The organism is Hafnia alvei (genome assembly GCF_900095695.1).
Classification (GTDB): Bacteria; Pseudomonadota; Gammaproteobacteria; order Enterobacterales; family Enterobacteriaceae; genus Hafnia; species Hafnia alvei_B.
The window spans coordinates 57,672-115,342 of sequence record NZ_FMIQ01000055.1; the positions used below are offsets into that span (position 1 = coordinate 57,672).

A 57,671-nucleotide genomic window follows, 5' to 3' on the forward strand; every position below is an offset into this window, starting at 1 on the left:
TGGTTGAAGAGGCTGGGTTAGGGCAAGAGCTCGGTGAGCCCGATCGAACCTGTATCCCGGTACTGGGATCGTTAACGCCATCGGCGGCTGACCCTGAATTTATCGGTCAGGTTCTACTGACCATGCTGGATGAAGATGGTACTCCCTTTGACGTTGAGCCACGTAACGTGCTGAATAATGTCTGGCAGCAGCTACGCCAGCGCGGATTATTCCCCGTGGTAGCGGTAGAGCTGGAGTTCTATCTCATCGATCGCCAACGCGACGCCGAAGGCTATCTTCAGCCGCCATGCGCGCCCGGTACTCAGGAGCGAAATACCCAAAGTCAGGTGTATTCAGTTGATAACCTGAATCACTTTGCTGATGTGTTAAGCGATATTGATGAACTGGCGAAGTTACAACAAATCCCAGCCGATGGCGCGGTAGCCGAAGCGTCTCCGGGGCAGTTCGAAGTTAACCTAAACCATACTGATAACGTTTTACTGGCCTGTGATCACGCGCTCTCGTTAAAGAGACTGGTGCGCATGGTGGCTGAAAATCACGATATGCACGCCACCTTCATGGCGAAGCCTTATGAAGAGTATGCGGGCAGCGGTATGCATATTCATATCAGTATGCTCGATAGTAAAGGCCAAAACGTTTTTGCCGACGACGATGGTGAAGACTCTGCATTATTGAAGAAAGCGCTGGCGGGCATGATGGAACTGATGCCTGCGTCGATGGCGCTGTTGGCGCCAAACGTCAATGCTTTCCGCCGCTTCCAGCCGGGCATGTATGTACCGACTCAGGCTTCTTGGGGCCACAACAACCGTACCGTTGCATTGCGCATTCCCTGTGGCGATCGCGACAGCCACCGTGTTGCAGGCGCGGATGCTAACCCGTATCTGGTAATGGCAACGGTGCTTGCGGGCATTCTGCACGGTTTAGACAACACGCTTACGCTGGCAGAACCGATCACCGGCAACGGCATTGAGCAGGACGGCCTGCCATTCCCAATCCGCCAAAGTGATGCTCTGTATGAATTTGAAGAACAGCAAGCGTTGCGCTCGCTGCTCGGAGAGCGTTTCAGCCATGTTTACCATGCCTGTAAAACCGATGAGCTTATTCAGTTTGAACGCATGGTGACTGACACTGAAATCGACTGGATGTTGAAGAACGCCTAATACCCTTTATCTTTCAAATTGTAGATGCGTTGGCTGCCTTCAATCCCCCCAGTCACTTACTAGAGTAAGCTCCTGGGGATTCATTCAGTTGCCGCCTTTCTACAATCTGAAATCTTTTGGGTATTGGCCGGAAAAATGTTGTAACTCCATCCTCATTCTTCTTTTGTCAGGGAAGGAAACGCACAGGGTGGGGGTTCGAAATTTGAAATTCAAATTCAATTACGGAGTACATCATGTCTGAGAATCAAAATCTGTCCGGGAATGCCTCCAACCAGTCATGGCAGAAACGCCGTGAAGAGGCGGTGGCGGGCGGAGTTTCAACATTACTGCCAGCGTTCATTCATAAAGCACGCAACGCTGAGCTGTGGGATATTGAAGGCAATCGTTATATTGATTTTGCAGCAGGGATTGCCGTGCTGAATACCGGTCATAACCACCCTAAAGTGATCGCGGCCGTTCAGGAACAGCTGACGCGCTTTACGCACCCGTGTTTCCAAGTTACGCCTTATCCAGAATACGTTGAGCTGGCGGAGCGTCTGAATGCGCTGGTGCCGATTAAAGAAGCCACGCAAACGCTGTTGCTCACCACCGGCGCTGAAGCGGTTGAGAACGCGGTGAAAGTGGCGCGTATCGCCACCGGTCGCAGCGGTGTGATTGCGTTCCGCGGCGGTTTCCACGGACGTACCTTAATGGGGATGGCGCTGACCGGCAAAGTTGCTCCGTATAAACAAGGGTACGGCCCGTTCCCATCCGGCATTTATCATGCACCATATCCTTCTTCTTACCTTGGCATCACGGAACAGCACGCGTTAGATGCGCTTGATTCCATTTTTGCAGCGGACATCGCACCGAGCGAAGTCGCCGCAATTATTATTGAACCAGTACAGGGTGAAGGTGGTTTCTATGCCGCTCCGGCTGGTTTCCTGAAATCGTTACGTGAAATTTGCGATCAGCACGGCATTGTTTTAATTGCGGATGAAATCCAGAGCGGCTTCTGCCGTACGGGTAAAACCTTTGCTATCGAACATACCGGCGTTGAACCCGATCTGATCACCATGGCGAAAAGCCTGGCGGGCGGCTTCCCGCTGTCTGCGCTGGTGGGCAAAAAGCGCCTGATGGAAAAAGCGTTGCCCGGCGGTTTAGGCGGCACCTACGCAGGTTCTCCGGTGGCTATCGCCGCGGCGCTGGCGGTGACGGATTTGATTAAAGAAGAACAGCTGAACCAAAAAGCTAATCAGGTTGGTGAGCAGATTACGACCGATCTACATGCGTTGGCTGAGCGTTTCGATTGCATCGGTGATATTCGTGTCGTTGGCGCGATGGTAGCGATGGAGTTGGTGGAAAATCGCGATGCCACTAAACCCAATAAGGCGATAACTTCTGCGTTAGTGAAAGAGGCCGGTAAGCAAGGGCTGATTCTGCTCTCCTGCGGCGTGCGCGGTAATGTCATTCGATTCTTAGCACCGTTAACGGCCGAAAAAGAAGTTATAAAAGAAGGTATGGAAAAGTTGGCTTCAGCACTTTCTGTTGTGACAAAAACAGTGCAAAATGCATGACATAAAGATAACCGGTAGTTTACTGTCGGTTATCTTTTTTTTATCACTATGGCGTAACGACTTCGAGTCTACGCACGTGAACAAACGATGAGCCTGCCCATGTATTCACGGCGCAGGCTCCAAATACAGAGCGCGGTCGGAAGATTCGCGCAATAGCCAGAGCAAAAGTAGTTCTCGCGGCTGTTTTCCACTACCGGACCACGGAGCGTTCAGGCGGTAGCGGTTTACTATGATGACGTATCGGGATACGTCTAGAGGATATAATGATGGTGCATGTTTATGTTTATCCGCCGCGCTTGGGCGAACGCCTGAGCCGCAGCGAATACGGGCCAGCTCACTGTTTTATTGGCGCTTTGCTAAATGAACAAACCTATATCTGTAGTCGATTATCCCGCCGCCTAATACGACGTTTCCCCGCGGCCTCTCTGAATGACGTTAATTTGTTACCAGTAGAGGACAAAGGGGGAAACCGTCATGGCGATTAGCCCTCCTCCTGTTGCTCAGGCTAGCGCGCATGAAGCGGGTAAGCCTCAACTACGTAAATCATTAAAGCTTTGGCAGATTGTCATGATGGGCTTGGCCTATCTGACCCCAATGACCGTGTTTGATACCTTTGGCATTGTGTCGGGTATCAGCAATGGTCATGTGCCGATGTCGTATCTTTTTGCTTTGGCCGGCGTGCTATTTACGGCGATTAGCTATGGCAAGTTGGTACGCCAGTTCCCGACGGCGGGTTCGGCCTATACCTATGCACAAAAAGCCATTAACCCGCACGTGGGCTTTTTGGTGGGCTGGTCATCGTTGCTGGACTATCTTTTCCTGCCGATGATTAACGTGCTGTTGGCGAAAATCTATCTCACGGCGATGTTCCCAGAGGTTCCCCAGTGGATTTGGGTGGTCGGTTTTGTGGCGATCATGACCGCGGCGAACTTGAAAAGCGTGAGTCTGGTAGCCAATTTCAATACCGTTTTTGTTTTGGTGCAGATCTCAATCATTGTGGTGTTTATCTTTTTGGTTGTGCAAGGCCTGCATAAAGGCGAGGGGGTAGGCAAAGTCTGGAGCCTCCAGCCATTTGTTAGCGAGAATGCGCATTTGCTGCCGATTATCACCGGCGCTACCATCGTGTGCTTCTCCTTCCTCGGTTTTGATGCGGTAACGACGCTGTCTGAAGAAACCAAGGATGCAGCCAAAACGATCCCGCGGGCGATATTTCTCACCGCGCTGTACGGGGGCATTATCTTTATCTCGGTATCGTTCTTTATTCAGCTGTTTTTCCCTGATATCTCAAGGTTTAAACAGCCGGATGAAGCGTTGCCAGAAATTGCACTCTACGTGGGGGGGAAACTGTTCCAGTCGATCTTCCTGTGCACCACGTTTGTGAATACGCTGGCCTCGGGTTTGGCATCACACGCGAGCGTTTCGCGCTTGCTGTATGTCATGGGACGCGACAACGTGTTCCCTGAAAAAATCTTTGGCTATGTGCATCCTAAATGGCGCACGCCAGCGCTGAATGTGGTGATGGTGGGGATGGTTGCTCTGTCGGCTATCTCGTTTGATCTGGTGACGGCGACCGCGTTGATAAACTTTGGTGCGCTGGTGGCGTTCACGTTTGTGAATATCTCAGTGATTAGCCATTTTTATGTTCGTGAAGGGCGCAACAAAACGTGGAAGGAGCGTTTCCACTTCTTGATTTTGCCGATGATTGGCGCACTTACGGTTGCCGTACTTTGGTTGAATCTGGAGAAAAGCTCGCTAACCATGGGGCTGATTTGGGCCGCGCTTGGGTTTGGCTATCTGGTGTTCCTCACCCGACGTTTCCGCAAACCACCGCCGCAGTTCGAAAGCCAACCGCAGGCGGAATAAAGATCTAAACAGTTATGTCGGGGAGCGAAAGCTCCCCGAATTTTTTGCGAAGCCCTTTCCAATCCTTTGGTTATGCTCTGACATCTCCCCATCGCCATGCTAGTTTTCCCCTCAATAAAAAGGTCATTTAAACAGCAAAAATAATATGGAGTTTTATACCTAAATGGATATAATTGAACGAATGGCAAGGCTTTACCGCAGACCTATCTTTTGGATCGCTGGGTGTAAAAAAGATCTACAGCAGTTGCCGGATGAGGTGAAAGATACGATGGGCTATGCATTGTATCTTGCTCAAATTGGGCGCAAGCACCCGCAGGCAAAGCCATTAAAGGGTTTTCATGGCGCAGGGGTATTAGAGATCGTTGATGATGATGGGTGTGGAACGTATCGCGCTGTTTACTGTGTTCAATTCAAACACGCGGTTTATGTGTTGCATGCGTTTCAAAAGAAATCATCTTCTGGGATTTCGACGCCGCAAACCGATATGGAAAAGGTCAAAGAGCGTTTAAAAGCGGCTCAACAACATGCAAAGGAAAATCACTATGAAAAATAATCTAGAGATCGAAGCCGGTGGCGATAGTGTCTATGAAGATCTTCAGTACACCAACGCTCAAGAGATGCAGGTTAAGGCCCAGCTGGCAGCCATTATTGCTGAGCTGCTACAGGAGCGAGATCTTTCTCAAACGGAAGCGGCTGCGATACTGGGAATGACTCAGCCCAAATTATCTAATTTGCTACGTGGGCAGTTTCGCGGCATTAGTGAGTTTAAAATGCTGTCATGCCTGATGTGTTTGGGCGGCCAAATTAACATTCAGGTTAAAAAGCCACGGCTCAAAACAACTCGCGGGCACTTAACCGTATCAGTGAGCTAAGTGCATTAATGGCCCGGATGGTTTCTTTTTCCGCGCACCATATCGGTAGCTAAATGACGATAGCGCCAGTGCTGTTGGAACAATTCGTAGACGCAAAATGCCAACCCTAGCCAGATGAGGGAGAAGCTAATCATCTTCGGCATATTGATAGGCTCTCCGAAGGCGAGCACCGCCAGTAAGAATTGGAGAGATGGCTCAACATATTGTGCAAGACCAATCACCGTCAGCGAGGTACGTTTAATGGCTGCGGCGAACAGCAGCAGAGGGGCGAAGGTGACCGGTGCCGTCAGAGCATACAGGATATAGGTTTTTGTGCCGGATCCCGCCAGAATGCTGCCACCGGTGGCATGCAGCCAAAGGGTGATGGCAATCGCCAGCGGTAGCATCCACAGGGTTTCTAACGTTAGTGCGGTCATGATGTCGTAGCGAATAAATTTACGCACCAACCCATAAAATGCAAACGTGCTGCCCATTGCTAGGGCGAGAAGTGGAACGTGGCCAAGCAAAATGACCTGATAGACCAAACCCGTGATGGCGAGCACCACGGCGATACGCTGAAAGCGGCTGAGTTTGTCGTGCAGAAACACAACGCCTAACGCAATAGAAAATAGCGGGTTGGTGAAGTAACCAAGGCTGGCATCAAGCACCAGATTATGGGTGAGCGCATAGATAAACGTTGTCCACGAGACGCTCATGATCAGGCCACCTAACAGGCAACAGAACAGAGAGCGTTTATCTTGCCAAACCTGCTGCCATGACGTTCGGTTTTTAAATAACAGACGTAGCAGAAGCAGCAGAGGAATAGACCAAAACAGGCGTTGCGCCAGTAACTCAAGCACGTTGGCATCTGGCAGCATTTTATAGAATAGCGGTGTAATGCCCCACAAGATAAACGCGAGAACGGCCAAGACTGGCCCGTTTTTCAGCCACATATTTACGACCTGTTTTGAATAAAATCTATACCCGTCATACTTCAAGCTGCATTTTGTTGGCCGCGCCTAATCATCCTAAGCATTCACTGTCCGCCTCAATGTAACTCGAATTATTTTGGGTATGTATATTGTAAAATAAAGAAAATACGTCTTCGCGACCTACTTTAACCGTTGGTAAGAAAATCGAGGGTGATGTAGCTCACCCTCAATGATAAATCTTATGAATGTTAACCGACTAACTGCTTTGCATATTCATACAGTTCTTTAAGCTGGGCCAGTTTTTCTGGATTGTCTTCGTGGCGGTTATACAGCTCTTCCAACTGATGAATGTAGGTTTGAACGCGTTCAGGCGTCAGTGCTGCCTGACGATGTAATTGCCAGCGACGCTGTTCATCATCGGTAAGCGTAGCTGGGAAGTTACGTGCGCGATAGCGGAACAGTAAAGGTTGAACGCGTTTATCGTTGAACGTCAGATCGAGAGCCGGAAGATTTTGTGGCAGGGTTTCTCTAATAATTTGCATTGCCGTTCTGTCTGCATCGCTAAAGAAACCATCATACAGCTGGGCGTCAACGTCTTCTGAGGCTTTGAAAGGCTCGGCCTCTGCAAATACCGCGACAACTTTGTCTCGCAGCTCAGGATGGCTGCGCAGAAGTCGTAAATTATCCATACAATGTTGGCGATCAAGACCCAAGCGTTCGGCATTCTCAGGGCGCAACGTTTGGTCTGGTGCAAGTACCGGACATTTGTTGATATGCACGAGTTTTAAAGGAACAGGCGACGCGGTGCCAAGTTCGCTGCGACGAGTATAGAGCCGTTCACGCAGGGCATCGGTATCCAGTTCCAGCAGCGGAGACATATCTCCAGCCAGATCGCACATGATCACCGCATTTTTATTGTCAGGATGCCATGCCAGCGGTGCGACTAAGCTCGTGTTGCCGCGCAGAGCGCCAAACATGCCGGAAATATGCACTAACGGCTTCATGTTTGCGATATCAATCAGCGCTGAAACTTTGTGCTTATTTCTCAGTTGGAACAAATAATCAAACAGCTTAGGCTGTGCTTGTTTCACTAACTTGGCCAGTGCGATGGTGGCATAAACGTCGGCCATAGCGTCATGGGCATTTTCATGTTCTATACCGTTGGCTTTCGATAAATGCTCCAATTTAAAACTTGGCAAACCTTCATCGTTTTCCGGCCAGTTAATCCCCTCAGGGCGCAGTGCGAAGCATGTGCGCAAAACATCGAGCAAATCCCAGCGTGAATTGCCGTTTTGCCAGCTGTACCCATAAGGATCATAAAAGTTACGATAAAAGATATTCCGGCTGACTTCATCATCAAAACGAATGTTGTTGTAGCCCATAATGCAGGTGCCGGGCACGCTGAACATCTGGTTTATTTGCCGGGCAAACTCGGCCTCGCTAACGCCACGCTCTAACGCAACCTGTGGTGTGATGCCGGTGATCATGACGGCTTCTGGCTGAGGAAGATAATCGTCGGCAGGGCGACAATAGATCACCAAAGGTTCTTCAATGATGTTGAAATCAGCGTCTGTCCGCACGCCAGCAAACTGGGCAGGGCGATCTAATGCCGGATGTTGACCAAAGGTTTCGTAGTCGTGGATGAGGAACGTGGGCGCGGCCTTGCTCAAAATAACATCTCTTATCAGAAAACAAAGTGGCGACTAGTGTAACCGCGAAATTGATGAAACCCAAAGGCTGGGACAAAACACGCGGGAAACATCGCATTAATTATTTATCTGGTTGTGCTAAACGGCGTTTGTTGTTTAATTATTTTTTCGATATTGGGTACACTTAGCAAAGATAGGTATTTTCATGCGCTGTTATCCTTAAGGTATCGCTTGTGCGTCTCAATAGAGCAATTTCTCCCCTCGAACATGTGATTTATGGTCACTACAAAGCCATCCACGGAATACGTATGGCGATTGCGTTTGTCATCACCTTCTTGGCGATTCGTCTATTGCACGTACCTGAAGCCACGTGGCCGCTGATCACGATGGTGGTGGTGATGGGGCCAATTTCGTTTTGGGGAAACGTAATTACCCGCGCGCTGCAGCGTATCATGGGCACGGTTTTTGGTGCCGCATCAGGTTTAGTGGCGCTTTATATTGAAGTTTTTTCCATGCCGCTGATGCTGGTGTGGTGTGCGGTCGTCATGTTTGTGTGCGGCGTGCTGGCATTAGGCAAACGGCCCTATATGGGGCTTTTAATCGGGATTACTTTAGCCGTGGTTTGCGGTGCAGGGCCTGGTGACATGAACACCGCATTGTGGCGAAGTGGGGATGTGATTATTGGTTCGTTATTAGCACTGCTTTTTACGTCGATATTCACCCAAAAAGCATTTGTTCACTGGCGTTTAATGATGAGCAAAGAGCTCAAAAATATGAGCAGTTTTTACAGCGCTCATATGTCTCCGAACGTGTTAGAACGGCCTCATTTAACCAATAAGCACCAGCAGATCCTGAATGAACTCGTTAAAATACGCACGCTAATTTCACCGTGCGTGCGTGAAACTCGCATTGATAAAGATGTATTTAATGCTATTCAAGTGATGAGCCGCAATTTAGTTTCCACGCTTGAGCTGTTGACCGATGCCTATTGGGCAACGCGTGAAAGCCATTTTATTATGCTGAATGCGACAAAACTGCGTGAATTCCAAAAGCTGTCGATCAATACGCTGAATGCACTTTCCAATGCGCTGCTCAGCGGAAGCATTGAAGGCAATTTAAGCGATCTGCCTGAAATGGTTGCAGTTTCTGGTGAGCTTAAAGCCTTAATGGAAAATGCTAAAGCGTGTGAAAATATTGAGGCCCCTATCTATGGTTATGTTTGGCTTAATATTGAACTGGCGAAACAGCTCGATGAGCTTAAAGACTTGATCGGTATGGTGTTAAGGAAATAATTGTGACGATCCCTCAGAACGGGGGATCGTCTGTAGTTTGGGCAGTAACATTTGATAGTAACATTTGATAGCAAGATTCGATCGTGAGTGGGTGTCAGATTTTACGGTTCCCGCCATCCCGCTAACGCCTTTCATCTACAATATTTGTTCATTTTGTGACTCTATTCGCTTTTTAGCTTATTGGTGCTTGCCAGTAATTTTCAATTTAATGAATATATAAAAATTCAAGAAAATGAAGATTAATTATGAGCCGTAGTTTTATCAAGAAAGAGGGCGTCGCGCAGAGCAGTTTAGCGCGTTACTTATTGGGTGAGAAATCCGGTAACCGTTTGAAAACCATCGATGAGCTCGCTAGCGAGTGTGGCTTTTCCGTGGGGTTGATACAGGCGGCGTTAAAGACTCTTGAGAAAGCCGGTGCGGTAGCGGTGGAGCGTCGTGGGCGCAATGGCAGCTATCTCGTCAGCATGGATAACAAAGCCTTATTGGCTTTTGCTGATATTGGTAACGTCGTCTGTGCGATGCCACTACCTTACACGCGGCTCTATGAAGGCTTAGCCAGTGGGCTAAAAGCGCAGTTCGATGGAATTCCGTTTTATTACGCCCACATGCGCGGTTCTGACGTCCGCGTCGAGTGTTTACTGAACGGAGTTTATGATTTAGCGGTTGTCTCCCGATTAGCCGCGCAAAGCTATCTTGAAAAAGACGATGTGCGGATGGTGTTGGAGCTCGGCCCACATACGTATGTGGGTGAGCACAAATTGATTTGCCGAGCGGGTAACCCACCGATTCAGCGTGTGGGTCTGGACCCTCGCTCAGCCGATCAGCGCATCATGACAGATGCTTACTTTGTGGGTCAGCCGGTTGAAATACTTGATGTGCCTTACCACGAATGTCTGACGCGTATCGCTAAAGGTGATATTGACGCGGTGATCTGGAACGTCACCAACGATGCGGATTTAGCGGCATATGGCCTAGTAGCCAAACCGTTGGCAGGCGATCCTCGTTTCACCGAGGCTTCAGAGGCCGTGGTGTTAACGCGGGCAGATGATATTCCTATTCAACAACTGCTGCGTACCGTGGTGGATAAAAAAGAGCTGCTTGCCCATCAACAGCGTGTGCTGGCAGGTGTTCAGGAACCGAGTTATTGATGCTATCTCAAGAGGGCAGTATGGAAGAGCGGCTAAATCTGCTGTGTCAGGCAGGAATCATTGATAAGGATATTTGTGACGGTCTGCTGAGCGTCGTCGTGCAGCTTGAAACCGAGTGGTCAATACCCGTTCGCAATGAACAGGGCGAAATGGCGATCACGCATATGGCGAACGCGCTGATGCGTAGTCGTCGTGGTGAAGAGATCGGTCCTTTGGACCCCGACCTAATGGACGAAATGGTGAGCTCGGAAACCTGGCCGCAGTTACAGCCAATTCATAAAGCGATGCTGGCTCCATTCGATGTCCAGCTCCATCCGAATGAAGAGGGATATCTGTTGGCCAATTTGTTCAGTCTATGGATGGTGAGCAGGGGCTAGCAGGCGTAGCGAACGTGAAGTGTCTATAACTTAAATATTCAAAAAAATGATGATTTAAGTTTTTTTATCATCAGCATGGAATTGAGAGGCAAGGGCATGTTTATTGGAGCACTCAAGGCACAAAACCCGGCACTGATTCAGGCCGCTCGTGAGCTATGGCAGCAAGGCGTTATTTTGCCAGATACCTGGGTTGTCGATGTCGATCAGGTCATGGAGAACGGCCGTCTATTGCTTGAAGCGGCATCTAGGCACGGCATGACTCTCTATCTGATGACCAAACAGCTTGGACGCAATCCGTGGCTGGCGAAAAAACTGATCGAGCTCGGCTTTCATGGCACCGTGGCCGTGGATTTTAAAGAAGCTCGTATGTTGCGCCATGCCGAGGCGCAGGTTTCCCATGTCGGTCATTTGGTTCAGTTGCCTAAGTGCCAAGTGTTTGAAAGCGTGAATTTAAATACAGAGATGATCACTGTATTTTCGCTTGAGAAGGCTCGTGAAATATCTGCTGCCGCGCTTCAAATTGGGCGTGTCCAGCCCATTATGCTCAAAGTTTTTGCCGACGACGATAAGTTATACCCCGGGCAAGAGGCTGGCTTTCCTCTTTCTGCACTTGATGACGTTGTTGAGGCGATTGGGTCGCTTTCAGGGGTAAAACTCACCGGTCTAACACATTTTCCTTGCCTGCTGTGGGATGAAGAACAGCAGCAGACATTGCCAACGCCCAATTTGCATACGTTGTTGCATGCTCGCGATCGACTGCGCAAGCACGGCATTGATATTACTCAAATCAATGCGCCATCGGCTTCAAGCTGCAGCACTTTACCCTTGCTCGCCGGTTTCGGTGTCACCCATGCAGAGCCGGGACACGCGCTAACCGGCACTATTCCGGCAAACCAACATGGCACTGAGCCTGAGCGCATCGCGATGCTCTATCTCACTGAGGTTTCTCATCAATTTCAGGGCAACAGTTACTGCTTTGGCGGTGGTTACTACCGCCGTGGTCATGCTCAACATGCGCTGGTTTACCCGCCACTAAGCGATCACGCGCTGCCAGCAAAACTTTTGCCTATCGATGACAGCAGCATTGATTACCACATTCCGCTGGCAGGTGAGTTTCCGGTTGGTAGTCCGGTGGTGATGTGTTTTCGCACGCAGATATTTGTTACGCGCAGTGACGTTGCGTTGGTATCGGGCATTTCTCGCGGTATGCCAGTGCTCGAAGCGCTGTATGACAGCCTCGGCAACCCGGTCCCTGGAGGCCCACATGAATAAGTTTGTGGTTGTGGTAATAGACAGTTTTGGCGTGGGCGCGATGGACGACGTGTCGCAGGTCAGGCCACAGGATATCGGAGCTAACACCTGCGGGCATATTTTGCAGCATTTTCCGCAGCTTCAGTTACCTACGCTGGAAAAACTGGGTTTGATTAACGCACTTGGCTATCAAGTGGGCGCGATGAAGCCGTCAACGGAAGCCGTTTACGGCACGGCGGCTTTGCAGCATGAGGGGGGCGACACTTTCATGGGGCATCAGGAAATTCTCGGTACGCACCCTAAGGCCCCGTTACGCATGCCTTTCTCGGCGGTTATCGATGATGTCGAGCAGGCGCTAATCGCCGATGGTTGGCAGGTCGAACGTATCGGCGATGGTTTGCAATATCTGTGGGTGAATCAAGCGGCGGCCATTGGCGACAATCTCGAAGCCGATCTCGGGCAGGTATTCAACATAAGTGCCAATCTTTCAGCTATCTCGTTCGACGCGGTGTGTTCTATTGGCAAAATCGTACGCCGCTGCGTGCAAGTGGGGCGCGTGATTGCCTTTGGCGGTTTGCTGGAAAGTAGTCAGCAAATTTTGGATGCCGCCGAAGAAAAACAGGGCCAGTTTATCGGCATTAATGCTCCACGCTCAGGTGCTTATCACCGTGGTTTTCAAGTCGCGCATATGGGATTTGGCGTGGACGCTAGCGTTCAGGTGCCGAAAAAACTGCATGATGCAGGCATTAAGACCGTGCTGGTGGGAAAAGTGGCCGATATTGTCCTCAACCCGCACGGTGTGAGCTATCAGAACTTGGTGGATAGCCAGCAAATAATGGATATCACTTTGGCGGAAGTGAGCAAGCCGGGGAGTGCGTTTATCTGTACTAACATTCAGGAAACGGACCTTGCTGGACATGCTCAGGACGTTGAGCGCTATGCCGAGCGGTTACAACTGGTAGATAAAAATCTTGAACGCCTGATGCAAGCCATGGATCAAGGAGACTGTCTGGTCGTGATGGCGGATCACGGCAACGACCCGACGATTGGCCACAGCAAACATACGCGTGAAAACGTTCCGTTGCTGGTCTGGCAGCCGGGCATTGTCCCGGCGCAGCTGGGGGCCAGAGAAACGCTCTCTGATGTTGGGACGACCGCGTGCGACTACTTCAATGCAGCTGCGCCACAGAACGGCACTTCATTCCTTTCGTTGCTACATACCAATGACAACCGAGGCAACCATGACTGAGCAAAAACGCATTGATGCATCGGGCTACACCTATGCCCACGAGCATCTGCATATCGACCTATCGGCGTTTAAAAACAACATTGATTGCCGCTTGGATCAGTACGATCTGATTTGTGCGGAGATGAAATCGCTCTATGGGCAGGGGGTACGCAATATCATCGAAATGACTAATCGATACATGGGGCGTAATCCGCAATTTATGCTGGATATCATGCGAGATACGGGGATGAACGTCATGGCCTGTACCGGTTATTACCAGCATGATTTTTTCCCCGCTCATGTTGCTATCACCAGCGCAGAAAAGCTGGCGAAAGAGATGATCGACGAAATCGAAATCGGTATTGACGGCACTGAGTTGAAAGCGGGAATTATCGCGGAAATCGGTTCCAGCGTTGACGTGATAACCGACGTTGAAGCTAAAGTTTTTGCCGCTGCCGCGATAGCCCATCGTGAAACGGGGCGCCCGATCTCTACCCACACCTCGTTTAGCACTATGGGCCTTGAGCAACTAACGCTGCTAAAAAACCATGGCGTAGACCTTTCGCGCGTTGTCGTCGGCCATTGTGATCTGAAAGACAATCTCGACAACATTCTACGCATGATCGAACAGGGTGCTTATGTCCAGTTCGATACCATCGGAAAAAACAGCTATTACCCAGACGAGAAGCGCGTGGCAATGCTGCAAGAAATTGCCAAACGCGGACTGCTCGACCACGTGATGCTTTCCATGGACATCACTCGCCGTTCCCACCTGAAAGCGAACGGTGGTCTTGGTTTTGACTATTTGCTGACAACGTTTGTGCCTTTGTTGCAGGAGGCTGGCTTCACTCAGGCCGACGTTGATTTGATGTTACGTGACAACCCCTCTGTCTTCTTTAAATAAGGATTTCCCATGAAAAAGATCGGTGTTGCTGGCTTACAGCGTGAACTCATGAAAAAAACTATCGAAACCGCCGCACCAGGCTGCTTTGAAGTATTTATCTATAACGACATGGAAGCTGCGATGAAGGTGAAATCCGGCCAGCTTGATTACTACATTGGCGCTTGTAATACCGGTGCCGGAGCGGCGTTGTCCATTGCCATTGCGGTGATTGGTTATAACAAAAGCTGCACAATTGCTAAACCGGGCATTAAGGCGAAGGAAGAGCAGGTCGCCAAAATGGTTGCGGACGGCAAAATCGCCTTTGGCCTGTCGGTTGAACATATCGAACATGCCATTCCGATGTTGATTGCTCATTTAAAATAAAGGCAGCGCTATGGATTTTTATATTCAAATAGTCGTGGTCGCCTGTCTGACAGGGATGACGGCGCTGCTGGCGCACAAGTCTGCAGCCGTCTTCCACGACGGGATTCGACCGATTTTGCCTCAGCTGATTGAGGGGAATATGAACCGTCGTGAGGCGGGGAGCATTGCCTTTGGTCTCAGCATTGGCTTTGTCGCATCGGTGGGTATTTCGTTCACCTTGAAAACCGGTTTGCTCAACAGCTGGCTGCTGTTTTTACCGACGGATATTCTCGGCGTGTTGGCTTTTAATGGTGTTATGGCATTTGGGTTGGGGGCGATATGGGGCATTTTGATTCTCACCTGCCTGCTGCCGGTAAACCATCTGCTGACGGCGCTGCCAGTGGATGTACTGGGCTCGCTGGGCGAACTGAGCTCCCCGGTGGTTTCTGCTTTTGCCCTGTTCCCTCTGGTGGCTATTTTCTATCAGTTTGGCTGGAAGAGTAGCCTGCTCGCTGCGGTTGTGGTGCTGATGACGCGGGTTATCATCGTGCGTTACTTCCCGCATCTGAACCCAGAATCTATTGAAATTTTTGTCGGTATGATAATGCTGCTGGGCATCGCGATTACTCTGGATCACCGTACTCGCGGGGAGCGTTCGGATGACGATGGGCAGTCGGTTTTTGAGGAGCGCACTTCGCGTATTATCAAAAACCTACCCTATATTGCGATTGTCGGTGGGCTGATTGCCGCCGTTGCCAGCATGAAGATTTTTGCCGGTTCAGAGGTGTCGATCTTTACGCTTGAGAAGGCGTATCACGCGGGTCTAGATCCTGCGCAGTCACAGACGCTGATTAATCAGGCGGCGTTGGCGGAGTTTATGCGCGGGCTGGGCTTTGTGCCGATGATTGCCACCACGGCATTGGCGACCGGCGTGTATGCGGTAGCCGGTTTCACCTTCGTGTTTGCCGTTGGGTACCTGATCTCTAACCCATTAATTGCCTTTGTAGCGGGGGCGCTGGTGATTTCCGCTGAAGTGCTGTTGCTGCGTTCTATTGGTAAGTGGTTGGGGCGTTACCCTTCGGTGCGTAATGCTTCGGATAACATCCGTAATGCAATGAATATGTTGATGGAAATGGCGTTGCTGGTTGGCTCGATCTTCGCCGCGATCAAAATGGCGGGCTACACCGGTTTTACCATCGCGGCTGCGCTTTATTTCCTCAACGAGTCGTTGGGTCGTCCGGTGCAAAAAATGGCTTCCCCCGTCGTGGCGGTGCTGATAACCGGTATTGTGTTAAACATTCTCTTCTATTGCGGCCTGTTCGTTCCGGTCTGATCCCTTGCTCTTGCCTGCCGCGACGTTTGCGGCAGGCTTTGATGGAGAAAACAGTGTGAAAACCTGGCCTTTGCAGAGCCTGACGATGGAGCAGGCGCAGAATAAGCAGTTCCGGCTGGTGGATATTATCTGTCGCCACTTTCCCGGCAGTGACTTTCTCAACGCGGGTGATTTAGGTCTGGTTCCAGGTCTAAATCAGCCACAAATGACGCAACGGGTGGAAGCCGTTCTCGCTGATTTTTTTGCCGCACCGAAGGCTGTTTTAGTGCAGGGGGCGGGTACTGGGGCAATTCGCAGCGGTCTGGCCGCTGTATTGCGGGCAGGCGACACGCTTCTTATTCATGATGCGCCGCTTTATCCCACCACGGCGGTTATTGCTGAGCAAATGGGCTTGCTGCTTGTTCGTGCCGATTTCAATCAGCTTGATGAAGTTGCCCGTGCGATTGAGCAGCATCGCCCGCAGGCGGCGCTTATCCAACACACCCGTCAGAAAATTGATGATTCTTACTCCCTGCGCGAAGTCATCGCCTGTTTTAATCACTACGGATTGTCTTCGCTTACTGACGATAATTACGCGGTAATGAAGGTCGAGAATATTGGCTGTGAATGCGGTGCGACCTTGTCAACTTTTTCGTGTTTTAAACTCTTTGGCCCTGCCGGCGTTGGGGTTGTGGTCGGTGATGAGAACGCGGTGAATGCGGTGCGTAAAAGCATGTACTCCGGCGGTAGCCAGATACAAGGGATACAGGCGATGGAGGCGTTGCGAGGTTTAGTTTTTGCGCCAGTGATGCACGCGGTGCAGGCGCAGGTGAATGATCGTCTGGTGGCTGAGCTGCAAAGCGGGGCAATCCCACAGGTGAAACAGGCGTTTATTGCTAATGCGCAGTCCAAAGTTCTGCTGGTGGAGTTTCATGAACCAATTGCGGAAAAAGTGCTGGCGCGTGCGAAAAAACTAGGCGCGTTGCCGTATCCGGTTGGCGCAGAGTCTAAGTACGAAATTCCGCCGCTGTTTTATCGAGTGTCTGGCACTTTTCTTCTGTCGGATCCAACGCTTCAACAACGCATGATCCGTATTAATCCAAACCGCAGCGGGGCACAGACGGTTTTGCGTATTTTGCAGGAAAGCTGTCGCTTGTTATAGAGCGTAGTAAAACGCCCGATGCGTTTATCCATCGGGCGCAAGATACGCGCTTTTTAGTGCAAACTTAGTGTTTTGCAGCCTGCTGTGCGGCATCGATCCAACCATCAAACGTGGCCTGATGGGCTTTAATCCAGCCGTTTACATGGCGCTCAATATCCGCTTCTGAGTTTTCACCTTGATGCATACGCAGGTTTTGCGCATTAACGTCAGCAATTGGCAATTTCATTTCAGCAAATAATTTTGCCGCCGCTGGGTTTTTCTCGGCGAAGGTTTTGTTAGCTACGATCTGCATATTGTTAACTGGGAAACCGTAGTTAGCACCGTTTGGCAGCTTGGTATCAACATCTTTCAGGCTGCCCGGTAAGGCTGAGAACGGCACCTGTAGCCAAACAACATCACGCCCAGGTTTGAGCACGTCGCTCACCCAATACGGCGTCCATGTGTAGTAAAACACCGGTTTGCCTTCTTTAAAGCGAGTCATGGTGTCGGCAATCAACGCTGAATAGTTGCCTTGATTATGTTCAACCGTATCATTCAAACCGTAGGCTTTGAGCTGATAGTTGATGGAGGCTTCACATCCCCAACCCGGCGTACAACCGGCTAAATCTGCTTTGCCGTCGTTGTTGGTATCAAACAGCTTGGCAATTTTGGGATCTTTGAGCTGCTCAATATTGGTGATGTGATACTGATCGGCGGTTTTTTTGTCGATCAAATATCCCTGCGCCGCCCCTGTTACGTACTGGCCTTCACGGTAGAATTTTTTATCGCCACCGGCGCCGTTATACATATCAGAGTGAAGCTGATCCCAATTCACCGCGAGGAAGGTGGCATCACCCGCCGCAACGGAAGTGTACGCCACGTTGTAATCCACTTCTTTGGTTGGCTGTACGTCATAGCCTAATTTTGCTAGCGCCTTGCTCACCAGTTGGGTCTGGAAAGTCTCTTCGGCAATACTGCTCTGAATTGGCTGTACAGACACGCCTTTGCCCGGCAATTCTGTTGCCTGAGTGGAGAAGGAGATGGAAAGCGTACCGAAGGCCAGAGCGGTAACGGCAAGCATAGATGCGATACGTTGTTGAGTTTGGTTATATTGTTTTGTTTGTGATGTCATGAATATTCCTGTTTGTTTTATCCCTGTGATTTTTGGCGTAGTGCCAATGATTCAGGGTATAGATGGGAAATAGGGCTATCCGCATTCTCTTTGGGAGGATTTAAAGCCCGAAGGGAAGTGCGATGTACCTCCCCCTGAAAGGAGGAGGCTAAGAGGTGTTAGCCGCGCTTAACAAAAAGACGCGCCACTAAGCCTATTGGGCCGGACATATACCAACCCTGCACACCACGGCTACGACGATCGCGCCCTACGGACTGAGTTAAGCGGTCGAGGATAATCGCTAAAATCACGATACCAACCCCGCCGATAGAGGCCAGACCCATATCGAGTCGACCGATACCGCGCAATACCATCTGGCCTAAGCCACCCACCGCAATCATTGAGGCGATAACCACCATCGAGAGCGCTAGCATCAGAGTCTGGTTAACACCGGCCATAATGGTTGGCATTGCTAGCGGTAGCTGCACTTTAAACAGCATCTGGCGCGGACTTGAGCCAAAGGATTCAGCGGCCTCAATCAGATCAGCGGGAACCTGCTGAATCCCCAAGCTGGTTAAACGTACGATCGGCGGCAGCGCAAAGATAATGGTGACGACCACGCCAGGAACGTTACCGATACCAAACAGCATCACGATAGGCACCAAATAGACAAATGCCGGCGTGGTTTGCATGGCATCCAGTAACGGTCTAATCACGCGTGCAGCGCTTTTACTGCGTGCCAGCCAGATCCCTAAGGGCAAGCCGATGAGCATGCAGAAGAACAGCGATGTCAGTACCAGCGCCAGCGTGACCATCGCCTGCGACCAAGCGCCAATGGCACCGATGGCGATTAAGCCAATCAACGTTGCAGCTCCCATGCCAAGACCGGCACACTGCCATGCAATTAAGGCAAATACTAAAATCGCGATAGGCGCGGGCATGCCCAGCAAGATGTTTTGAAATCCGCTGAGGACGAAGTCCACTGGCATACGGATGCCTTGAAAAACAGGGCGACCGTGGCTGACCAACCAGTCGATGCCATGTGTGACCCATGTATCAAAGGGCACCCAAGTATGATGGAACGGATCCATCAGATTAAAATGCTCTGGCTCCGGTGCGGGTGCGCTGCTAAGCCAATCGCTGCCTTGAGCAGCATGGTTGCTTGCTGCATCAGTCGTGGCCGGTGATGAAGACCATGCGTCTGCGCCTTGCGACGCGGATGATGCGCTGGCGGCTGATTCTGCGGGTGCGGTTGCCCATGGATTACTCGTTGCGTCACTCATTGGCTAGGGCCCTCTTTGTCCAGTGCTTGTAGTAGCGTGCCTTTATTGATAATGCCGATAAAAATACCGTCAGCGGATGTCACCGGAACACCACAAGGTGATTGGGCAACCTGCGAAATTAATTCGTTGAGCGAGGTATCTGCATCAACGGCTTCGGGTGCTGACAGCAGGGCAGAATCTAAAGACTGGCCTTGAGAGAGCGCTTGTTTTAATGATTCAACAGAAACGATACCAATATATTTTTGGCCTCGTTCTACCACATAGCCATAATCATGATCTTCATCCTGCAATAATTTCAATGCAGCACGAGGCCCAAATCCTGGCGTTTTTCGGATCAATGAAAGATGTTTACGGCGAGCAATATCTTTCGCACTAAAGACCTGACTAATATCAACGCCTTTGAAGAAGGTCTTAACATAATCATTGGCCGGATTATTCAATATTTCTTCAGGCGTTCCCACCTGTATAACTTCACCGCCTTGCATAATGGCAATACGGTCGCCAATACGCATAGCTTCATCCAAATCATGTGAAATAAATACAATGGTTCTTTGTTGCTGAGACTGAAGTCTAATTAGCTCATCCTGCATTTCCGTACGAATTAAAGGGTCTAGTGCGGAGAACGCTTCATCCATTAATAAAATATCGGGATTAATTGCCATGGCGCGTGCTAAACCAACGCGCTGACGCATACCCCCAGATAATTCATCAGGATAAGAGTTGGCGTGATTTTCTAATCCAACCTGACGCAAGGCATCTAATGCTTTTTGATGGCGCTCAGCCTGAGGCACACCCGATAGTTCTAGCCCAAAGGCGGTATTATCGAGCACGTTCAAATGAGGCATAAGCGCAAATGATTGAAAAACCATACTGATTTTACTGCGGCGAATATTACGCAGCTTCTCTTCAGAGACCTGTGCAATATCTTCACCGTCAATCATGACTTGGCCACGGGTCGGTTTAATCAGACGATTGAGAAGGCGTACCATGGTGGACTTGCCGGAACCTGAGAGTCCCATGATGACAAATATCTCGCCTTCTTCAATGGCCAGACTGGCATTTTTAACGCCAACGGTCAGACCTGTTTTTGCAAATATTTGGTCTTTATGCAGACCTGATTCAATAAGTTTAAATGCGCGGTCGGGATGCTCCCCGAATATTTTGTAAAGGTTCTTAATTTCTATTTTAATAGTCATGCAATAATAGAGTTTCCTATATATAATGAGAAATAGTTCACAGATTATTTAAATCAAATAATCCAAATATTATGAGCGAAATCGTTTAATACCCTAACATAATGAGATGATGAGACAACCCCTAAATTCAGATTAATGCCGTAATTGGGGTTTACATAACCATAAATATTCGTTATGGTAAAATGCTGCTGCGCTTTCGACCTGATTTTAATTTCATCTAATTTTTAAGTTATTTGTGCTGTTAGCCCCCTTCAATGAAGCATAATTATTCCGCTGAATATTCATAATCAAAATCATATTATTTGTTAAGAATGCTCCTAATATTCATTGGCTTTAATCTTTTTATGTAAACATTATTATTAGCTGCGATTACCCGTGCATAGCAGAATATCAGGCTGATTTTTGATGATGAATATGAGAAAATAGACCTCTGTTTCTTTCTGTATCGAGTATCAATGGCGCTTTCTTCCGCAACTAAAAATCAAATTACTCAATGGTATAAAGCCCTTTCTGAGCATATCCCTGATTTTATCCCACGTCCTCAGCAGCGCACGATGATTGCGGAAGTCGCGAAAACGCTAGCCGGCGATGACGCTCGTCATTTGGCCATCGAAGCACCAACGGGTGTTGGTAAAACGCTGTCGTATCTGATCCCTGGGATTGCGGTTAGCCGCGATCAAGAGAAACCTCTGGTGGTGAGTACGGCCAACGTTGCCTTGCAGGATCAGATTTACAGCAAAGATCTTCCACTGCTGCGCAAGATTATCCCCGATTTAAAGTTTACCGCGGCTTTTGGCCGTGGCCGCTACATCTGTCCGCGTAATTTGGCTGCGATGGCGAGCGCTGAAGGCATGCAGGGCGATCTTAAACTGTTTATTGAAGATGATTTACAGCCCAGCAGCGCCGAAGAAAAAGCGCTATGTCAAAAAATCAGCAAGCAGCTTAGCGGCTATCGTTGGGATGGCCTGCGCGATCATCTTGATGAAAATATTGATGATGCACTGTGGGCGAAATTAAGCACCGATCGTGCTAACTGCTTGGCCCGCAACTGCATGTATTTTCGCGAATGCCCTTTCTTTATTGCTCGACGCGAAATTGAGAGCGCTGACGTGGTGGTTGCAAACCATGCGTTAGTCATGGCCGCGTTGGAGAATGAGTCGGTTCTCCCGAATGCCAAAGATTTGCTGCTGGTGCTAGATGAAGGTCATCATTTACCCGATGTGGCGCGGGATGCGTTAGAAATCGATGGCGAGATTACCGCTATTTTTGTTAACAGCCAGGTGGAAGGGATCGCGCGGCACATTGAGCAGTGCGGCGCACAGTACAGCCCCAAAAACCGCCCGAAGCTGATGGATAGCGAGCGTTTAAAAGCCCATTGTGAAGAGATGCGGCAGTTAACCACGGATTTTGACCGCATGGCGACATCGCTACTTCCTGCGGGAAGCAGTGAGCCAAACTATCGTTTCGAAATGGGCGTATTGCCTGAACCGATGGTGGATATTGCTGTTCGTTTATATAAATTGACGGACGGGCTGCGCGGCTTGGCTGAATTCATGATGAATGATTTGCAGGAGAAAACCGGCAGCCACGACATTATGCGATTGCACAAGGCCATATTGCAGATGAGCCGTAGTTTCAGTTATTTAGAAGCGATGACGAAGCTGTGGCGTTTGGCGGCAATGGAGAAAGCGTCCAATGCGCCAATTTCGAAATGGCTAACGCGTGACGTATTCGACAATGTGCAGCACATCTATATGCACTGCGTTGGGATCCGCGTCTGCGATCAGCTCGAGAAAATGCTCTGGCGAAAGATTCCTCATGCGATAGTCACTTCAGCTACGCTGCGATCCCTGAATAGTTTTAACCGGATCAGTGAGCTATCTGGATTAAATGAGAAAGCGGGAGATCGTTTTGTTGCTTTAGATTCCCCGTTTAACCACCCAGAGCAGGGACGTTTGGTGATCCCGCAAATGACACTTGAACCTGCGATGGCACAGGAGGCGGAGCATTTACGCCAAATGGCACATTTTTTCCGTCATGAATGGGAAAGTGGAAAGCACACTGGCATGCTAGTGCTGTTTGCCAGTCAGAGAGCGATGCAAACGTTTCTCAGCTTCGTTCCTGCATTGCGCTTGGGATTGCTGGTTCAAGGCGATCAACCGCGTTACCGCTTGGTTGAAGAGCATTGCCGCCGCGTACGTAAAGGTCAGCAAAGTGCTTTAGTTGGCTTACAGTCATTTGCTGAAGGGTTAGATCTCAAAGGGGAATTGCTCACCCAGGTGCACATCCACAAAGTTGCTTTCCCACCTATTGATAGCCCGGTGATCCTTACCGAAGGTGAATGGCTGAAAACGCTCAAGCGTTATCCGTTCGAAGTACAGAGCTTGCCTGGCGCGTCGTTCACCCTGATCCAACAGGTCGGACGCTTAATCCGAAGCCATGAATGTAAAGGTGAGATTATCATTTATGATCGACGCTTGCTGAGCAAAAGCTACGGTGCGCGTTTGCTGGGCGCATTGCCGGTATTTCCCATCGAACAACGCCCAATGCCGGAGGGCGACCTTCCCGCACTTCCTACGCCGAAGAGCGATACAAAATCAGCCAGCGGCTCGCGTGGCAAGCGTGGCTCTCGCCGTCGCAGCTAAGGTTAGTGAGCAGCACAATTGTCAGGGCAAATAATGCCACGTACTATCCCTAGTATGATGTAAATGTAAATTGGATGAGTACGAGGTGTTGCCGTGGATTATGCACAAATTATTAAAGAAGTTGGGCGAGGGAAGAATCACGCGCGTGATATCAGTGCCGAACTGGCCGAAACGTTGTTTAGCGATATGCTGGCTGGGCGTATTCCAGAGCTGGAACTTGGCGGCATTCTGATTGCTTTGCGCATTAAAGGTGAGTCCGAGCAGGAGATGCTCGGCTTTTATCGTTCAATGCAGCAGCGTTCCGCCAGCCTCAAACTGCCTACCGGTATGCCAATGCCCATTGTGATCCCAAGCTATAACGGGGCACGTAAGCAAGCTAACTTGACGCCGTTATTAGCCATGCTGCTAGCAAGGGAAGGCGTTCCCGTTTTAGTGCATGGGGTTAGCCAAGATCCTAATCGGGTCACCAGCGCTGAAATATTCCAGGCGCTGGGTGTTGCACCAACATGTGATTTGCAAAACATCGATTGGAAAACCGGTAAGCCCGTTTTTATCGGCGTGGAACATTTAGCACCAGAAATGCATCAAGTTTTGTCATTACGATGGCGAATGGGCGTGCGTAACAGCGCGCACACCTTGATTAAAATGATTAACCCTTTTGTCGGTGACGCTTTGCGCATTGCCAGCGTTTCCCACCCTGAATATATCCAGAGAATGGCACGGCTATTCAACCAAACACTCTCGACTGCACTGCTATTGCATGGAACGGAAGGGGAGGCGTATGCCAATCCTCTACGCTGCCCGCAGATGCATTTATGTCGTGAGGGGGAAATGAGTACGCTAGTGACGCGCGAAATGGGAGAGGGGGATAAGCCCGAATTAGCCGAGGCAAAAACAATAGAAGAAACCGTGCGCTGGACGAAACGTTATCTCTGTGGCGAGCTCCCAATCCCTCTGAGTATCAAGCTTCAGGTTGATGCTTGCTTGAATGTCGTCAGTGAGGGGAAAAAGGGCACAAGGAATTAACTTAAAGTCATTTTATTTATTTAGCCACACTAAACGTCTATTTATAGGCGTTTTTTTATGCGGATTTAATCGGGTGAAAATTTTGCGTACATAAATAAAACACTAAGAAAATTCTTTAAATCAGGATTTAATCCTTAAAGTATTATGGATTTAGGGTCTTTATTTGTTTTTTTGGTTCTCGCTAAGCTTATATTTTTATTTTTAAGATCTCTATTTAAGTTGTATCTATCAAAAAAGTTATCCAGTATCCTTTTCTGGACAATTCCATCGTACCCATATTCAACTGTGCATAACAAAGTGTGACTTGCTTGTAACATTATGACTATTATACATCATGAAAATAATGATGCTGTTTTAGACAGCTCAAACCGCAAATTCCAGCCTCCATTCCCACGTGATGATGAAATTGACCTGATTGAATGGTTACTTATTGCAATTAAATCATATAAAACAATTTTAATTATAACGTTCTGTTTTGGTTTATTCGGTTACGGGATTGCTAAAATTCTGCCTCAAAAGTGGACGAGTGATACTGTTATCGTTGCTCCGCAGAGTGAGGAACTGACATCTCTGGATGAATTGAAGCCGCAGCTGGCTATTCTGGGCATCGATTTTAGCGTGGGTGAAAAAGACCTGCTAAGCCTCTTTGTACGTGACTATGACTCTCAGATTTTGCGTCGAGAATATCTTGTTACAACAGATTATTATAAGCGACTCGTCGAGAAAGTGGCTCCTAACGACGAATTGACTAAACGTCAGATACTTGACAGCTTGGCGACCAAGTCTTTTGCCTCTTTCAGTAGCGATCTGAGTAAAACACCTGCGGATACGGCTTATTCTTACTACAAGTTGTCATTCACCGCTGATACCAGCGAAGATGCGCAGAAAACGTTGGCAGGCTATATCGCAGCCGTTAACGCCTCGGTAGAAAAGTTTATTGCCGGTAAGATCCAGCGTTTGATCGATATTAACCTGAGCAGTGAAGAAGCAAAATATGATATGGCGCTTGCTCGTTTAAAGAATGCGCAAGAAGTAAATATCAATCGTCTGGGGTATTCATTGTCGATTGCGGATGCGGCCGGTGTAAAACGCCCACTGTATAGCAATGGTACCGCGATTAAAGATGACCCTGATTTTTCTATTGCACTGGGTTCTGACGGTTTAAAACGTAAGCTAGAAATTGAGAAATCAATAACCGATCTGGCTCAGTTGAACTCCGGTTTGCAGGACAGCAAGATGATTATCAGCAAGCTGCGTGAACTGAAGTTAGCGGATATCAATTTTACCGCGTACAAATACATGATGAAACCTAATGAGCCGGTGAAAAAAGACAGCCCTAAAACGGCAATGATTGTGTTGCTGGCTCTTATTCTAGGTGTGATTACTTCAGTAGGTTTAGTCACGTTGCGTCATGTGATTAAAAACCGTAAGTAGTGAATGTGTTAATTTAGCATCTTAGTAGTTTGGTAGAAATATCAGCTATCAGAGATATAAAAAACGGGCCTTATGGCCCGTTTTTTGTTGGTCACTGCTGCTGAGTGCGGCCGCTATCTATTGGGTACTACGACGTTTGCGTATGAACATCCACCCCAGCCCCAGAATCACGAACCAGAGCGGCGTCACCATCAGTGCTTGGCGTGTATCAGCTTGCAGCGTGAGCAGCACAATAACAAACGCAAAGAAGGCGAGACACACCCAACACATCAGCTTGCCAAAAGGCATCTTGTAGATTGATTTTGCATGCAGGTGAGGGCGCTGTTTACGGTAAACCATGTATGAGCACAGAATGATCGACCAAACAAACATGAACAAGATGGCTGACACCGTAGTGACCATCGTGAAAACGGTGACAACGTTAGGGATTAAATAGATAAGCACCACGCCGCCCAGCAGACAAACGCAGGAGAACGTTAGGCCAGATGATGGCACTGCGCGCTTAGATAGCAGCGCAAAGCGCTTAGGCGCTACGCCATCCTGCGCTAAGCCATAAAGCATGCGGCTAGTTGAAAAGACGCCGCTGTTGGCAGAAGAGGCCGCAGAGGTCAGCACCACAAAGTTAATGATGCTGGCAGCAGCAGGTAGACCGGCTAACACAAACAGCTCAACGAACGGGCTTTTATCCGGAACCACAGAGCCCCACGGCGTCACGGACATAATCATGATCAGCGCAAATACATAGAACATGATGATGCGGATAGGGATCGAGTTAATGGCGCGCGGCAATGATTTCTCAGGATCTTTCGTTTCTGCTGCAGTGGTACCTACCAGCTCAATGCCAACAAAGGCAAATACCGCAATTTGGAAGCCCGCAAAGAAACCACTTAGGCCTTTCGGGAACCAGCCGCCATCGTTCCAGAGATTACTAAACGAAGCCACGCTGCCGGTTGGTGATTCGAAGTGCATTAACACCATGCCTAGCCCAATCAAAATCAATGCAACGATGGCAACGATTTTAATCATCGCAAACCAGAACTCCATTTCGCCGAACATTTTGACCGTCGCCAGATTCAGCCCTAGCAGTAAAAGCACCACGGCAAGCGAGGCGACCCAATCAGATAGCCCAGGGAACCAGAACTGTGCATAGGCCGTTATCGCGACGACGTCGGCTATGCCAGTGACAACCCAGCAGAACCAGTATGTCCAACCGGTAAAATATCCAGCCCACGGGCCGAGCAAATCAGCAGCAAAGTCGCTGAAGGATTTATATTCAAGATTGGATAAAAGTAGCTCGCCCATCGCGCGCATCACGAAGAACAGCATAAAGCCGATGATCATATAGACGAAAATGATCGAAGGGCCTGCAAGGCTGATTGTTTTGCCGGATCCCATAAAGAGGCCGGTACCGATGGCACCACCAATAGCAATGAGCTGAATATGCCGATTGGTGAGATTGCGCCGTAGATGCTCTTCCCCTTTTGCAGGGCTCGCGGCCTCAACTTTTACCTGCTCTACCATTATGTCTTCTTCCTTTTACCTGTCTGTAAGTTGCATGCCATTAGCTGATGTTTCGCAGTCTATAAATTTAGGCATGTCGTTTTAGGCATAGGCTCTGATGGCCTTTATCTATGAGTGCATTGCGAAAGAGAACGATCGATTCGCAGAACATCCAAGATATTAGGGAAGAAAATCAGAATTGAATACAAATAGATTAACTTAATGTTAATTTTTTGTTTTTTTATAGATCTCGATCCACAGTGATTTGTGATGTATTTCAAGCTGAGCTGGATAAAACATCCGTCCGATCACAAAATTACCGAGAGAATCAGTTAACTTTAAAGAAGGATTACAGAATATTGTGAAGTCACCGATGAGGTGGATCTGATGGCTTGCAGGCATAAAAAAACGCAACCGAAGTCGCGTTTTATTTGGCATTTAGGACAATCAGGTGTTTGTGCGTCTGGATTAGCTATGCGCCGGGTTGGTCAATACTCGACGAGCTTCGCGATAACGGCCTTTCCAGTAACTGTCATTCAGGCTTGAAATGGTCACACCACTGCTGGTGGAAGCATGAACGAATTGATCATTACCTAAATAGATACCGACGTGGCGCCCTGTTGAGCCTGCACGGAACAGCACTAAGTCACCGATACGCAGCTTAGTACGCTGAATTTGGCGGCCAGTATCTTGTTGTTCTGATGTAGAGCGAGGAAGGTCCAAACCAAATTGTTCACGGAAAGTACGTTGAACAAATGCTGAACAATCAATGCCACGCTTACTGTCGCCACCGAGGCGATAACGTACGCCTTTCCAGGTTGCGTACTGATCCATAATTTTGGATTTAATATCCACATTACGAACCATTGCTTCAAATTCATCCTGAGAAGCTTGAAGTAAAAGACCGTCTTTGTCTTTAACTGCATGCGTATCAGTTTGTGCGTATCTATCAGATGAAGAATGGTTTGCACTACATGCCGACAGAAGTACTGCGGCGGCGATAGCAGGTGCTAATCGCAAGATATATCTCAGAATCGGTTGAGACTTGACCATTGTAGAAGATTTTCCTTTTTGTCCTTAACGACGGAGTCGCTATCTATAAATGCCATTCAAGAGACTAATAATAGGATCCTCATGTGACAATGTTTACACATGAATTCTGTGCGGTGGAGCACATTTTTATCGCTATTATTCTCAAAAACTCAGAATCTATGCACAAACGTTGAAAGACTACCGGATCGAAATAGGTTTGGCGAGACTTTTTGCTCATTTTGAAGAATAAGAAGCTGTTGTAATAATATGTAATATTTGAAGATTATTAAAAAAGATGTGCGTGGGATGAAAAGGAAAAAAGAAAAGCTAGATGGTATAGGAATTATCTGAATGAGAACTTATGCAATCTCTTATTTATCCCCCTTAATCCCTTAGGCGAATTCAGGGGGATGCGATGGATTATTGCGGACGATGTTTGCCGGGCATATGCCGGTCCAACAAGTTCAATAAGGCATCTGATGCAGGCGTTAGTAGCCACCAGCTTAGGCCAACCAGTACGACGCTGAGAGAGCCGACGGCGATGTCACTGAACCAATGCGCGCCAATCATGATACGCGGCAGAATAAATACCACGAAGATCGCCAGCGCAATAATAAAAGAGCGAAGCGTAAAGTAACGCAGCATGAATACAGCAAAAATAATCAGCATCATGCCATGGTCGCCAGGGAAGCTATCGCTTGAACTGTCTTTGGTATTAATCCCAGTCAACTCGCCCACGCGATGAATGTGGGAAAAGTAGTTAGTTGGGCTCGCGCGTTTAACGGGAAGAATATGGCCTAACTGATTTAAGACCACCGCAGTCAGTAATATCACAACGCCCAAAATTAGCATTCGGCGCTTGCCGTAACCATCTTGTTTGATAAAAAACGAAAGATAGAGCAGCCCCATACTCAGTAACGCTATGGCGTCGAATGCTCGATTATTGGTATAGGCCACTAAATAGAGAAAGGCGCGGTTGGTGACTAGGTGATCGTTAAAAAAGAAAAAGATCGACGAGTCAATCGGGAACCAAAATCCGTGATTTGGAGCCAAATACCAAGAAAAGAATAAAGCGATGCCTGCGAGATTACACAAAATAATCCACGGCAGATTACGACGAGTCATGTGCTAAGCCTAACCTGTAAAATAAAAATTTCTGTTTAAGACGTTGTTTTAATACGTGCTTTTAAGAGCGCACTTTGTAATGTGTTCCAGTCGGTTTCAGCGTCATGAATTAACTCAATGCGGCTGTCCAACGGCGTTGTCTGCTGTGTTTCAATATGGAAATCAGCGCCTTGTCGATTAACGATCAAGGTTCCTTCTGGGATCTGCAAGCTTCCTTTCACGCGAACAACCGGTGCGAGGCGCACCCATTCCAGCAAAGCGACGGTGTCGAAACAGGTCTCCGCGCTGAATACCCATCCGCAGCTAAAATAGCCTTGGCCCTGATTCAGCGAGCGACGCCAGTTTTGACCTTCAGGTAGGCGCAGTGCGGCAATGCCTGATGCGATTGTTTTACCGTGGTGATGGTGTTTAGCATTAGGTAGTTCGGCAATATTTTCACGTGCGCTGTCGAGTAATGCGACATCAAGTTGCCCATGCTGCGTCGATACCAAGCGGCGTTCTGAGCCTGCTTGCTGATACCAGTCGTCAAGTTTCTCACGATCGTTATCGCTATAGGTATCGTCCTTATTCGCCACAATGATATCCGCCGCGGCAAGCTGATCGCGGAAGTTCTCATTGCTGGTGTATTTGTCATCGCTAAGCTGGCGGGCATCAAGTACACAAAGCGTGGCTTTTAGCTCTAGCCAAGCTTGATAGGTGTCTGATGTCAGCAGGTTCAGTATTTGTTTCGGATGCCCGAGCCCGGTCGGCTCAATCAGCAAGCGATCGGGTTTGGCTTGCTGCAACAACATATTCAATCCAACCTGCATAGGAAGACCGTTAACGCAGCACATACATCCACCGGGGATCTCTTTTAACACGGCTCCTGTATCTGCTAGCAACGCACCATCAATGCCAATTTCACCAAATTCGTTTACCAAAACAGCCCATTTTTCATTTTCGGGTTTGTTTGCTAATAGGTGGCGCAACGTGGTGGTTTTGCCGCTACCCAAAAATCCGGTGATGAGATTTACTTTAGTCATTTAACGCCCCGATTTACCTGCTTTTCGACCAGAATATTACCATAATTACACATTATCTCAGGGAAGAGAAAGTGCTGCGACCTTAAACCAAAGTTAAACGAAAAGGAAAATGGCGCAAAAATATTCGCGTCCATTACCAACTTTTAACCTGCCAGTTTAGCGTTATTAAACGCTAATAATTTTCTCTATCGTATTGTTACCTGCTGTATATCGCTTGAACGACATTTTTTCTTAAGGTTTGCTGTTTTGGTGCCGTTGTGTTTTTCACAGGCTGCTACCTTTAAAACACGGTCTAGGCAAAGGATTTGCATGGATTGATGTATTTACCGGCTAGCGTGTATTTGTGTGAAAATTCAAGAGGTGACCATGAATAAGGTTTGGTTATCAATGCTTTTCGCTGTCGGCTTGGGATTGCCTTTTTTAGCAGGATTGATGCCTGAAGCTCAGGCTGGAAATGTAGGCGTTATTCGTTTTATTGGCTCGATTGTCGAAGATGCTTGTATCGTCGGCGTTGATAATCGTCGTATAAAAACCCGCTGTGACAACGGTGGCCGAACTGCAACGGTCAGTCGCCCAATTAGCCAAATAGGTACGTCTCCCGTCGATCTCCCTATTTCAGTGGGAACCAGTCAATTAAATTGGATTAATTCCAAACATACTGTAGGTGTGTTAACAATTAATTATCATTAGCTTCCTTTCTTAATTCTTTTCTCAATACTGTTGACGTTGGTGGGTTCACATGGGGTTTGGATTATGGTTATCCAGGCCCTGTTATTGATGTATTCTGCCAAGGTCATTTTTCTGCTGTGATATAATCAGACCAAATTAGGCAAGTGCTCCTATCATTTGGGGATTTGGTCTGGCCAATCGTTAGGTTAGGCGATATTCACCCACGTTATCGGTATAAAAGGTAGCAATATGAGATTGTATCAAGAAGTGGGCAATACTCTGCGTGAGCTCATCGCGCAAGGTGAGTATCCAATTGGCGAGCGTTTACCCCCTGAGCGTGATATTGCGGAACAATTTAGCGTGAGCCGCAGCGTTGTTCGTGAAGCGCTCATCATGCTCGAACTGGAAAAGCTGATTGATGTTCGTAAAGGTTCTGGTGTGTATGTTGTTGCTTTGCCGCAAAGTCAGCGACGTGCAGCGGTGACCGATCTTGATGAAAATACCTATGGTCCTTTTGAATTACTTCAGGCAAGGCAACTGTTGGAAAGTGAGATTGCGGCGTTTGCAGCCGTTCAGGCAACCAAAGCTGACATCATGAAGATGCGGAAAGCCATTGAGCAAGAGCGTCAGTCATTGTCATTAGGCACCATCGATGAAAGCGCTGATGAACTCTTCCACTGCCTGCTTGCGCAATCTACGCAAAACAGCGTGTTGGCCAGCATGGTTCACGACGCTTGGCAGGCGAGAAAACATAATCCCATGTGGAGTGGGCTGCACGTGCATACCAGTGACTTCAGCTATCGTTGGAACTGGTTAGACGATCACCAAAAAATTCTGCATGCCGTTTTACGCCGCGATGCCAAATCTGCGAAACAGGCGATGTGGCAGCATTTGGAAAACGTAAAAACTAAGCTGTTGGAAATCTCCGACCCTGAAGATCCTAGTTTCGATGGTTTTTTATTTGAATCAACGCCGGTGTTACAGAGCGAGTAGGGATTATACTTTTATGAGTGAATGACTACGTTAATTGAACGCTAGCAGTAGCAGTTCGCCGTGGGGTTCTTTGCCTAAGCTTGTGCGGTAAGTTCCTAATATTGCGCAATAGATTAGCTATTTATGGCCGTTATTCGACATAATAAAAATAATACCCGTCGTGAATTGCCGGTAACTGATATATGACACAACTTTTCCGCACCGCGAGTTTCCGTCCTGTAGCAAGACTTATCGTCTCTCTACTGGTCGTTATTTTAATTCTTATTATCGCCGTATTGACTATTTCATGGCAGATCTCGCGTGGAATGGAGCGTGATATTGAGCAGCGCTTGCAGCGAGCTATATCGCAATTTGATGCGACACTACAAAATGCGGAAACCGCTGCTAATGCAATACATGATTATTTAGGTAAGAGCTGTAGTCCTGAAACGCAGGATGCTTTGCGTTATCAGGTTACCGTTGTTCCAGATATCCGTACTGTTAATCTGGCTACGGGTGATAATGTTTACTGTTCATCCTTGGCGGGGAAATATTCTACCGGAGTTAGCACCAGTAAATACGTCAATGGGATGCTGTTGATGCTGAACGGTAATCCGGTAACGCCCAACCGTTCGCTTATTGCATTTCGTAAATCCTACGGTGAGCACAGCGTTTTGGTGGGTATTGATGGATATTATCTAAAGAATGTTTTGGAATTATTGCAGATACCAACGGAAATTCACTTATTGGTTGGCACCAGCCGGATGGACAGCTCAGGCCATGTATCTGATGATAAAATCAAACCTCACGGCACCCGCTATACTCAGAAATCTACCCGCTTTCCTTACTCTGTTGAGACCGAAATTCCCACTAGCACCCATTGGGAGTACGTTTGGGAGTACTCTTCAGGCAGCATTATTTTATTTCCACTCTTAGCCATCTTGTTGGGTTTCGTCACCTATCGCACACTGGGGCGGGTGAATTCTCCTTTATCCGAGCTGAAAAGTGGCTTGAGAAACCATGAGTTTATTCCTTTTATTCAGCCCGTTGTAAGCGGTCATACCAATGATCTTACCGGATGTGAAGTGCTGATGCGTTGGCGTCATCCGCAGATGGGGATGATTGCACCTAACCAGTTTATTCCTTTAGCTGAAGAGTCTGGGCTGATCGTACCAATGACTCAGGATTTAATGGCGCAGGTGAGAGACTATTTTGCACCGCTGGCTGAGCGTCTTCCCTATAATTTCCATTTCGGAATCAATATTAGCGCGAGCCATTTTAAGGATCTCAGTCTGGTTGAAGACTGTCGCCAATTTCTTGCCGCTTTTGAAGGCTACAAAATTCAGATGGTATTAGAGCTGACCGAGCGCCAGTTGATTGTACCAAGTGAGATGACACACCGCATATTCCATGAGTTACATGAGCTTGGCGTGTTCATTGCGCTAGACGACTTTGGCACTGGTCACTCAAGCTTGGCTTATCTGCGTGAATTTCATATTGATATTCTTAAAATTGACCAGAGTTTTATCCGCATGATTGGGTCTGATGCGCTATCAGGGCATATTGTAGATAACGTGATTGATTTAGCTAAACGTCTGCAAATGGTGACGGTAGCGGAAGGGGTGGAAACGCCGGAGCAGGCGGAGCATCTTAAGCAATATAATATTGATTTTTTGCAGGGGTATTTGTTCGGACGCCCGGAAGATCTCAAAGTCTTTAGCGATAAATGGTTGTTATAGAAGGCCTTAATATATCGGAAGTGTTATAAGACGAAATTTATGATATTGGCTATCCCGCGCGGGATAGCCAATTGACGCGAATTATTTAACCAGTGCTGCGCAAGTTTGAGCCGCGCCATTTTTCACTAGAGATAAATAAGCATTCGTTACCGCCTCTACAAACGCAGTTTGTTTTGGTAGCTCATCACCAAATACCGCTTTGATACCCAGCAATGCTTGAACGCGAGCTTCGCCTTCTTGGCTTTCAGCAACCACCGTCTTTAATGTTTCCACCATCGGATCACGAATATCAATGTTTTGCTGATGATCGTCTACGCCGCCAACATAACGTATCCAACCAGCTACACCCAGCGCCAAACATGGGAAAGCGCTATCGTGGGCAAGGTGCCAGCGAATGGAGTCCAGCATACGCTGAGGCAGTTTCTGGGTGCCATCCATCGCAATTTGCCAAGTGCGATGTTTGAGCGATGGATTACTGTAGCGCTCGATCAGACGGTCGGCATACTGAGCTAAATCAACGCCGGTTACGCGCAGCGTCGGAGCCTGTTCTTGCAGCATTAAACGGTGTGCCGCGATGCGATAGGCCTGATCTTCCATGCAATCATTTATGTGCTGATAGCCAGCCAGATATCCCAGATACGCGAGGAATGAATGGCTGCCGTTCAGCATACGCAGCTTCATTTCTTCGTAGGGCAGAACGTCACTCACCAGCTCTGCGCCGGCAGTTTCCCACTGCGGGCGACCCGCGACAAAATTATCTTCTACAACCCACTGAATGAAAGGTTCGCAGGCAATCCCGCAAGGATCTTCAACGCCAACGGCCTGTGCGACCTCAGCCAGTGTTTCTTCCGTGGCCGCCGGCACAATGCGGTCAACCATGGTGCTTGGGAAGGTGACGTTGGATTCAATCCATGCGGCCAGATTTTCATCACGTGCTTTGGCTAACCCGAGAACTGCATTTTTAACCACGTGACCGTTTTCTGGGATGTTGTCGCAAGATAAAACGGTAAACGGCGCAAGATTGCGTTCGTGGCGTAAACGCAAGGCCTCAACAATCACGCCAGGTGCCGACGTTGGCGCCTGCGGAGCCGCTAAATCACGTTGGATCAGGGCGTTATTGAGATCCAGTTTTCCGCTGCCAGGTTCAATGCAGTAACCTTTTTCGGTGACGGTCAATGACACAATCGCGACCTGTGGCTCCGCCATTTTCTCGATAACGGCCTGAATGCCGTCGATTTCCGAGTGCAGCGACTCGTGCACAGAACCAACAACTACGGCCTGATTATGTTCAGCGCCTTTTTCCAGCACGGTGTACAGATGATTTTGCTCACGCAGCTGTTCAATCAGTTTTTCGCCGCCGAACAGGTTAACTTCGCAATAACCCCAATCTCCACCTTGCTGATTCAGCACTCGGTCAGTAAGCAATGCCTGATGGGCGCGATGAAAAGCACCAAAACCGAGGTGAACGATACGGCTTTTTAAGAGGCTACGGTCATAAGTGGGCTGTTTTACACCGTCTGGCAAAGAATGGTTGGCTAGGTTTTTCATGCTGAACTCCATTGAGAAGATGAACGTGGCAGACGGGCAAAGGTCTGTCAGCATCAGAACGGTAAAGCAAAAGATGTTAGACCACTTTATCTCGCCTAGGCGCAGTGAGATGTTTCGACATAAAAGTGAGTTTATGCCCTGAGTATTGAGGCGGTCTGACATCTTCTAAGATCGCTAAAGTGGCTTGCAGTCTAAAGTCATATGACAGAAAATGAAATTGGTTAGTCCAAAATTCTGAAATATTCGTGAAGTGGATCAACCAATAGTGGATTGGGTTTTGACAGAAAACCAGCAAAGAGTAAGGTAAAAGCTAAATGATATCTGTGATATTTGGTATAACAGCTTGAGCTTTTGACTCACTATTTTGTTGAGATTATCGAGAAATAGCTGCCAAACCGGTCACAGGATAATTCCCTTAATCATGATAATTCGTATTTTCACCCGCAGAAGGTAGAGACAGATGGAACAAACTTGGCGTTGGTATGGCCCGAACGATCCGGTTTCTTTGGATGATATTCGTCAGGCAGGAGCAACCGGTGTTGTCACCGCGTTGCACCATATTCCTAACGGAGAAGTTTGGACAGTTGAAGAAATTGAGAAGCGTAAGGCTATTTTGGCGGCAAAAGGGCTGACATGGTCCGTGGTTGAAAGCGTTCCGGTTCACGAAGAGATCAAAACGCACACCGGCAACTATCAACAGCACATCGACAACTACAAACTGTCTCTGCAAAATCTCGCGGCCTGTGGCATTGATACCGTTTGCTACAACTTTATGCCCGTTCTGGATTGGACGCGCACCGATCTTGAATACGAATTGCCAGATGGTTCTAAAGCGCTGCGCTTCGACCAAATTGCGTTTGCGGCGTTTGAACTGCATATTTTAAAACGCCCAAATGCAGAAGCGGATTACACGACAGAAGAACAGGCTCAGGCTAAAGCCTATTTTGACGCCATGAGCGCAGCCGATATTGCTAAGTTAACCGGTAATATTATTGCCGGTTTACCGGGGGCAGAAGAGGGCTACACGCTGGATCAATTCCGCGCTCGCTTAGCTGAGTATGACGGTATTGATAAGGCTAAGCTGCGCGAGCACATGGGTTACTTCTTGAAAGAGATCGTGCCCGTTGCCGAAGCGTGCGGCTTGAAGCTGGCGGTTCATCCAGATGATCCACCGCGTCCAATTCTGGGCCTGCCACGCATTGTTTCCACTATTGAAGATATGCAATGGCTGAAAGAAACCGTTGATAGCATCTACAACGGCTTCACCATGTGCACCGGTTCATACGGCGTTCGTGGCGATAACGATCTGGTTAAGATGATTGAAACCTTCGGCGATCGTATTCATTTCACGCACTTACGTTCGACCTGCCGTGAACAGAATCCGAAAACCTTCCATGAAGGTGCGCATTTGCAGGGCGATGTCGATATGTATTCCGTGGTGAAAGCGATTCTGACCGAAGAGCAACGTCGTCAGAAAGCAGGGGATATGCGCCCAATTCCTATGCGTCCCGATCATGGTCACCAGATGTTAGACGATCTGAAGAAGAAAACGAATCCAGGCTATTCTGCGATTGGCCGTTTGAAAGGTTTGGCGGAAGTACGCGGGGTTGAACTTGCGCTTAAGCGTGCGCTGTTCCCTGAGATGAAATAATTATCGCGTAATGTATTGCTGAAGATAAAAACAGGGACGCCATCGCGTCCCTTTTTGCTGCTTGCTGTGCAGAACCGTAATCAGTCAGCACGGCCCATAAAGCGACGTTCTTCAATATGGATGCGAATTTTTTCACCGCTGCTCAGATATTCAGGAACCTGAATCGTTAGACCGGTGCTCATTACCGCTGGCTTAGTACGTGCGCTGGCAGAACCGCCTTTGATGCTTGGGCTGGTTTCAACGATTTCCATATCAACGGTCTGTGGCAGCTCGAGTGCCAACACCTGGCCATCCATGGTTAATACCTGAATGCCTGGCATTCCACCTTCAGGAATAAACAGCAGTTCTTCTTCGATCTGATCTTTTTTGAAGGTATATGGCGTGTAGTCTTCGTTGTCCATAAAGACGTATTCATCACCGTCAATATACGAGAAGTTGACCTGACGACGGCTCAGAGAGATCTCTTCCAGAATGTCATCGCCCTTAAAACGTTCTTCAACTTTCAGACCGGTACGGATATCTGAGAAACGCATTTTGTACAGCGTGCTCGCGCCACGAGCGCTTGGGCTTTGTACATCGATATCGCGAACCAGCAGCAGTTTGCCGTTTAAAGTGACCGCCATACCGCGTTTAATTTCGTTAGCTCTTGGCATAAAAAAACCTTGTTAATGAGTTTGCAAATTCAGTCTTTAGCGTGTGGCGACACGTTACCCGCGCGGCGTTTTCTAGGCAAGAGGGGAAGATAAAAAAGCAGATAAATTTGACGCAAAAAGCCGGAGCTAGCGCTCCGGCATCACAGTTTTTGACGAGTTATTGATAAATAGGTAACAAGTTCATCAGCGACAGAATATGCGCCACGGCGTTAATCAAACCAAAGGCGATAATAAACAGAATCATTGCTGAACCACCCGGTGCGCGATAGGTCGCCTGTGGGAAACGCTTACGGCTTGCACGTGCCATCATGGCCGGCACGATAACTGCCCAAATGGTGGCGGCTAAACCTGCAAAACCGATGGCATAAAGGAAGCCGTCTGGGAATGCCAGTGCGCCAATCGTTGGCGGCACAAAGGTGACCAATGCGGCTTTGGTTCGGCCTGCACGGCTATCATCAAACTTAAAGAAGTCAGAGATAAAGTCGAACAGCCCCAGAGAAACGCCCAGAAACGAACTCGCCAACGCCATATAAGAGAACGCATTGAGCAGTTGGTTAACAATGCTGCTGCTGGCAACGTTACCCATCTGTTTTAACAAACTACCAATGTTACCGCCTTCTGCGATGATCTGCTGGAACGCCGCACGGGTGATATTCCCTTGGATCACATACTGCCAGAAGATATAGATCGTCAGCGCGATAATTGTACCGATAAACAGACTGCGAACCACTGACTTAGCGTCTTTATGGTAATACTTCACCAGCCCCGGAACGTTACCGTGATAGCCAAAGGACGTTAACAGATAAGGAAGCGAAGCCAGCGCATAAGGCAAATAACTCGGCTTGTCTTCACCGGTATTAAACAGCACTGCGGGATCGACATGGGTAAACATATCACCGGTCGAAAGCAAGAAGGTAATCACCATGCCGCCAATTAAGATGGTGCTTAAGCGATCAACCGCGCGCGTCGATAACCAGACAATAAAAGCAACGACAATGGCGAATACCAAGCCTGCGGCGGTTTGCCCAACGCCAAAATAGGGCTCCAGCGTGTGAGTGATAATCGAACCACCGGCAGAAATATAGGCATAGGTCAGAATGTAGAGAACAAAGGTAATGGAAAGCCCATTTAATGAGTTCCAGCCCTTGCCCAGTAGGTCGCCTACCATGGTGTGGAAGCTAGCGCCTGCCGGATAATTTAGATTGGCTTCTAAAATCATTAGGCCAGAGATATACATGCAGGCCCAGGTATAAATCAGCAGCAAGACGGAACCGGTAAACCAGACCCCAGCGGTGACGACCGGAATAGAAAACATCCCCGCACCAACGGCGGTTCCGGCAATAATCATCGCGCCCCCAAGGACTGACGGGCGGCGTATCGTTTGAGTCAAGGTATTCTCCATCGTCATGCTGTGCTCCTGATTAGCGGCATGCTAATTCTTGTGTACTAGCTCAATGGTACGTGTTGTTTAATGAGAAGTAAACAGAGTAATGACGAGCGAGGTAAAAGAATTTGCCAGATTTTGTGCGAGAAAGTCGCGATGGGGCAGAAAGTTACGCGTTTAACGGCCGGTTGATGCCGATTTATCGGTGTTTCTACTACGCGCTTTTACAGCAGAAAAGATGAAAAGCCTGTATAAGTGAAGAGCGGATTTTCCCGCGCGCTGACTCTGTCGCAGCTCATTTCAGACAGCCCACCGGAGTATTTCCATGGACTGCCGTTCCGATTGCGGAGCTTGCTGTATTGCTCCCTCAATTTCTAGCCCGATCCCCGGTATGCCAAACGGCAAACCGGCTAATACGCGCTGTGTTCAGCTTGATGATGACATGCGCTGTAAAATCTTTTTATCCCCTCTAAGACCCGCCGTGTGTGGGGGGCTTCAGGCCGCTGCGGATATGTGTTTCAGTCACCGAGATCAAGCCTTGAGCTATTTAATTCAGCTTGAGATAGCCACTGCGCCTTGATGCCGGTTCCCGCACATTAAGTTTTCGCGGTTTATGCTATGTTCAAAAATCGCGACTTAAGAGACGGGTTAGATCTCAGCATGAAACGTATAGACAGAATTTGCCAGGAATTAGAACGCTTAACATTGGGTCTGAACCAGACCGATTTGCAAAACGACGTTGCTTTCACCGCTGAAAGTATTGGTTTTAATCTTGGCCTCGCGCGTAATTCAGTCAGCAAAGATCTTAACCAACTGTGGAGTGAGCAACGGGTCATTAAGGTAAAAACCCGTCCGGTTTATTTTCTACACCGTGAGGTGGTAGAAACGCTGATTGGTCATGTTTTACCAGACCACCTCACCGAGGTTCGTTTTGTCAGCGAATTATTGCCAAGTGAAGACCCACTTATCGCCAGCGACCCTTTTACCGCGCTGATTGGTTTCGACCGCAGTCTTAAACTGGCGGTGGAAAAAGGGAAGGCGGCGGTACTCTATCCCAGCGGCCTGCATGTTTTATTGACCGGCCCCTCAGGCGTGGGTAAAACCTATTTTGCCGAGCTGATGCATCAGTTTGCCAGTCAGCAAAGCGCTAATAACGCGCTGCCGATGGTCTATTTCAACTGTGCTGAATATGCGCACAACCCAGAGCTACTCTCTTCTCATCTTTTTGGTCATCGGCAGGGCGCTTTTACCGGCGCAACCAGTGATAAAGCTGGGCTCATCGAACAGGCTGACGGCGGGTATCTGCTGTTGGATGAAATTCATCGCCTTCCTTATGAAGGGCAAGAAAAGCTATTTGCCCTATTAGATAAAGGTGAATTTCGGGCGTTAGGCTCAAGCCATAAGGCGCGAGCGGTGAGTGTGCGCTTAATCTGCGCCACCACGGAACCGGTGAATTCCACGTTGCTACGCACTTTCCAGCGCCGTATACAGGTCAGTATCGATCTTCCCGCCTTACGTGAACGTTCAATGGAAGAGCAAATTGAGCTGATTACTGGATTCCTGCATCAAGAAAGTCGAAAAATCAGCCGCACCATTCGGGTAGATAAAGCGCTGCTGCTGTGGTTGCTAGAAAAACCGTTGGAAGGCAATATCGGCCAATTGAAAAGTGACATCCAGTTCTTGTGTGCTCAGGGCTGGGCAGCGGGTATGGGACAGCAACACGACGTGTTGACGTTGGATAAAAAGCTGGTGGAGCAATCGGTGATGCCGAGTGCGGATCAACGCTTACTGGTCGATAGCATATTTGGTCAACAACAATGGCTGGATATCAGTGCAGATACCCTGTCTGCGCTGAAACCCTCGTTGGGCGCCGCCGTTGGGCAAGAAGACAGTGACCTGTTTTACCGTTTTCTGACGCGTGAATATGTCAACCTTCGCAACAGCAACGTGCCGCCGCAGGAAACGCTGGCTATCCTCAAAAACAAACTGCGCTCGATATTTGAATATGGTTTGTACAGTCGTGACACCGCGACGGTAGGCTACAGCGGCCAGCTTGAACAGCGTTTAGCGCTGCTGATTGGCTACGTTGAACAGGTGGTTGGGTTTACTCTGCCAGAAAACATGGTTAACCATCTGCGTAAGCACTTCCTTACCTTGCTGAGCTATGTCCAGCGCGGTTTGATTCCTCAGCTTTACTCTTCAAGCCTGATATTGGATCACTGCAAAGACGAGTACGATAACGCGATGCAGCTATGTCGCCGCGTCGACGAAATATTTAATATTCAATGTCCTGCGACCGAAGTGGTGTATCTGTGCATGTTCCTGAAAGAGTGTCGCCAACACCGCTGTGAGATTGACGATAGCCCTGAGCTTGGGGTTATTTTTATTGCCCACGGTGCCACGACGGCCACCAGTATGGCGCAGTATGTGAATCAGGTTTTAGAGCGTGAACTGCTGACCGCTATTGATATGCCGTTCGAGCAGTCAGTGCATGACACCTTGGAAGTACTTACCAACCTGATCCGTAGCCGTGGCTACCGGCGTGTGATCCTGATGGTCGATATCGGTTCGCTGGTCCATTTTGGCAGCGCCATCAGCAAACTGTTTCAGTTTGAAGTATTGCTGTTGCCAAACATGACGCTAACCAGCCTGCTGGAGATTGGTCTGGATCTGACCTATGAATCTAGCGATTTCGCCGCGCTGAGTGCGCTAATGCAGGAGAAACAAATTCCGTGTCATTGGTGTTCGCCCGAACAAGCCGGTGCGGGAAAAGTGCTGGTGGTTTCCTGCATTACCGGTATGGGAACCGCAGAGAAAATCCACAAGGTACTGTCAGAGAGCTTTGGTGAACTGATGGCGCAGGATACGCGTTTATTAATTCTGGATTACAACGAGGTTCGAAGCCTAGACCGTATTCAGCAGGTTCTGGCTCCCCATGAACGGCTGGTGGGGATTGTGGGGACGTTCCAACCGGGATTGCCGGATATTCCCTTTATCTCGCTGGAAGAGATGTTTTCAGAGCAAGGCCCAGAGCTGCTGCTTAGCTTATTGAACCCCGATCTCAGCACTCAGGAACGTCGGTTGGAAGTTGAGCGTAGTTCAATGCGGTTTATCAGTGCGCTAACGCTCGAAAGTATCATTAATCAGATTTCGGTTCTGAACCCTCGGCGCATCTTGCAGGAAATGGAAAGCGTTTTACTGCGGATCTGTCAGGCCTCAGACCTCAAACCGAGCCGACAGGTGACACTACGCTTCCTTATCCACTGCTGTTGCATGGTGGAGCGTATCGTTATTAGCCGCAAACCGTTACAGATGGCGCTGGAAACTCAGCAAGATATTGATGCAACCGCCATGAGTGTCATCAAACAGGCATTTGCCCCCATTGAGGAGGCGTATGCCATACGTTTATCTGACGCAGAATTTATTTATATTTACGAGCTTCTCTACCGCTAGCCCGCATTCAGCGGGCTTTCTCCGCACGACTCCTCGATAAAAAACGCGCCGTGACACAATGCTGGCACGGGCGTTGCTATATCAGCCATAGAAACCTTTTATTTCTTTGACTGAATGCCAGGAGGCTCATTTTGTCTACCACCGCTTCACATTCTCTACCACAGATTTTACTGCTGACTCACGGCGGCTGGGGCAGCCAGCTCTGCGCCAGTCTGCGAATGGTTGCCGGAGATATTCAAGGCGTGACCGAAATTGCGCTAATGCCGGTAGATACCTTTAGCGAGTTTTTCCAACGCGTTGAACAAGCCGTGATCGCCATGCCGAAAGGGTCGCTAATCCTGACTGATTTTATCGGTGGAACCACGTCAAACGTAGCGGCTCGGCTGAGCGTGGATTATCCCATCGGCGTGATTTGCGGCCTTAATGCGTCGCTGCTGCTACAGGCTTTAGAGCTGCGCGAAACCGGATTGTTGACCGAGTGCGTCGAAGAACTGGTTGAAGCAGGGCGTGATAGCTGCCTCGACGTGGTGGCGCATATCAATAACCTTCAGAACAACGCGTAACCCATTAAATCCGAAATATAAAACCGAATAACGAAAAAGGAAAATCACATGGCTAGCATCGTTTTATGTCGTATCGACAGTCGTTTAATTCATGGTCAGGTTGTCACTAAGTGGGTTGGGCAATCTCAAGCAAACCGCATTGCGGTGGTCAGCGACGAGTTAGACGCCGATCCATTTATGAAAAATATCTATCTGATGGCGGCACCGCCAAGCATCAAAGTAGATTGCTATAGCAACAGCAGTTTTGCCGCCGCGTGGAAAGAGAATCAGCTGGGCGAAGGGAAAGTGCTGGTGCTGTTCCCATCGCTGACGGCGGTACAAGACGCCGTGCATCAAGGCTTTGATGTGCAGAATATTCAGGTCGGTGGGTTAGGCGGCGGCCCAAGCCGCAAAGCTGTTTTCCAAAACATTACGCTAGACGATAAAGACGTGGGCATTTTGGGCGATCTGAAAGATCACGGTATTAAGGTGTTCTTCCAAACCATCCCAGAAGATAAGCCGCAGTCGTTAGAAGACATTCTAAAAAAATACTAATTGTCTTTGCGTGCCAATTTTGATTGTTGACCATGGATTTTGACCAGAGGAAATCACTATGGATACCTTGTTTATTGCTATCAGTATGGGGCTGTATTACTGGTTTGCCCGTTTACGCCTTGGGTACACCTTTTCAGGCATGCTGGTTCAGCCGATTGTTATTGCCGTGTTCGTTGGGGTGATTTTGGGCGATATGCAAACCTCAATGATTATTGGGGCTGGCATGCAGTTGGTGTATCTCGGCGTTACCTCAACGCCGGGCGGTAATGTGCCTTCCGATCCGGCTCTTGCGGCCTGTATCGCGATCCCGATTGCCGTTCAGGCTCATATGGAGCCTAACTTAGCCATTGCGCTGGCGATCCCGTTTGGTGTGATCGGCGTGTTCCTCGACCAGCTACGTCGTACGCTGAATGCGGCGTGGGTACACATGGCGGATAAATACGCCGAAGAAGCCAATACCGGCGGCATTATGCGTTGCGCATTTTTATATCCTGCGCTGCTGGGGTTAGTACTACGTTTCCCAGTGGTATTTGGTGCCAACTATTTCGGCCAGAGCGTGGTCGAGAAGTTCCTCGCCCTGATGCCGCATTGGTTAACGCATTCGTTTGAAATTATGGGCGGCATTCTTCCTGCGCTCGGGTTTGCCATCACGATTATGGTGATCGGCAAGAAAAGTCTGCTGCCTTGGTTTATCGGTGGTTTCTTCGCGGTGCTTTATCTCAAAGTCGACATCATGGCGATGGCTATTTTCGGCACCTGCGTAGCATTTTTGGTGAAAGGTTTGGCAAAGAATGAAGGAGCATCATCATGAGTGAATCAACCCCAGACATCATGCAGCACGAATTAGTGGAGCGTGCTCGCCAGAGTTCGGCGCTCACCAAAGGCGATATTACCAAAGCATGGTTTATTTATTGGCTAGGTGCCGAGGTTTCCAGCTCCTATGAACGTCTACAAAGCCTGATTTTCTGCGCCTCGATGACGCCGATTATCAAAAAGCTCTATCCCGAAAAAGAAGAGAGAGCCGAAGCGTTAAAGCGCCATTTGAACTTCTTCAACACTGAACAAACGTTTGGTGCGGTGATCCAAGGCGTGGCTATTGCCATGGAAGAGCAGAAGACGCGCGGTGAACCCATTTCTGATGCATCGATCACCGGGATTAAAACGGGATTGATGGGGCCGCTGGCAGGTATCGGTGACTCGGTAATCTGGGCCGCGGTGATGCCTTTGCTGATCGCGATCTTCATTCCATTTGCTGCCAAAGGAAGCGCATTCGGCGGGATTTTACCGCTGGTGCTCTACACCGGTATTACGCTGGCGGTCAGCTACGGACTGGTACATAAAGGCTATACCCTTGGGCGCGATTCCATCATTACCTTGCTGCAAGGTGGGCGAATCAAAGAGCTGATTTACGGTGCCAACGTGCTGGGGCTAATCATGATGGGCGCGCTATCGGCAAGCTACGTCAAGATAACGTCACCGCTCAAAATCAGCGCGCTTGAAGGTTCTGAAATTGTTGTGCAGCAGATATTAGATTCCATCGCGCCTGGGCTTTTGCCACTGGCCGCGGTGTTCTCTATCTACTTCTATCTCACCAAAAAAGGCCCGCGTTACACCACAATTTTGCTTTCGGTGGTGGTGATTAGCGTGGTGTGTTCGCTGCTTGGTGTGCTGTAAGGAGAGTTGCAATGAGTCAAAATATTTACCAACGCCTAGGGCTAAAACGAGTGATTAACGCCTGCGGAAAAATGACCATTCTGGGTGTTTCTGCGGTATCTCCCGAAGTGATGGCTGCCACGGCAGAGGCTGCCGGGGCGTTTGTGGAAATTGATGCTCTGGTCGATCGCACCGGCGAGCTGGTATCAGAACACACCGGTGCGCAGGATAGCTACATAACCTCTTGTGCGTCGGCGGGGATTGCTATCGCAGTGGCGGCGGTAATCACTCGCGGTGAGCCAGACCGCGTGGCGATGATGCCGGACAGCACTGGCATGGCCAACGAAATTCTTATCTTACGTGGTCACAATATTGATTATGGCGCGCCGATCACCAGCGCCATTCGTTTGGGCGGCGGACGCGTTGTTGAAGTGGGACAGAGTAACTTGGCTGCGCGCTGGCAGCTTGAAAAAGCGGTCAGCGAACGCACTGCGGCGCTGTTGTTTGTGAAATCTCACCACAGCGTGCAAAAAGGGATGCTCACGATTGAAGATTTTGTGGCGGTCGCCAAACAGTCCCAGCTGCCGCTCATTGTTGATGCCGCCGCCGAAGAAGATTTGCGCCAATACATTGCTGGTGGTGCCGATATGGTTATTTACAGCGGAGCCAAAGCCTTCAATGCGCCAACGTCGGGATTTATTACGGGCGGGCGTGAATGGATCCGCTGCTGCAAAGCTCAGCATCACGGAATTGCGCGAGCCATGAAAATCGGCAAAGAAAACATGGTCGGCTTGGTGAAAGCGCTGGAGCTTTATGGCGAAGGCATCGCCAATATGACGCCAGATAAACTGACCTCCACGGTCGAGGCGATATCAGCACTGCGCGGGTTTAGCGCCGAGATTGAGCAAGACGAAGCGGGACGTGAGATTTGGCGTGTTCAGGTACGCGTTTACTCTGATGTTTTGGGGTTAGATGCGCGACAGATTGAGGCGATGCTGCGAACCGGTGAAATTGCTATCTACACGCGTCGATACTTCCTGCATCAAGGCGTTTTCAGTATCGATCCCCGCACATTAGATCAACATGATTTAACCACGATCGTTGAAAGACTGGCACAGATCGCAGGCGAACAGGAAAAGCATTATGCAAAGCATTAATTTTTACCAAGGACGCGTTGCCATCAACGTGCTAGCCAAAAATATTGAAAATGCGCGAGCGGTGTATGACGCCGCTGAAGGACATGCCGTCATTGGTGTGTTGTCAGCACAGTTCGACAGCGTGGAGCAGGGGATTGAAGAGGTTAAACGCTGGCAGCTTCAGGTGCCTTCGATTTCAGTGGGATTGGGGGCAGGCGATCCTGCTCAATTTTATAAAGCCGCGATGATTGCCGCCGCCACCGGCGCGGCGCATGTTAACCAAACCTTCACCGGATGCGGCTTTGCCGCAGGCGCGTTGGCTCAGGCTGGGCAGTTGCATACGCATATCAATGCGTTAGTGAGCCCAACGGGAAAGATGGGGCAAGTACAAATTTCAACCGGTGAGCGCAGTGCCAAAGGAGATAAAGCCATTGTTTCCTGCGATAGCGCGGTGAATATGATGTTGGATATGGGCGCACACGCGGCGAAATTTTTCCCAATGGGCGGGGAGCGTAGCTTAGCTGAGCTAAAAGCCTTGGCGGAAAGCGCGGCGCGTAACGGCATGACCCTGATAGAACCGACGGGCGGTATTGATTTAGACAACTTTGGCGTAATTTTACAAACCTGTTTGCAGGCTGGTGTGGCGCGGGTAATGCCACATGTCTATACCTCGATCGTCGATCCGCAAAGTGGTGAGACACGTCCAGAAGACATCAGACAACTGATGGATATGATCAAAGCCATTGTGTAGATAATGCTCTGTAGCAGAAGGGACGCTGGGATCTCATTTCCAGCGTTCCCATTCATAGTCAACCGTAGAGGTTACGCTTCTTTTATTTTCCACATACAGGCCACGCCGGCAATCAACAAAACCAGCGAAACAAAAAAGACAGCGTAGTAGTTCCAAAATTCCGCAATAAAACCAGCCACAGAGCCTGCAAATATCCAACCAGTACGCCCCGCAGTGGTAAATAAGGTGGTGGCTGCACCCGCTTGCCCCGGCATTAAATCCTGAAAATACAGCATACCAATTCCCGCCAGAATGCCGATAAAAACGGCGTTGAGCAGCTGTAATGCTAGCAGTGCCCAAGGTGCGGTAAAGAAGAGTAGGCCAGCATAAAAAGCCAAGCCTGCGGCAAGCGCAACCATCATTAAAAAGCGTTTACCGAAACGCTTAGCGTAATAGCCTGCAATTAGCATGGTAGGAATTTCTAGGCCTGCGGCGGTGCCCATCATTACGCCGGCCAGTTTGTCCGGCAAATGCAGTTCATGAATGATATACAACGGCATATTGATGAGATACATGCTGTTGCAGGTCCACATCAACGTGCAGGCGGCAAAGAGCAGAAGAGTATCGCGGCGATTACGGCGTGGCGCATCCAGCACGTCTGTTGTGCGTACGACCGCTTTTGGCATCGAGGGCAGCGTGTACCAAACAATTAAACCGCATACTAAAAACGTCGTCATCGCCGCCAGATACATAAACGGAAAACCAAAGCCGAGCGCTAGTGCGAACGAAATCGGTGGCCCAATCACCCACGCCAGAGAAACTTGTGCACGCAAAATTGAGCTGAACATCACCGCTTCTTTACCGGTTTTATCTGCATATTCACGAGCTAGAGCAAACATCTGTGGGTTGGCGGTAGATCCAAAACTGGTGAGCATGACGCCGACGACGAGCAATAAATAGTAGTTACGGTTATAGGCGAACAGCAGACAGCCCGCAGCGCCAAGGATGCAGCACAATAAAATCAGCTTTTTTCGATCGCCAGAGCGGTCTGAACGTGCGGCGAGAAACTGACTAACAATAATTCCAATCACTGCGCTGCCGGTATAGAACAGTCCAACCATGAACGGGCTTTTAACCACTTCGGTGGAGAGGAACAGGCTGAGCGTTGGTGTTTGTAATGCGCCTGCGATACCGGTCAAAAAAGCCACAATCAAGAATGAGGTGGAGGTTAAATCGGGCAGACGGCGGAGTGCGGTCAAATACATGCGCATAGGTTTATCAGGGATCAGTCAGAGGTGAACGGGGAACTTCAGGGCGGGCATGTTACGCTCGAATGTTAAAAATGAAAAGCTGTTTCAGCCACTGGACTGTAAGAAAGTCATACAAAAGATGTGGGATAGATAATGCGTGATAATGAATGGATAACTAGCTGAAAAATAGTTTGCGAAGAGCATTCCACTATTTTTCCTCAGTTCTGACTTTTGTCTGTAAAACGTAATAATTGCGGTAGTCATAATTACGGAGGAAGAACGATGAATTCACTTGCCTTGTGGCTACGATGTGGCTACATTTATGGTCATAAAACACTCAGTCTATGGAGCGATATTATGACGAAAAGTGATGTGGTGAGGGCAAGAGTTTCCCCAGCGGTTAAAGCAGCCGCAATGGAAAATGCCAGTGCGTTAGGAACCGATCTTTCAACGATCATTCGGTTATTAGTTAATCAGATTGCTGTGACGGGTGAGGTACCCGCAGAATTACTTAAACCGAATGCAAAAACGTTGAAGGCGATTCGCGATCTGGAAGCCGGTATTGATGTGCATCGCGCCAGCGATATTGATGAATTGAAGGCAGATCTCGGCTGGTAGTTCGTTGGGAAACCATGATGCAAGGATTGCTCATCATGTTAATGATTGTTTATCAGCATCGTTTTAAAAAAGATGCTAAACGCTTTATGGGTAACCTAGCTGTTCAGAGCATCATTCTGCGAACCGTGGCTTTGCTACAGTCAGGGGAGCCGTTGCCGGAACGGTACCGAGAACATAAGTTGGTCGGGAACTATATTGGCTATCTTGAATGCCATGGAATGCCCGATCTTCTCTTGATCTATCAGCGTACCGAAACTGAGTTAAGGCTATACCGCGTGGGGAGCCATGCAGAGCTATTTGATTAGCTTTGTTTCATTAGCTTTGTTTAATTAGCTTTGCTTGATTCAGCATGGTTGATCACAACAATGTGATAAAAAACGGGGCCGAAGCCCCGTTGATGATACGGCTAAAGTGCAGAGTGAGACACTATGCGCCAGTCGGTACCGCATGTGCGGTGTTAGTGAGTGCAGGACCCTGATATTTTTCGATCTCAACCTGTGCCATTTGGCCGCAGTTACCTTGCGCCAAGCTGGATGAGCCAATATCAAACGTCAGGCAGTTCACGTTGCCGTTTTTACACAGCGATCCTGGCGTTGCTGGATCTGCCGGATCGAACCATGCGCCTTCGCTGATGCGGATCACACCCTGACGCACATCTTCAGTGACCACTGCGCCAACTAAGATCTGACCGCGATCGTTAAAGGCACGCACTAAGTCACCGTTGCTGATACCGCGAGTTTTAGCATCAGCCGGATGGATTAGAATGGCCTCGCGATCGGCTACCGCATATTTTTTACGCAGCGGCGTATTGTCTAGCTGGGAATGCAGGCGGTTGATCGGATGTGCAGTATTCAGAGACAAAGGATATTTTGCCGCTTCTGGCCCTTTATACCATTCATGCGGTGGCATCCATGTTGGAATACCTTTGCAGTCTTCGTAGCCCATTTTCTCAATGGCGTCAGAGTAGATTTCGATTTTACCGGACGGTGTACCTAATGGATTTAACAGTGGGTTTTCGCGATAGTCAGCGAAACGTACCCACTGTTTATTCTCTTCAGGTACCGGGAAGCGAACATAGTTGTTTGATTCCCAGAACATATCGAACGGCGGCAATGCCACACGAGCTGCGCGAGCCTGTGTTTTCATGTCGTCATACATGCTTTTCAGCCACTGGGTTTCGTCTTTGCCTTCGGTAAAGGCATCCTGAACCCCTAGTTTTTCTGACAGACCAGCAAAGATATCGAAATCGCTACGCGATTCGAACTGCGGTGGTACGCACTGATGCATAGGGAATACATACAGCTGAGAATAGTCACCGCCCATTTCCAGATCGTTTCGCTCGTAGCTGGTGGTGGTGGGGAATACGATATCCGCATGCTTGGCCGTTGCCGTCCAATAAGGTTCATTGACTACAATGGTTTCAGGTTTTTGGAAAGCTTTCACCAGCGAGTTTGTATCTTGATGTTGGTGGAAGGTGTTACCGCCAGCGACGTAAACCATTTTCACTTCAGGATAGGTAACCTGAGCGCCATTAAAATTAATGGTTTTGCCTGGATTCATTAAGCATTCGGCAATACGCGCAACGGGAATTGGCGTAGGCGTATTTTTCGGTGAGTTTCCAGCCGAAATACCCGCCAAGATCCCGCCTTTAGCCGTAGGACTGCCGCCTGAAGAGTAGTGATAGCTAAAGCCAAAACCACCGCCCGGCAGACCAATTTGTCCCAACATGGCGGCAACGGTCACCAGCATCCAGTGTTGCTGTTCGCCGTGGTGCTGACGCTGAATGCCCCAACCACCCATAATCATGGTGCGATTCTTCGCCATATCACGCGCTAGCTGGCGAAGCACGTCGGCATCAACGCCGCTAACTTCGGCTGCCCAGTTAGCATCTTTGACGATGCCATCGTCCTGACCCATAAGATAAGCTTCGAATTTATCAAAGCCAACGGTATAGGTTTTCAGGAAATCAGGGTTATGCAGTTTTTCTGCCAGCAGCGTGTGGGCAATACCAATCAGCATGGCGGTATCGGTGTACGGACGCGGTGCAATCCACTGAGCATTCACGAATTTTGCGCTGTCGTTGTGTACCGGATCGATGCTGATGATCCGTGTCCCTTTTTTCTTCAGCGCCTCAAAGCCAGTTTGGCCGACGTGATCAGGCACGTTCCAGCTGTTTTTTAATGTGATCATGGGGTTACATCCCCACAGAATCACTAACTGGCTATTCTCGATAACGTTTGGCCATGCGGTTTGTTGTTCATAAACTTCCATTGAACCAACCACATGAGACATGATGACCTGCGCGGCTCCGGTCGAGTAGTCACCCGCATAGCCTAAAAAACCGCCGCTTAGGTTCATCATACGTTGCAGCAGTGTACGGCTATTGTGGAGCATACCCACGCTCTTCCAGCCGTAAGAGCCTGCATATATAGACTGTGGGCCATGCTCTTTTTGCAGGCGTGCGATTTGATCGCTCACTAACGTCAGGGCTTTATCCCAGCTTACTCGCACCCATTCGTCGCGGCCGCGCAGTTCTGGTTGGCTATTGGCAGGGCCGCCTTCTAGCCAGCCTTTACGTACCATCGGGTACTTAATGCGGTTTTCTGCATGTACCTGATACGGTGCCATGGTGATGAGTTCATTCGGGTACGGATCGTCACTAATGGCCTTAACATCCACCATTTTGCCGTCTTTCACGATGGCCTCGAAAGCGCCCCAGTGTGCAGCGGTGAGTATGCCGGTTTGTGCCTGACGTAGGGCGGTAAACTGTGGCAACGCTTGGCTGATGGCCTGTGCTAATGCCGATTTAGGCCACAAACCAGCCATCAATGGCACGCTCAATACGGCACCTGCGCCGGTCAGAAAGCGACGGCGGCTGACCTGCAGCGGCTTCTGTTCGAAATCACTGACGTTTTCAACGTGGGAGTTCAGATTTTTTTTCATTGTTATGGCTCCTTAAATCTTATTCGACTGATTGGCAGGCATATCGCTGGCGTGTTTCTGAACGTATTGTGTCAGAACGCGCAGCTGTTCCTGCGTCAGAGAAGTACGTGGAGCCATGCCTTTGACTACGCCGATCCATTGGTTGGCGTTGAAGCGGTCAAGCGCCGTTAAACCATGGCAGCCGGTGCAGTTGGCAGACATCATGTCAGAAGCGTAATGCCAAATTTTTTGTTGGTCATCAACCAGCTGTTTTTTCGGCAACCACACCTGCAATGCAACCTGATGCCAAACCAGCCCGGTTTCGGCGTCTTTAACCGTGCTTAGGGTTTTCAGTTGTTTACGTGCATCTTCGCCCACTAAAACGCTAAGGATACGTTTACCTTGCGCGGCGTAAAACACTTCAGTTACCCCATCCTGTTGCCAGCCGGCAACGTCGGCTAATACGCGATCGCCTTGACGTTTCACCACTTTCACTTCGGTGGATGGCATCAGGTTACCGGCGTTGTGCTGGGTTTCCTCAGCGCTCAAATAGAATGGTTCGGTAGCGATGGTGTACAGCGTGGTGGCGCTGTCTGGCGTTTTCGCTGCGGCGCTGGCCAACTCGCTGGCACCGGCGGCGGCTAATCCGCTCATGTCTGGCAGGATATGAGCAACGCCTTTGTGGCAATCGATACACGTTTCACCATTTTTAATGGCAACCGGATGCTGCTGACGAGCTTCTGGTTTCTGTGCGATAACGTCCATCGCGTCGTAGCTATGACATGAGCGGCAGGTTGCGGAGTCGTTTTTCTTCAACGTATCCCACACGCTTTGCGCCATGGCGAGCTTATGCGCCTCATATTTTTCAGGCGTATCGATTTTACCTGTCACTTCGCCATAGACGTCTTTCAATGCGGCAACTTTGGTGAGTAGATAATCGATAGGTTGGTGTGGAACGTGGCAGTCGGCGCATTCGGCCCGGATGCCTTTGGTGTTTTGGAAGTGAATACTGCCCTGATATTCGGCGAGAGGCTGTTCCATGGTGTGACATGAAATACAGAATTCTGTGTCACTGGTTTTATGCATAACGGTGGCGGTTCCTGCCAGCAGGGCCGCACCGATGATGATCCCCAACAACAAAAGCCACAGCCAGGCTCTGCTCCGGCGCTTGCCGGGAGTCTGATATCGATTGCTCATAGTTTATTCCATATAATTATTAATATAGTTTTCTTGCCATATTATTTCTGAATCGAATGAATTGATTTATTTTCAATGTCATAGGAATCAAGAATTTGCTAAGTATAGAAAACTTTTGAGCAAATTACCTAAAAAGAAGTAGCAAAATTGAGAGCTTTTTTTGTCGAGTTTTGGGCGCTGGAGATGGTGACCTGAAGCGTTTGCAGTCAGTAACACATTTCGTTAACAACATATGACGTTCTACGGGTACATTTAGGGTTATAAATACCGCGATGGTTATACCGAATCTCTTGAATTGTTTGCGAATGTCATTTGACCGTTTGGTTCCGGCATTGGCTGTTTGAAATCCTCAAAGGTTAAATTAATGAAGAATTTTGACTCCGCAACACTTGTCTCCCAGCTACAACGCTCTCAGGCTCAGTTGGAAAGTATCCGCCATGAATTTCATGCCAACCCTGAGTTGGGTTTTCACGAAACGAATACGTCTAGCAAAGTATCTAAACTGCTCAATGAATGGGGCTACGACGTTGTCACAGGTATCGGTGGAACCGGCATTGTTGCAAGTTTAACCAAAGGGACGGGGACAAAATCAATCGCTTTGCGCGCTGATATGGATGCATTGCCTATTCATGAAGCCAGCGGTGTGAAATATCAAAGCGCCTGTTCAGGAAAGATGCATGCCTGTGGCCATGACGGCCATACGTCAATGCTGCTGGGCGCGGCGCAATGGTTGGCGAGCGATAGCGCAGACTTCAACGGTACCGTCCGTTTGATTTTTCAGCCTTCAGAAGAAGATATGCGTGGCGCGCAGGCCATGATTGACGATGGTTTGTTCACACGATTCCCCGTCGATGCCGTTTACGGTATGCATAATATGCCCGGATACCCACAAGGACATATGGCATTTAAAGAAGGCGCGACGATGGCGGCGGTGGATAGCTTGACCATCACCCTGACCGGTAAAGGCAGTCATGGTTCAACGCCTGAAAAAAGTATCGATCCGATCGTTGCCGGTGCCTCATTGGTGATGGCATTACAAACGATTGTTTCGCGTAATATTGCTGCACAGGATCAGGCCGTGGTCAGCGTCGGTGCTTTTCAGGCCGGTGACGCAGGAAACGTGATCCCGCAGGAGGCGGTGTTGAGATTAAGCATTCGCTCCACCGATGAAGGCGTGCGTAAAAACGTGCTGCAACGGATTCGGACGATTACCGAAGCGCAGGCCGTATGCTATGGCGTTACGGCCTCCATCGAAAGCGCAGTGGCGGGTGTGGTATTGATGAATACGCCGCATGAAACAGCGTTTGCTAAGCAGGTCGCGGTTGAGTTACTTGGCGGCGAAAAAGTTGTAGATATGCCTAACACGTTTATGGGCAGTGAGGATTTCGCGTTTATGCTCAAGCATAAACCCGGCTGCTATTGCATTATTGGCAACGGTGACTCGCCGATGTTGCATCATCCACAGTACGATTTTGACGACCGTAATCTGAGCGTGGGCGCAGCATACTGGGTGGCGTTGGCCCAATCCTATTTGGCATAACGGCGTGAGTGGGTTGGGGTAGTTTGCCTACCTCAACTGACTATCTTTACTTCCTCGGCGGTTGTATCCGCTGGTGGCCTGCTGTTTTTTATCGATTTCCGCCTGACAGTTCACACAAAGCTGCACTCCAGGCAGCGCTTTGCGTCGCGCCTCGGGGATTTCTGCACCACACTCTTCACAAACATGGGCGCTTTCACCGTGACTTAGCTGGCTACGTGCACGTGCAACGGCGTCATCAACCGTCGCGTCAATTTGATCCTGAACCGCCCCATCATTTGCCCAACCACTGGCCATCATCTATCTCCGGTTATTTTTCAGGCTATTTAAGTATAGATGGGGGTTTCGGGCTCAGGATCAACCACGGCTTAAAAACTCAGCGTTGCAGATGTCATAATGAAATTCATATCCTTTAAATTGGCATGTTTCTCTAAGCTATGGCCAACATCAAAATAGGCATAGGCGAATTTAAACTGCAGCCATTTTTCAGGTGTCCATTGGGTTGAAATCTGGTATTGATTGCCAATAAAACGGCTGCCTTGAGTGCTGTTTTTAACCGGCTTCATCGGGCCAAGATAAAATCCGTCCTGTTTTTGCTGTCGCCACATGGCATCCCAGCTAAGATCGACGGTGAGAGTATCCGTTGGTGTTAACGTGACTGACGGGTGAATGTCGATCAGGTTAGCCGGCGCTACCAGCCCGTTCTCGGTCAGATAAGGCAATTTTGGATACATGGCATTAAAGGTATTCAGCTCGCCGTCGTGCGGATTTTTATCACCGCTCGCCATCCCTATTTTACCGCCGAAACGTGGTCGCCAGATCCATGTAGAAACGGTATAGCCTGCGTGCGCCGATGCGGACCACGCCCGAATAGTATGTGACGCCCCATTGGGGGAAAACTCACCAAATTGATAGGCTGCCTCATTATCCCAATCAAACCCCCCGGCAGCGCCGAAAACTCGGCTGCCAACGGTATAGCGACGTTCACTGCCGCTGCCTTGTGTGTAGGTGGAATCGTTGTTTTCGAAGCCAAAGGTATAGAGATCGATAGAAGAGGCGAGAGGGGCTACCGGCGTAGTGGCATACAGCCCCCATATTTTTTGGCTATTGTCGGTGTCGTCGTCAAAACTGCCTTTTTTAATGCTCACCGGATGACCAATAAATGCATCCACACGATTTTTGGACGTTGCCCAACTGGCGCGAACGGCATCGAACGAGCGGCGCACGTTTGCTCCGTCACGCGTTCCCATCAAATGCAGTGAACCCAGTGGGATCTCTTGCCGTCCCACCCGCAGCGTACCGAGACCCGCATCGGTAGGTAATTTTAAATCGATGTATCCTTGCCCTACGTAGGCGTGATCGTCATCCGTTGGCTTACGCCCCTGATCGCGCGGCGTGGCGATTGAAGAACCAAGCTGAACATAAGTTGAGAAATAATGGCCGTAGTCGAGTTTGGAACCCAGCAGAAAACGCTGCATGAAAGTGCTATCTCGCCCTCCGCCGTGAGCAGCCAAATCACGTTGGTCGCTCCATTCATAGCGTTCACGCAGCGAACCGTCGAAGGAAAGTGTCGCATTGTCAGTTAAGGCGATTTGCTTCCATGCGGGTGCCGTTTCTGCGTGTGCATTAGGTGAGTGAACGCTCGTCGACAGTACGGTAGCTGCAAGAATGTGGGCAGCCAGCGTTGGGAGCGTAATTTATGAAATCGTTGTTTATGAGATTGTTGTTTATGAGATTGTTGCATGGGGATCGCTTGCCGATGTCGCGATGCCAAACGAGGCTGGCATCGCGATAAGATAAAAATTATTTAGTGTCTTGATGGATTTCAGCGATGTAACCGCCAGGGAATTGCACCACGGCGCTAGCGCGTTTTTCCCCTGCAACCGACTGCCACAGGATTTTTGCCCCGCTGGCCGTTGCTTTGCCGAGGGTTTCACTCAGACTGGCGACGCCATAGCCGGTACGTTCCTGACCGAATGGATAGTTCAAATGCCCATCGGTGACAAAGATGCGGGTTTTGCCGAAGGCCGAGGACAAATTCACTACGCGAATAGCGTTATTTTTCTCACCGCCAATCACGGTAGCGCTTTGCTGTGCATCATCGATTATTTTGCCGTTTGAGAATTTCTGATAGCTTTTGATGAAATCATCAACGCGATAGCGTGAAAGATAAATACGGTTTTCAGGAATAAAACTGAGTGGCTGGTAGTTAGGCGCTTTGGTATGCCAATACAGCTGCATATTCACGCCGCCCGGCCACTGAACCACTGCGTCACGTCCGATAGGATCGTTAAATGGCTCAACGATAACGTCGGCACCGGCTTTTTTGGCATTCGCTATTGCAGTATCCATATTGGTGACTAAGAAACCATTACGCTCGTTGCCAAATGGATAAGGCGCTGGTGTCTGGAAATCAAATACGGAAAAACTGCCCGATGGCGTTAAGATCAACTGAGAATAGGTTTGACTCGGTGTAGGCGTCACATCAGCTAAAACCCGCTGGGTAGTACTTCCGCCAAAAGTTTTCAGAATACTGTCGACGAAGGTATCCATTTTTCGGGTTCGACATAAACGTGGGTGGTATCGTACTGGGGACCTACGCCAATATCCGCAGCCCAACTGTCTGTCGATGCAGCCACTGTTAGCGCAGAAGCGACGGCGAAGTAGATAGAAATTCGCGCTGTTTGATTCATTTCAGTCTCCTTAACATTAAACATTCGATGCCATCGGTTGAGCTCGCTGTCGATGGGCTATTTGATAAAATGCATATTACGGAGAAGATAAATGAAGGATAGGCAGTAATTTTTAACGTTTTATTTAAAATAATTAGGGTAAAAGAAGGTTGTAAATAGTGCGGTTAAAGAGTGAGTGATGACTGCGTAGTTGAAAATATCCGTCACTCTGGCTTTAGCAGAATGACGGTCTAGGAATAGTACTAAGAAAATATTTTTTCTTATGTCTTAAAGTTGGGTTTTTATTAAGAGTTAATGATGTAAATACCTTTTAATAATGGGCTGTATGGACGTCCTCTCATCATCAAACAAAATTTCAGTGGTGCATTGAGCAGCGTGCATGCTAAGGC

52 protein-coding genes (2 of these 52 cut by a window edge) are annotated in these 57,671 nt (G+C 48.9%); 33 read left to right on the forward strand and 19 right to left on the reverse strand.

Annotated elements, in window-relative coordinates; all coding sequences use genetic code 11:
- The 6 genes from BN1044_RS14015 to BN1044_RS14040 all read left to right on the forward strand — a co-directional run.
- Positions 1-1,160, forward strand: the 3' portion of a protein-coding gene (locus BN1044_RS14015; RefSeq protein WP_072309228.1) for a glutamine synthetase family protein. The gene continues 247 nt to the left of window position 1, outside the view; the window shows 1,160 of its 1,407 coding nt (coding positions 248-1,407); the start codon falls outside the window, past its left edge; its stop codon occupies positions 1,158-1,160.
- A gap of 233 nt (positions 1,161-1,393) precedes the next feature.
- A complete protein-coding gene (gabT, locus tag BN1044_RS14020) occupies positions 1,394-2,716 on the forward strand; it encodes a 4-aminobutyrate--2-oxoglutarate transaminase (RefSeq protein WP_072309229.1) in 1,323 nt (440 codons plus the stop codon).
- A 263-nt stretch (positions 2,717-2,979) separates the two neighbouring features.
- Positions 2,980-3,201 (forward strand): ABC transporter permease, encoded by a 222-nt coding sequence (locus BN1044_RS14025; protein WP_247650245.1) that lies wholly within the window; start codon positions 2,980-2,982, stop codon positions 3,199-3,201.
- The gene (locus BN1044_RS14030; protein ID WP_072309231.1) at positions 3,191-4,579 is read left to right on the forward strand and encodes an APC family permease; all 1,389 of its coding nucleotides are present in this window, start codon (positions 3,191-3,193) and stop codon (positions 4,577-4,579) included. Before BN1044_RS14025 ends, BN1044_RS14030 begins: the two co-directional genes overlap by 11 nt.
- A 163-nt stretch (positions 4,580-4,742) precedes the next feature.
- Positions 4,743-5,132, forward strand: coding sequence for a type II toxin-antitoxin system RelE/ParE family toxin (locus BN1044_RS14035; RefSeq protein WP_052123004.1), 390 nt, complete (start codon positions 4,743-4,745; stop codon positions 5,130-5,132).
- Positions 5,122-5,451 (forward strand): helix-turn-helix domain-containing protein, encoded by a 330-nt coding sequence (locus BN1044_RS14040; protein ID WP_072309232.1) that lies wholly within the window; start codon positions 5,122-5,124, stop codon positions 5,449-5,451. The genes BN1044_RS14035 and BN1044_RS14040 overlap by 11 nt, the downstream gene beginning before the upstream one ends.
- A gap of 5 nt (positions 5,452-5,456) precedes the next feature.
- Here the strand turns inward: BN1044_RS14040 and rarD are convergent, their stop codons facing one another.
- The gene (rarD, locus tag BN1044_RS14045) at positions 5,457-6,383 is read right to left on the reverse strand and encodes an EamA family transporter RarD (protein WP_072309233.1); all 927 of its coding nucleotides are present in this window, start codon (positions 6,381-6,383) and stop codon (positions 5,457-5,459) included.
- Positions 6,384-6,610: 227 nt separating this feature from the next.
- Positions 6,611-8,035 carry an exodeoxyribonuclease I gene (gene sbcB, locus BN1044_RS14050; protein ID WP_175421613.1) on the reverse strand — a complete coding sequence of 475 codons (1,425 nt, stop codon included), beginning with the start codon at positions 8,033-8,035 and terminating at the stop codon, positions 6,611-6,613.
- Positions 8,036-8,244: 209 nt separating this feature from the next.
- Here sbcB and BN1044_RS14055 point away from each other — a divergent pair, with 209 nt between their 5' ends.
- The 9 genes from BN1044_RS14055 to BN1044_RS14095 all read left to right on the forward strand — a co-directional run bounded on the left by BN1044_RS14055 (position 8,245) and on the right by BN1044_RS14095 (position 17,027).
- On the forward strand, positions 8,245-9,303 hold the full coding sequence (locus BN1044_RS14055; protein WP_072309235.1) for an FUSC family protein: 1,059 nt from the start codon (positions 8,245-8,247) through the stop codon (positions 9,301-9,303).
- Between the two features lie 245 nt (positions 9,304-9,548).
- On the forward strand, positions 9,549-10,451 hold the full coding sequence (yhfZ, locus tag BN1044_RS14060; protein ID WP_072309236.1) for a GntR family transcriptional regulator YhfZ: 903 nt from the start codon (positions 9,549-9,551) through the stop codon (positions 10,449-10,451).
- A gap of 20 nt (positions 10,452-10,471) precedes the next feature.
- Positions 10,472-10,828: a PRD domain-containing protein gene (locus tag BN1044_RS14065; protein ID WP_072309326.1), complete on the forward strand. Its 357-nt coding sequence runs from the start codon at positions 10,472-10,474 to the stop codon at positions 10,826-10,828.
- Positions 10,829-10,924: 96 nt separating this feature from the next.
- Positions 10,925-12,100, forward strand: a complete 1,176-nt coding sequence (locus tag BN1044_RS14070; protein WP_072309237.1) for a YhfX family PLP-dependent enzyme — start codon at positions 10,925-10,927, stop codon at positions 12,098-12,100.
- Positions 12,093-13,328: a phosphopentomutase gene (locus tag BN1044_RS14075; protein ID WP_072309238.1), complete on the forward strand. Its 1,236-nt coding sequence runs from the start codon at positions 12,093-12,095 to the stop codon at positions 13,326-13,328. The genes BN1044_RS14070 and BN1044_RS14075 overlap by 8 nt, the downstream gene beginning before the upstream one ends.
- Entirely contained in the window at positions 13,321-14,211 is an 891-nt protein-coding gene (locus tag BN1044_RS14080; protein WP_072309239.1) for a phosphotriesterase-related protein, read from the forward strand. Before BN1044_RS14075 ends, BN1044_RS14080 begins: the two co-directional genes overlap by 8 nt.
- Positions 14,212-14,220: 9 nt before the next feature.
- Positions 14,221-14,574: a DUF2620 domain-containing protein gene (locus BN1044_RS14085; protein WP_072309240.1), complete on the forward strand. Its 354-nt coding sequence runs from the start codon at positions 14,221-14,223 to the stop codon at positions 14,572-14,574.
- Between the two features lie 10 nt (positions 14,575-14,584).
- Entirely contained in the window at positions 14,585-15,886 is a 1,302-nt protein-coding gene (locus tag BN1044_RS14090) for a YhfT family protein (protein WP_072309241.1), read from the forward strand.
- Positions 15,887-15,941: 55 nt separating this feature from the next.
- Positions 15,942-17,027 (forward strand): aminotransferase class V-fold PLP-dependent enzyme, encoded by a 1,086-nt coding sequence (locus BN1044_RS14095; RefSeq protein ID WP_072309242.1) that lies wholly within the window; start codon positions 15,942-15,944, stop codon positions 17,025-17,027.
- Between the two features lie 64 nt (positions 17,028-17,091).
- Here the strand turns inward: BN1044_RS14095 and proX are convergent, their stop codons facing one another.
- The 3 genes from proX to proV form a co-directional block, all read right to left on the reverse strand.
- Positions 17,092-18,138, reverse strand: coding sequence for a glycine betaine/L-proline ABC transporter substrate-binding protein ProX (proX, locus tag BN1044_RS14100; RefSeq protein ID WP_072309243.1), 1,047 nt, complete (start codon positions 18,136-18,138; stop codon positions 17,092-17,094).
- Between the two features lie 158 nt (positions 18,139-18,296).
- A complete protein-coding gene (proW, locus tag BN1044_RS14105; protein ID WP_072309244.1) occupies positions 18,297-19,400 on the reverse strand; it encodes a glycine betaine/L-proline ABC transporter permease ProW in 1,104 nt (367 codons plus the stop codon).
- On the reverse strand, positions 19,397-20,596 hold the full coding sequence (gene proV, locus BN1044_RS14110) for a glycine betaine/L-proline ABC transporter ATP-binding protein ProV (RefSeq protein WP_072309245.1): 1,200 nt from the start codon (positions 20,594-20,596) through the stop codon (positions 19,397-19,399). Before proV ends, proW begins: the two co-directional genes overlap by 4 nt.
- Before the next feature lie 455 nt (positions 20,597-21,051).
- Here proV and dinG point away from each other — a divergent pair, with 455 nt between their 5' ends.
- The 3 genes from dinG to wzz(fepE) all read left to right on the forward strand — a co-directional run bounded on the left by dinG (position 21,052) and on the right by wzz(fepE) (position 25,701).
- Positions 21,052-23,241, forward strand: a complete 2,190-nt coding sequence (gene dinG, locus BN1044_RS14115) for an ATP-dependent DNA helicase DinG (protein ID WP_072309246.1) — start codon at positions 21,052-21,054, stop codon at positions 23,239-23,241.
- Positions 23,242-23,334: 93 nt separating this feature from the next.
- Complete coding sequence (gene ybiB, locus BN1044_RS14120) at positions 23,335-24,267, forward strand: DNA-binding protein YbiB (protein WP_072309247.1); 933 nt, start codon at positions 23,335-23,337, stop codon at positions 24,265-24,267.
- 318 nt (positions 24,268-24,585) lie between these two features.
- On the forward strand, positions 24,586-25,701 hold the full coding sequence (wzz(fepE), locus tag BN1044_RS14125) for an LPS O-antigen length regulator Wzz(fepE) (RefSeq protein ID WP_072309248.1): 1,116 nt from the start codon (positions 24,586-24,588) through the stop codon (positions 25,699-25,701).
- Between the two features lie 117 nt (positions 25,702-25,818).
- Here wzz(fepE) and cycA read toward each other — a convergent pair whose 3' ends face one another.
- From cycA to BN1044_RS14145, 4 genes are all read right to left on the reverse strand, one after another.
- Positions 25,819-27,222: a D-serine/D-alanine/glycine transporter gene (gene cycA / locus BN1044_RS14130; RefSeq protein WP_072309249.1), complete on the reverse strand. Its 1,404-nt coding sequence runs from the start codon at positions 27,220-27,222 to the stop codon at positions 25,819-25,821.
- Between the two features lie 447 nt (positions 27,223-27,669).
- A complete protein-coding gene (mepS, locus tag BN1044_RS14135; protein ID WP_004096016.1) occupies positions 27,670-28,254 on the reverse strand; it encodes a bifunctional murein DD-endopeptidase/murein LD-carboxypeptidase in 585 nt (194 codons plus the stop codon).
- A 399-nt stretch (positions 28,255-28,653) separates the two neighbouring features.
- The gene (locus BN1044_RS14140; protein ID WP_072309250.1) at positions 28,654-29,358 is read right to left on the reverse strand and encodes a phosphatase PAP2 family protein; all 705 of its coding nucleotides are present in this window, start codon (positions 29,356-29,358) and stop codon (positions 28,654-28,656) included.
- A gap of 35 nt (positions 29,359-29,393) precedes the next feature.
- Positions 29,394-30,380: a CobW family GTP-binding protein gene (locus tag BN1044_RS14145; RefSeq protein ID WP_072309251.1), complete on the reverse strand. Its 987-nt coding sequence runs from the start codon at positions 30,378-30,380 to the stop codon at positions 29,394-29,396.
- A gap of 366 nt (positions 30,381-30,746) precedes the next feature.
- On the opposite strand from BN1044_RS14145, the gene BN1044_RS14150 reads away from it, so the two are divergent.
- The 3 genes from BN1044_RS14150 to BN1044_RS14160 all read left to right on the forward strand — a co-directional run bounded on the left by BN1044_RS14150 (position 30,747) and on the right by BN1044_RS14160 (position 33,760).
- Positions 30,747-31,070, forward strand: a complete 324-nt coding sequence (locus BN1044_RS14150; protein ID WP_072309252.1) for a hypothetical protein — start codon at positions 30,747-30,749, stop codon at positions 31,068-31,070.
- Between the two features lie 228 nt (positions 31,071-31,298).
- Entirely contained in the window at positions 31,299-32,042 is a 744-nt protein-coding gene (locus BN1044_RS14155; protein ID WP_072309253.1) for a GntR family transcriptional regulator, read from the forward strand.
- 182 nt (positions 32,043-32,224) lie between these two features.
- Positions 32,225-33,760 (forward strand): EAL domain-containing protein, encoded by a 1,536-nt coding sequence (locus BN1044_RS14160; RefSeq protein ID WP_072309254.1) that lies wholly within the window; start codon positions 32,225-32,227, stop codon positions 33,758-33,760.
- 81 nt (positions 33,761-33,841) lie between these two features.
- On the opposite strand, the gene BN1044_RS14165 is transcribed toward BN1044_RS14160, so the two are convergent.
- Positions 33,842-35,308 (reverse strand): mannitol dehydrogenase family protein, encoded by a 1,467-nt coding sequence (locus BN1044_RS14165; protein WP_072309255.1) that lies wholly within the window; start codon positions 35,306-35,308, stop codon positions 33,842-33,844.
- A gap of 460 nt (positions 35,309-35,768) precedes the next feature.
- Between BN1044_RS14165 and uxuA the strand changes: the two genes are divergently transcribed.
- On the forward strand, positions 35,769-36,959 hold the full coding sequence (gene uxuA, locus BN1044_RS14170; protein WP_072309256.1) for a mannonate dehydratase: 1,191 nt from the start codon (positions 35,769-35,771) through the stop codon (positions 36,957-36,959).
- Positions 36,960-37,039: 80 nt separating this feature from the next.
- Here the strand turns inward: uxuA and yeiP are convergent, their stop codons facing one another.
- Both yeiP and mtr read right to left on the reverse strand, forming a co-directional pair.
- Positions 37,040-37,612: an elongation factor P-like protein YeiP gene (gene yeiP, locus BN1044_RS14175; protein WP_004096007.1), complete on the reverse strand. Its 573-nt coding sequence runs from the start codon at positions 37,610-37,612 to the stop codon at positions 37,040-37,042.
- A 157-nt stretch (positions 37,613-37,769) separates the two neighbouring features.
- On the reverse strand, positions 37,770-39,020 hold the full coding sequence (mtr, locus tag BN1044_RS14180; RefSeq protein WP_072309257.1) for a tryptophan permease: 1,251 nt from the start codon (positions 39,018-39,020) through the stop codon (positions 37,770-37,772).
- A 301-nt stretch (positions 39,021-39,321) separates the two neighbouring features.
- Here mtr and BN1044_RS14185 point away from each other — a divergent pair, with 301 nt between their 5' ends.
- The 8 genes from BN1044_RS14185 (at position 39,322) to dagF (ending at position 47,086) form a co-directional block, all read left to right on the forward strand.
- The gene (locus BN1044_RS14185) at positions 39,322-39,576 is read left to right on the forward strand and encodes a YkgJ family cysteine cluster protein (RefSeq protein WP_061554160.1); all 255 of its coding nucleotides are present in this window, start codon (positions 39,322-39,324) and stop codon (positions 39,574-39,576) included.
- Positions 39,577-39,656: 80 nt separating this feature from the next.
- Positions 39,657-42,449, forward strand: a complete 2,793-nt coding sequence (dagR, locus tag BN1044_RS14190; RefSeq protein ID WP_072309327.1) for a transcriptional regulator DagR — start codon at positions 39,657-39,659, stop codon at positions 42,447-42,449.
- 131 nt (positions 42,450-42,580) lie between these two features.
- Entirely contained in the window at positions 42,581-43,012 is a 432-nt protein-coding gene (locus BN1044_RS14195; RefSeq protein WP_139130956.1) for a PTS sugar transporter subunit IIA, read from the forward strand.
- Positions 43,013-43,060: 48 nt separating this feature from the next.
- Entirely contained in the window at positions 43,061-43,546 is a 486-nt protein-coding gene (locus BN1044_RS14200) for a PTS sugar transporter subunit IIB (protein WP_046458054.1), read from the forward strand.
- Positions 43,547-43,604: 58 nt separating this feature from the next.
- Entirely contained in the window at positions 43,605-44,357 is a 753-nt protein-coding gene (locus BN1044_RS14205) for a PTS mannose/fructose/sorbose/N-acetylgalactosamine transporter subunit IIC (RefSeq protein ID WP_025800853.1), read from the forward strand.
- Positions 44,354-45,220: a PTS system mannose/fructose/sorbose family transporter subunit IID gene (locus BN1044_RS14210; RefSeq protein ID WP_025800854.1), complete on the forward strand. Its 867-nt coding sequence runs from the start codon at positions 44,354-44,356 to the stop codon at positions 45,218-45,220. The genes BN1044_RS14205 and BN1044_RS14210 overlap by 4 nt, the downstream gene beginning before the upstream one ends.
- 11 nt (positions 45,221-45,231) lie before the next feature.
- Positions 45,232-46,356 (forward strand): D-glucosaminate-6-phosphate ammonia lyase, encoded by a 1,125-nt coding sequence (gene dgaE / locus BN1044_RS14215; RefSeq protein ID WP_072309259.1) that lies wholly within the window; start codon positions 45,232-45,234, stop codon positions 46,354-46,356.
- A complete protein-coding gene (gene dagF, locus BN1044_RS14220; RefSeq protein ID WP_072309260.1) occupies positions 46,343-47,086 on the forward strand; it encodes a 2-dehydro-3-deoxy-phosphogluconate aldolase in 744 nt (247 codons plus the stop codon). Before dgaE ends, dagF begins: the two co-directional genes overlap by 14 nt.
- Positions 47,087-47,157: 71 nt before the next feature.
- On the opposite strand, the gene BN1044_RS14225 is transcribed toward dagF, so the two are convergent.
- Positions 47,158-48,336 carry a sugar efflux transporter gene (locus BN1044_RS14225; RefSeq protein ID WP_081329596.1) on the reverse strand — a complete coding sequence of 393 codons (1,179 nt, stop codon included), beginning with the start codon at positions 48,334-48,336 and terminating at the stop codon, positions 47,158-47,160.
- A 336-nt stretch (positions 48,337-48,672) separates the two neighbouring features.
- On the opposite strand from BN1044_RS14225, the gene BN1044_RS14230 reads away from it, so the two are divergent.
- Together BN1044_RS14230 and BN1044_RS14235 are read left to right on the forward strand one after the other, a co-directional pair.
- Positions 48,673-48,933 carry a type II toxin-antitoxin system RelB/DinJ family antitoxin gene (locus BN1044_RS14230; protein ID WP_072309329.1) on the forward strand — a complete coding sequence of 87 codons (261 nt, stop codon included), beginning with the start codon at positions 48,673-48,675 and terminating at the stop codon, positions 48,931-48,933.
- Between the two features lie 35 nt (positions 48,934-48,968).
- Positions 48,969-49,238, forward strand: coding sequence for a type II toxin-antitoxin system RelE/ParE family toxin (locus BN1044_RS14235; RefSeq protein ID WP_072309330.1), 270 nt, complete (start codon positions 48,969-48,971; stop codon positions 49,236-49,238).
- A 121-nt stretch (positions 49,239-49,359) separates the two neighbouring features.
- Here BN1044_RS14235 and torA read toward each other — a convergent pair whose 3' ends face one another.
- Both torA and BN1044_RS14245 read right to left on the reverse strand, forming a co-directional pair.
- The gene (torA, locus tag BN1044_RS14240; RefSeq protein ID WP_072309261.1) at positions 49,360-51,876 is read right to left on the reverse strand and encodes a trimethylamine-N-oxide reductase TorA; all 2,517 of its coding nucleotides are present in this window, start codon (positions 51,874-51,876) and stop codon (positions 49,360-49,362) included.
- Between the two features lie 12 nt (positions 51,877-51,888).
- Complete coding sequence (locus tag BN1044_RS14245; protein WP_072309262.1) at positions 51,889-53,052, reverse strand: NapC/NirT family cytochrome c; 1,164 nt, start codon at positions 53,050-53,052, stop codon at positions 51,889-51,891.
- Positions 53,053-53,416: 364 nt separating this feature from the next.
- On the opposite strand from BN1044_RS14245, the gene BN1044_RS14250 reads away from it, so the two are divergent.
- Entirely contained in the window at positions 53,417-54,592 is a 1,176-nt protein-coding gene (locus BN1044_RS14250) for a M20 aminoacylase family protein (protein ID WP_072309263.1), read from the forward strand.
- Between the two features lie 27 nt (positions 54,593-54,619).
- On the opposite strand, the gene BN1044_RS14255 is transcribed toward BN1044_RS14250, so the two are convergent.
- The 4 genes from BN1044_RS14255 to BN1044_RS14270 all read right to left on the reverse strand — a co-directional run.
- Positions 54,620-54,886: a DksA/TraR family C4-type zinc finger protein gene (locus tag BN1044_RS14255; RefSeq protein WP_072309264.1), complete on the reverse strand. Its 267-nt coding sequence runs from the start codon at positions 54,884-54,886 to the stop codon at positions 54,620-54,622.
- A gap of 71 nt (positions 54,887-54,957) precedes the next feature.
- Positions 54,958-56,286 carry an alginate export family protein gene (locus tag BN1044_RS14260; RefSeq protein ID WP_348770995.1) on the reverse strand — a complete coding sequence of 443 codons (1,329 nt, stop codon included), beginning with the start codon at positions 56,284-56,286 and terminating at the stop codon, positions 54,958-54,960.
- A 106-nt stretch (positions 56,287-56,392) separates the two neighbouring features.
- Positions 56,393-57,142, reverse strand: a complete 750-nt coding sequence (locus BN1044_RS14265; protein ID WP_072309266.1) for a glyoxalase — start codon at positions 57,140-57,142, stop codon at positions 56,393-56,395.
- A 431-nt stretch (positions 57,143-57,573) separates the two neighbouring features.
- Positions 57,574-57,671, reverse strand: the 3' end of a protein-coding gene (locus BN1044_RS14270) for a heparinase II/III domain-containing protein (RefSeq protein ID WP_168780211.1). It continues 1,084 nt past the right edge of the window; 98 of the gene's 1,182 nt are visible here — the last part of the coding sequence; its start codon lies beyond the right edge, outside the window — the gene reads right to left on this strand; its stop codon occupies positions 57,574-57,576.

Excerpts from the sequence above, each read along its gene's own strand:
- gabT (WP_072309229.1), top strand. The coding sequence starts at position 1,394 with ATGTCTGAGAATCAAAATCTGTCCGGGAATGCCTCCAACCAGTCATGG.
- BN1044_RS14025 (WP_247650245.1), top strand. The coding sequence starts at position 2,980 with ATGATGGTGCATGTTTATGTTTATCCGCCGCGCTTGGGCGAACGCCTG.
- BN1044_RS14030 (WP_072309231.1), top strand. The coding sequence starts at position 3,191 with ATGGCGATTAGCCCTCCTCCTGTTGCTCAGGCTAGCGCGCATGAAGCG.
- BN1044_RS14035 (WP_052123004.1), top strand. The coding sequence starts at position 4,743 with ATGGATATAATTGAACGAATGGCAAGGCTTTACCGCAGACCTATCTTT.
- BN1044_RS14040 (WP_072309232.1), top strand. The coding sequence starts at position 5,122 with ATGAAAAATAATCTAGAGATCGAAGCCGGTGGCGATAGTGTCTATGAA.
- rarD (WP_072309233.1), bottom strand. The coding sequence starts at position 6,383 with ATGTGGCTGAAAAACGGGCCAGTCTTGGCCGTTCTCGCGTTTATCTTG.
- yhfZ (WP_072309236.1), top strand. The coding sequence starts at position 9,549 with ATGAGCCGTAGTTTTATCAAGAAAGAGGGCGTCGCGCAGAGCAGTTTA.
- BN1044_RS14065 (WP_072309326.1), top strand. The coding sequence starts at position 10,472 with ATGGAAGAGCGGCTAAATCTGCTGTGTCAGGCAGGAATCATTGATAAG.
- BN1044_RS14070 (WP_072309237.1), top strand. The coding sequence starts at position 10,925 with ATGTTTATTGGAGCACTCAAGGCACAAAACCCGGCACTGATTCAGGCC.
- BN1044_RS14075 (WP_072309238.1), top strand. The coding sequence starts at position 12,093 with ATGAATAAGTTTGTGGTTGTGGTAATAGACAGTTTTGGCGTGGGCGCG.
- BN1044_RS14080 (WP_072309239.1), top strand. The coding sequence starts at position 13,321 with ATGACTGAGCAAAAACGCATTGATGCATCGGGCTACACCTATGCCCAC.
- BN1044_RS14085 (WP_072309240.1), top strand. The coding sequence starts at position 14,221 with ATGAAAAAGATCGGTGTTGCTGGCTTACAGCGTGAACTCATGAAAAAA.
- BN1044_RS14090 (WP_072309241.1), top strand. The coding sequence starts at position 14,585 with ATGGATTTTTATATTCAAATAGTCGTGGTCGCCTGTCTGACAGGGATG.
- proX (WP_072309243.1), bottom strand. The coding sequence starts at position 18,138 with ATGACATCACAAACAAAACAATATAACCAAACTCAACAACGTATCGCA.
- proW (WP_072309244.1), bottom strand. The coding sequence starts at position 19,400 with ATGAGTGACGCAACGAGTAATCCATGGGCAACCGCACCCGCAGAATCA.
- proV (WP_072309245.1), bottom strand. The coding sequence starts at position 20,596 with ATGACTATTAAAATAGAAATTAAGAACCTTTACAAAATATTCGGGGAG.
- dinG (WP_072309246.1), top strand. The coding sequence starts at position 21,052 with ATGGCGCTTTCTTCCGCAACTAAAAATCAAATTACTCAATGGTATAAA.
- cycA (WP_072309249.1), bottom strand. The coding sequence starts at position 27,222 with ATGGTAGAGCAGGTAAAAGTTGAGGCCGCGAGCCCTGCAAAAGGGGAA.
- mepS (WP_004096016.1), bottom strand. The coding sequence starts at position 28,254 with ATGGTCAAGTCTCAACCGATTCTGAGATATATCTTGCGATTAGCACCT.
- BN1044_RS14140 (WP_072309250.1), bottom strand. The coding sequence starts at position 29,358 with ATGACTCGTCGTAATCTGCCGTGGATTATTTTGTGTAATCTCGCAGGC.
- BN1044_RS14145 (WP_072309251.1), bottom strand. The coding sequence starts at position 30,380 with ATGACTAAAGTAAATCTCATCACCGGATTTTTGGGTAGCGGCAAAACC.
- BN1044_RS14150 (WP_072309252.1), top strand. The coding sequence starts at position 30,747 with ATGAATAAGGTTTGGTTATCAATGCTTTTCGCTGTCGGCTTGGGATTG.
- BN1044_RS14155 (WP_072309253.1), top strand. The coding sequence starts at position 31,299 with ATGAGATTGTATCAAGAAGTGGGCAATACTCTGCGTGAGCTCATCGCG.
- BN1044_RS14160 (WP_072309254.1), top strand. The coding sequence starts at position 32,225 with ATGACACAACTTTTCCGCACCGCGAGTTTCCGTCCTGTAGCAAGACTT.
- BN1044_RS14165 (WP_072309255.1), bottom strand. The coding sequence starts at position 35,308 with ATGAAAAACCTAGCCAACCATTCTTTGCCAGACGGTGTAAAACAGCCC.
- uxuA (WP_072309256.1), top strand. The coding sequence starts at position 35,769 with ATGGAACAAACTTGGCGTTGGTATGGCCCGAACGATCCGGTTTCTTTG.
- yeiP (WP_004096007.1), bottom strand. The coding sequence starts at position 37,612 with ATGCCAAGAGCTAACGAAATTAAACGCGGTATGGCGGTCACTTTAAAC.
- mtr (WP_072309257.1), bottom strand. The coding sequence starts at position 39,020 with ATGACGATGGAGAATACCTTGACTCAAACGATACGCCGCCCGTCAGTC.
- BN1044_RS14185 (WP_061554160.1), top strand. The coding sequence starts at position 39,322 with ATGGACTGCCGTTCCGATTGCGGAGCTTGCTGTATTGCTCCCTCAATT.
- dagR (WP_072309327.1), top strand. The coding sequence starts at position 39,657 with ATGAAACGTATAGACAGAATTTGCCAGGAATTAGAACGCTTAACATTG.
- BN1044_RS14200 (WP_046458054.1), top strand. The coding sequence starts at position 43,061 with ATGGCTAGCATCGTTTTATGTCGTATCGACAGTCGTTTAATTCATGGT.
- BN1044_RS14205 (WP_025800853.1), top strand. The coding sequence starts at position 43,605 with ATGGATACCTTGTTTATTGCTATCAGTATGGGGCTGTATTACTGGTTT.
- BN1044_RS14210 (WP_025800854.1), top strand. The coding sequence starts at position 44,354 with ATGAGTGAATCAACCCCAGACATCATGCAGCACGAATTAGTGGAGCGT.
- dgaE (WP_072309259.1), top strand. The coding sequence starts at position 45,232 with ATGAGTCAAAATATTTACCAACGCCTAGGGCTAAAACGAGTGATTAAC.
- dagF (WP_072309260.1), top strand. The coding sequence starts at position 46,343 with ATGCAAAGCATTAATTTTTACCAAGGACGCGTTGCCATCAACGTGCTA.
- BN1044_RS14225 (WP_081329596.1), bottom strand. The coding sequence starts at position 48,336 with ATGCGCATGTATTTGACCGCACTCCGCCGTCTGCCCGATTTAACCTCC.
- BN1044_RS14230 (WP_072309329.1), top strand. The coding sequence starts at position 48,673 with ATGACGAAAAGTGATGTGGTGAGGGCAAGAGTTTCCCCAGCGGTTAAA.
- BN1044_RS14235 (WP_072309330.1), top strand. The coding sequence starts at position 48,969 with ATGTTAATGATTGTTTATCAGCATCGTTTTAAAAAAGATGCTAAACGC.
- torA (WP_072309261.1), bottom strand. The coding sequence starts at position 51,876 with ATGAAAAAAAATCTGAACTCCCACGTTGAAAACGTCAGTGATTTCGAA.
- BN1044_RS14245 (WP_072309262.1), bottom strand. The coding sequence starts at position 53,052 with ATGAGCAATCGATATCAGACTCCCGGCAAGCGCCGGAGCAGAGCCTGG.
- BN1044_RS14250 (WP_072309263.1), top strand. The coding sequence starts at position 53,417 with ATGAAGAATTTTGACTCCGCAACACTTGTCTCCCAGCTACAACGCTCT.
- BN1044_RS14255 (WP_072309264.1), bottom strand. The coding sequence starts at position 54,886 with ATGGCCAGTGGTTGGGCAAATGATGGGGCGGTTCAGGATCAAATTGAC.
- BN1044_RS14265 (WP_072309266.1), bottom strand. The coding sequence starts at position 57,142 with ATGGATACCTTCGTCGACAGTATTCTGAAAACTTTTGGCGGAAGTACT.